Genomic DNA, 57,671 nt, shown 5'->3' on the forward strand with positions numbered 1-57,671 from the left:
TTTTTGTTCATATGCATCTCCTTTAGTCTTTAATCTCTTTAAAAAGCTCATAAGCTTTTTTTCTGGCTTCCTCGAGCACTGAAATTCCTTTAGCTGTTGCAGTATAATATTTTCGGATTCGGCCATCTACATTTTTCTTCTCCTGATGAAGCAGCCCGTCTGATTCCATCGAATGCAGGATAGGATACAATGTTCCGGAACTGATGCTATATCCATGCTCTTTCAGCTCTTCCACCATCCAGGCGCCGAAAACAGGGTGTTCCTTTGCATGGTGAAGTATATGGATCTGAATAAACCCCAGGAACAGCTTTCGCAATATTTTATCTTCCAAGCAAATGCCTCCTTGTTAATTTCGAAAACCGATATCGGGATTCGATAATAGGATGATACCAAAATAATGATGACAAAAAAAGGGGGAATTATAAATTTACAAAACTTTAACATAGATATAAAAAAGAACGCTCTTCCAAGCGTTCCATTATTAACTATTTTGTTCATTTCTTAAAATTTCATAAGCATGATCACCGGCCGCGGCCGTTAAACTTTCCCACAGCTGATCACGCAATAAATCGAGTTCAATAATCCTTCTCGCCAGATCTATTGTATTTTTTGTTTCCATAAGGGCCTCCTGATTAATAACGGCTTTGATTGCTGTGTTTTTTAAATATTACCTCAAGTTCTGTTAAGGTCAGCTTTTGCAGAGCCGGTTCAGAATGCTGATATTCGCTTCCTGATTTGACCAGCAGGTCGATTAAGTATTGCCGTTTTTTCTCAATGGCCTTCCGTAAATATTGCATTCATTATCTCCTCTTTCCTTTAATGTTTTTGTTTATTCTAAAAGAAATTTAGCTCTTATTCATGTATTATGTTAAGTTTTCTTACATTGTTTTTGCTGTATTGTAAGATTTTCTGACAGGATTGATGAAAGTGATTGAAAGATTAGTATAATGAAAGAAAATGGTTAGATTGAGGTGACATGATTGGAAAGAGAATCATCCTACAAAACCAGAAAAGTCATTTCGATTGGGACAGTCAGCGAACTGACAGGACTTAGTGAACGGCAGATTCGGTATTACGAAGAGAGAAAATTGATTTTCCCTGAAAGATCAGAACGCGGAAGCAGGAAATATTCTTTTAGCGATGTAGAGACGCTCATCGACATAGCCAACAAAAGGGAGGAGGGAGTCCGAACGGAAGAAATCCGCTCGGAATTAAAGAGAAAAAAGAAAAAAGACGATCAGGCATCACGTTCAAAAATGATTCAGGGTCAGCTTAATGCGCAGTTTGGAATCCGGAAGAAATAATGGGGAAGTGATTATTCTGCAAGGGATAATCGCTTTTTTTATTCAGCTTCTTTTCTGCTTTTAGAATATGCCGCGGGAGTTTACGGCACATTTTTATATAAATTTTAGACAAAAGGTCTTTCTTTCGTTTACCATTTCCGTTAAGATGTAACCCTATATATGAAGGTTTTAAATTTTGATCTGTAAAGCAGGTGAAAGAATGGGGAATGAATTCCCTCCAACAATAGAAGTAATAGAGATCTGCTTGCTTGCCGGGAAAATCATGCTTCAGGGCGGTGCAGAAACGTATCGGGTAGAGGACACAATGACCAGGATTGCAGCCTCCCTGGGTATACCGCACTCGCATAGCTATGTGACGCCAACTGGAATCATATTTTCAACGGATGGAACTGAACCGGCAAAGCTGATTCGGATTTCAGAACGGTCAACGGATTTATATAAAGTGACATTAGTGAACGGAGTTTCACGCAGGATCAGCAGCGGTGAACTTGATGGAAAGGAAGCCTTGGAAAGGCTGAAGGAAATTGAAAGTGCCGACTATACTTTCCCTGTTTATCAGCAGATTCTTGCAGCCTCCATTGCAAGCGGCTGCTTTTTAATTATGTTCCTTGGAAGCTGGACAGATTTTATTCCAGCCATGATTGCAGGCGGTCTGGGGTTTGTTTCTTTTATACACGTACATAGAGTGGTCCAGATAAAATTTTTCTCTGAATTTATTGCTTCATTATTAATTGGCCTTATCGCCTATTTCTTTGTGTACACGGGAGCGGGAACAGAACTTGATAAGATCATCATTGGTTCAGTCATGCCGCTCGTTCCGGGGCTGCTGATCACGAATGCAGTCAGGGATTTAATGGCCGGGCACCTTGTTTCTGGTCTTTCAAAAGGGGCTGAAGCCTTTTTGACGGCATTTGCCATTGGAGCTGGGATTGCTCTTGTATTCACTTTCTAAATGCATTAGCGGAGGAATATGCGTATGTTTATGTTGACACATATGATTACAAGCTTTATTGCTTCAGCAGGCTTCGGGGTGCTTTTCAATGCTCCGAAAAAATCGCTGCTGAAATGCGGGTTTGTCGGGATGGTTGGCTGGTTTGTTTATATTTGGCTTGTCAATTGGCAGTATGATGCTGTCATTTCGTCATTAATTGCTGCTTTTACCATTGCCGTGATCAGTCAGATTTTTGCCAAAATGTATAAAACTCCTATTATTATATTCAGTGTTGCCGGCATCATTCCATTGGTCCCAGGAGGGATTGCTTATGATGCAATGCGGAATTTTGTTGAAAATGATTATAATACGGCAATACAGCTGGCTGCGAAGGCATTCATGATATCCGGGGCAATCGCAGTCGGACTTGTCATTTCAGAGGTAATCAATCAAATGATCCGGAAAGTTCAGTTCAAATCTAGAATCTAAATATCAGCGAAGGACGATTACATCGGCCTTTTTAAGAATTTAAGCCATAATGGACCTCTAACTTTCAGACTCGTTCCAGAAATATATAGGGACGGGTTTTTCTTGTAATATATTCCTGGTGAATTTATAATCCTATTATGTTTGATTTTTTCAGAAAAAGGAGATTATGATGATCCGACGGTTTTTTAGCTACTATAAGCCGCATAAGCGCCTATTCATTCTTGATTTTAGTTCCGCGGTATTCGTGGCAATTCTTGAATTGGGCTTTCCTCTTGCGGTTCAGTGGTTTATCGACAGCCTGCTTCCAAGCGGGAATTGGTCCATGATTGTTTCTGTAAGTGCCGGTCTGCTTGCTCTTTATTTGACCAGCACACTTCTCCAGTTTGTTGTTAACTATTGGGGCCACAAGCTGGGCATCAACATCGAAACAGATATGAGGCAGCAGCTTTTTCAGCACGTTCAAAGGCAGTCTTTCCGTTTCTTCGATAATACCAAAACAGGGCATATCATGAGCCGGGTGACAAATGATCTTATGGATATCGGAGAGCTCGCCCATCATGGCCCGGAAGATTTATTTATTGCGGTTATGACGTTTGTGGGTGCATTCTGGATCATGCTGACAATCAATGTGAAACTAGCTCTTGTAACGATATTTGTTCTTCCTTTTCTTGTATGGCTGATTACATTCTGCAATATTAAAATGAACAAAGCATGGAAAAGGATGTACGGTGAAATTGCCGATGTGAACGCCCAGGTTGAGGATAGTGTATCTGGAGTGCGTGTGGTTCAGTCTTTTACAAATGAAAGCTATGAGATTAAAAGATTTAGAGAAAACAATGGCAGATTCCGTCTTGCCAAGCTTGCAGCATATAAGATTATGAGTTTCAGTGCTTCCGGAGTCTATATGCTGACCAGATTAGTTACGCTGATTGTTCTTGTGTACGGTTCCTGGCTGAGCTTCAACGGGCAGCTATCATATGGAGAATTGGTTGGATTTGTGCTTTATGTGAATGTGCTCTTAAAACCGATTGATAAAATTAGCGCCCTGATGGAACTGTACCCAAAAGGAATGGCTGGCTTCAAACGCTTTTTGGAAATTATTGATACGGAGCCAGAGATTGAGGATGCAAAAGATGCCATTGAGGTTGTATCCTTAAGGGGAGATATCCGCTTTCAAGATGTAGCATTTAGTTATGACAAGCATAAAGCGGTGCTTCAGGGGATTGACCTTCAAATAAAAGCAGGTGAAACAGTTGCTTTTGTTGGACCTTCAGGTGCCGGAAAGACAACGATTTGTTCTTTGATTCCACGCTTTTATGATGTAAATAGCGGAAGCATTAAGATCGATGGCATGGATATCAGGGACATGACGAAAAAATCACTGAGATCACAAATCGGCATTGTTCAGCAGGATGTCTTCCTGTTTACCGGTACACTGAAAGAAAATATAGCTTACGGAATGCTTGGGGCAACAGACGAGCAGATTGCGGACGCGGCGAAAAAAGCTCACCTGCAGGACTTCATTGCATCTCTTCCGGATGGCTACGAAACTCAAATTGGGGAACGGGGATTAAAACTGTCTGGCGGACAAAAACAAAGAATTGCCATTGGAAGAATGTTCCTGAAAAATCCGCCGATTTTGATTTTGGATGAAGCAACATCGGCATTGGATACAGAAACAGAGCAGATTATTCAAACTGCGTTGAATGAGCTTGCCGTAAACCGCACTACACTTGTGATTGCCCACAGGCTTGCAACCATTCGAAATGCAGACAGAGTAGTGGTGGTTACAGAAGACGGCATAGCCGAAGAAGGTACACATGATGAGTTAATAGAACAAGGCGGGATCTTCGCGGGTCTCCATAATGTGCAATTCCAAAGATAAAGCAGAATCCGTAATGGATTCTGCTTTTTTGTCTAAATGGAGACCTATGCAAAAATACTGTTTCATCAAACAAACCTGGAAAAATGCAAAGAATATTAGAAACTAGCAAACAAGCATTCATTTTTACATAGAAAGCTGGGAATTCTGCAAACAAATCATGAGAGTCAAAAGGTGAAATGCTAAATTTTCAGAACAGTCAAAAAGAACTATCGATTTAATTAAATATATGGAAGTTTTTAACTAGAACAGGACTTATGTGGTATAGACAACTATACTCTATCTCTATTAATCTTACAGTATGTAAACCCTTTCAAACATAAAGGAGGTTATTGGCTGATGAAAGTTCATAAAATTAAAGGAGGCAGTATGAAAAATAAAACCAAGCTTGTTGCGCTATCTGCAGCACTTAGCACATCACTCTTTATTCCGGCAGCATATCCGGTATCTGCGCAGAGCGCGGAAGGAGTTAAGCCAACAATGGAAATGAAGAATAATAAAGATGTGAAATACAAAATTCATCCGATTTTTTCATGGGATCGCCCTGGGCCGATTTCCCCTATTCTTCATCCAGGTTCAGCGGCGGGAGCTGGAATGGTTCAGCAACCGCTCAATGAAATCGATCCACTTATGGAAGAGATGATTTCAGAAGGAGTAATGCCGGGTGCTGTCACTTTTGTAGCAAGGCGGGGCCATATTGTCAAACATGATGCATACGGATATTCCTACCGCTATACGGATGATAAATTCACTGAAGCGCAGAATCCGATTGAAATGACGGAAGATACAATCTTTGATCTGGCTTCAATCAGTAAGATTTTTACAACGACTGCTGCGATGATATTGTATGATGATGGCCGCTTTCAACTGGATGATCCTGTTGCGAAATATATCCCCGAGTTTGCTGAAAACGGCAAGGAAAATGTAACAATTCGCCAGCTGATGACACATACTTCAGGTTTTACTGCATGGATTCCTTTATATTCACAAGGAAGCAGCAGAAATGATCGCATGCAAATCGTTTTTAAATATCCATTGGCCAATGAACCGGGTGAAGCGTATACATATAGCGATTTGAATATGATTACACTCGGTGCACTAATCGAACGCCTTTCAGGACAAAGCCTGGATGAGTTTGTGAAAAACCGCATAGCCAAGCCCCTCGGTATGAAGGATACGATGTATAATCCTCCTGAATCTTTGAAACATCGGATTGCAGCCACGGAATATCAGCCTGCTATCGGCAGGGGCCTAGTCTGGGGGGAAGTTCATGATGAAAATGCCTGGTCCCTTGATGGCGTTGCCGGACATGCAGGTGTCTTTTCCACTGCATCCGATCTTGCTAAACTTGCCCATATGTATGTGAATGATGGGCGTTATGGCAGCAAGCGGATTTTAAAGGAAGAGACGGTGAAAATGCTGATTCAAAACCAGATTCCCCAATTTCCCGGTGATGATCATGGACTTGGCTGGGAGCTTGGTCAGGGATGGTTCATGGATGCTTTATCAGAGGGAACATCGCTTGGGCATACAGGGTACACTGGAACATCCATTGTAATAAACCGGAATAATGGCACGATTGCGATTCTCTTAACAAATCGTGTCCATCCATCAAGAAATACAGTTACAACGAATATTGCAAGGCGAGGATTTGCAAGACAAGTAGCAGATTCCATTCCTGTTGCAATCCCTGGAAAAGGAGATGCCTGGTTCTCAGGATATGGAGATAAAATTCAACATAATTTAACGGCAAAAATGGATCTCGAAGAAGAGGCGGTCCTGTCGTTTGATACCTGGTACAGAACTGAAAACAATGCGGATATGGCCTTTGTAGAGGTCTCAGAGGATGGCGTCAATTGGACACAGGCGGCACAGCCATTAACAGGCAGCAGCATCGATTGGAAAAACGAAAAACTAACGATTCCTGCAGAAACCTCCCACATTCGATTCCGATACCAGACAGACAGTACAGTAAACGGAAGAGGCTGGTATGTTGATAATGTAAAACTCAGGCTTTCAGATGGCCAAACAGTGACACCTGCCTTCTCAGGAAACGGGTGGAAAAAAAGAAATTACTAGCATTCGATTTTTTAGTGAAAAGTAAGCTTAAGTGCATATGAAATAAATGCAGTAAGGACGGTGGAAGAAATGGTTAAAGCCCGTAAATTAATGTTCATTTCCCTTCTCGCAATTACACTTGCCGTTTCACAGTTATGGATCGGAGGAACCTTGAAGCAAGCATCTGCAGAAAGTGCAGCAAAGGATTTAATCATCCTTCAGAATGTGCCTGAAGTCAGCACAGAGAATAGTGGAGATGCATTTCAATTAAAGGCGCTTCATGTATATAAAGAAGGACATTTCATGGGAGTTTCAGATGGTGTGAAATGGAAATCTTCAAATAAAAATGTTGCAGCAGTTGATCAGGCTGGGAATATCACCTTAATGGGGAAGCCCGGAAAAACATTCATTAGTGTAACAGACGGAGTATATAAGGACCGTATTGCACTTCAAATAAAACCTGATGGCAAAAAGCACAGCAATAGCAAGCCAGTTTTTAAAGTGAAAATCATTAAGGAGCATGGGAAACGGTATGATCTCATTAGCCGAGCAGTGAAAAACATGTCCATTGAAGAGAAGGTCGGCCAGATGCTGATGCCTGATTTCCGCACCTGGAAGGGACAAAATGTCACTGAAATGCTGCCGGAAATTGAGAAGCTGGTAAAAGAATATCATCTTGGAGGGGTCATTTTATTCCGTGAAAATGTAGTGACAACAGAACAGACAGCCACACTGGTTTCAGACTATCAGAAAGCTGCCGATAAATTCGGCTTATTGATGACGATTGACCAGGAAGGCGGAATTGTTACACGTCTTCAATCAGGAACGGACATGCCTGGCAATATGGCATTAGGAGCTGCCCGTTCTGAGGAAATTTCCCGAAAGGTAGGCAAGGCGATTGGAGAGGAACTTGCATCACTAGGCATTAATATGAACTTTGCACCTGTCATGGATGTAAATAATAATCCCGACAATCCGGTAATTGGCGTTCGTTCATTTGGTGAGGACCCGCAGCTTGTCGCTGACATGGGTGTTGCTTATACCGAAGGATTGCAATCAGCTGGTGTTGCCGCTACTGCAAAGCATTTTCCCGGACATGGAGATACAGCAGTAGACTCACATCTTGGATTGCCTGAAGTACCACATGACAAAGAACGTCTAAAAAAAGTTGAATTGTACCCTTTTCAAAAGGGAATGGAAGCAGGGATTGATGCGATCATGACAGCACATGTTACCTTCCCTAAGATTGATGATACAAAAGCAATCTCGAAAAAAACGGGTGAAAAAATTGCAGTTCCGGCCACTCTTTCCCATAAAGTGCTGACAGAACTTATGAGGGAAGAAATGGGCTATGAGGGTGTCATTACAACAGACGCAATGAATATGAATGCCATCGCGGAACATTTTGGACCAGTTGACGCGGCTATTCGGGCAGTTAAAGCTGGAACAGATATTGTGCTAATGCCTGTTGGACTTCAAGAAGTTGCGGAGGGGCTATTGAATGCTGTGGAGAATGGAGAAATATCAGAAAAACGCATTGAATCATCAGTTGAACGCATTTTAATTCTGAAAATTAAGCGGGGAATAATTAAAGAAGAGACACCACAGCCGATTGATGAAAAAATTGCAAACGCACGTGAGATTGTTGGATCAGAAGAACATAAACAAATAGAAAAAGAAGCAGCTGAACGTTCAGTCACATTGGTTAAAAATGAAAGAGATGCACTGCCGTTACAATTATCTGCTGAAGATAAAATTGTCGTTGTCGGCAATACGTATATTGCAGACTTAAAGAACGCAATCACCAAGTTTCATGCAAACACAACGGTCATCCAGACCTCAAGCTTTGCATTAACGGAAGAACAAAAGCAGCAAATCAGGAATGCCAGTGCAGTTATTGTGGGCTCCTATACGTTTAATGTTTCAGGCCGCTCACCGGACAGCGCTCAGATGAAAATGGTTAATTCCATCATTGCGGAATCAGAAGCTCCAGTCATTTCGGTTGGCATCCGTAACCCATATGACATCATGGCTTATCCGGAAGTTGATGCCTACATTGCACAATACGGATTCAGGACGGCAAGCTTTGATGCATCTGCAGGAGTTGTTTTTGGCCAGGTAAATCCTTCAGGTAAATTGCCTGTAACAATTCCGGGTACAGATGGCAGTATATTATATGAATTTGGCCATGGATTGAGCTATTAGGCACTCTGCTATTTATGAATAGGAGAGGGTACAGGAAGCCTAAGGGATTTGAGCGTACCTTCAATCTTAAGAATTTGAGAATTGTCTTGCTCCAGGGCCTTCCCCCTCGAGGTTTAGGGGGTGGGCAGGGAGCTTCCGCTTTTCTGATCAAGGAGGGAATATATATGAAGAAATGGTTTATGGGATTTTTGACAATGATTCTCGTACTTTCTTCTTTAACAGTTGTGCTTGCAGATAACGGCAATGGCAAAGGAAAAGGCAAGAAAAAGAAATTCGAGCTTGGAGTTGAAGTTCTTTTAGATGATAAGAAGGATCTCATAGAAGGGAAAAGAGTGGGCTTAATCACAAACCCGACTGGGGTAGACCAGAATTTAAACAGCATTGTCGATATTCTGCACAATGATCCCGATGTGGAGTTAACAGCTTTATATGGCCCGGAACATGGAGTACGCGGAAGTGCACAGGCGGGAGAATACGTTGAGTATTATATCGATGAAAAGACAGGGCTTCCTGTTTACAGCTTATACGGAAAAACCAAAAAGCCTACACCTGAAATGCTGGAAAATATAGACGTGCTTCTGTTTGATATCCAGGATGTTGGAACACGTTTTTACACGTATATTTACACAATGGCATATGCGATGGAAGCAGCAAAAGAAAACAATATCCCTTTTATCGTGCTGGACAGGCCAAACCCTCAAGGTGGAACAAAGGTTGAAGGACCAGTCCTCGATATGAAGTATTCCTCATTTGTGGGGAATTATTCGATCCCGCTCCGGCATGGGATGACTGTAGGTGAACTGGCCGAATTATTCAATGATGAGTTCGAAATTGGTGCAGATTTAACTGTTGTCAAAATGAATGGCTGGAAGCGAAATATGTATTATGATGACACCAGCCTTCCGTTTGTCATGCCGTCTCCAAATATGCCCACTTTAGAAACTGCTTTAGTATATCCGGGAGCTGCATTGATTGAAGGGACGAATGTTTCTGAGGGGCGCGGAACAACGAAGCCGTTTGAATTAATTGGAGCACCATTTATAAACTCTGATGAATTGGCTGGACATTTGAACAGTCTGAATCTTCCAGGGGTAACCTTCAGAGCTGCTTCGTTTACACCAAGCTTCTCTAAGCATGCAGGACAGCTTTCCCATGGGATTCAGATTCATGTTACACATCGCGATGCATTCAAGCCTGTCGAGACCGGACTTCATATTGTAAAGGCGATCCATGATATGTATCCGGAAGACTTCGAATTCCGTGCAGAGAACAGTGCAGGGATTTCATTCTTTGACAATCTGATGGGCAATGGCTGGGTCCGTGAAGACATTGAGGAAGGGAAGCCAGTTGAAGAAATCTCCTCCAAATGGCAGAAAGAATTAAAACAATTCAAAAAGACACGTGAGGAATATTTACTCTATTAAACTCGAGGAAAGAACTTGGCGGCAAAATGCCCCAGGTTCTTTTTTTATTATATGGCGGGTCGGCATAATACTGATGGTGCCTGGTACTGAATTATAAAGCCTGTTCATATTATGTAATAATCCATGCAGAAAGAGGTGTGTAAAAATGTTGGGGTTTTTACAAAGGATTGGCAAGTCTTTAATGCTGCCGATTGCAGTCATGCCTGCTGCTGCACTTTTGCTTAGGCTGGGACAGGATGATCTTTTAGGCATTCCGTTTATATCTGCAGCCGGGAATGCTGTGTTTGGACATTTGGCTCTCTTGTTTGCCATCGGGATTGCCATCGGTTTTTCTAAGGATGGCAGCGGGGCCGCTGCCCTCGCAGGTGCAGTGGGTTATTTTGTGCTGACTGAAGGTGCCGCGGCGATAAACGAAACGGTCAATATGGGTGTTTTTGGGGGAATCATTTCCGGTATTATTGCAGGGCTATTATACAATAAATATCATGATATTAGGCTGCCGGAATGGCTTGGTTTCTTTGGAGGAAAACGGTTTGTGCCAATTATCACATCACTTGTAATGATTGTTATTGCATTTTTGTTCGGGTATGTGTGGCCTCCGGTCCAGGCAGGCATTAACGGTGTGGGCGATTGGATTATTGGTGCAGGTGCCGCAGGTGTTGGAGTCTTCGGATTCCTCAACCGATTATTAATCCCAGTTGGGCTCCATCATATTTTGAACACGCTTGTCTGGTTTGAGTTTGGGGAATTTACTAATGCAGCCGGTGATGTCATTAAAGGTGACTTATGGCGCTTCCTTGCAAAAGATCCATCTGCAGGAATTTTCATGACAGGATTCTTCCCGATCATGATGTTTGGTCTGCCGGGTGCTGCTTTTGCCATGGTTGCAGCAGCTAAAAAGGAAAGAAGGAAAGCAGTGGCAGGTGCAATGGCAGGACTTGCATTTACTTCCTTCCTGACCGGTATTACAGAACCGATTGAATTCTTATTTATGTTCTTATCACCGGTACTATATTTTATACATGCTATTTTAACGGGTTTGGTTATGTCCATCTCCTATGCGCTGGATATTCACCATGGTTTCGGGTTCTCAGCAGGCGCCCTGGATTATTTTCTAAACTTCGGCATTGCCCAGAAGCCAGTACTGCTTGCTGGAATTGGTCTCCTCTATGGTCTGCTGTATTTTGTGGTTTTCTATTTCCTAATCAAGAAACTGGATTTAAAAACGCCGGGAAGGGAAGATGAAATTGAAGGTGAATTTGAAGGGAATTTCGCTATAAAAGGCAACTATGCTGAAGCTGCTGATGCTTATCTGGAGGCTTTGGGCGGCAGAGAAAATCTTGAAGAAATCGATAATTGTGTAACCCGCCTTCGTTTAAAGGTAAAAGATATAGCCCTGATTGATGAAGGGCATTTAAAACAGCTGGGGGCAAAAGGGGTAATAAAGCTCAGCAAAACCAGTCTTCAGGTTATTGTTGGAACGGATGTTGAATTTCTGGCAAATGAATTGAAAAAGAAGTAAATGATAGGCTGGCTCTCTGTCACGGGGGCCAGCTTTTGTTACATATAGTTATATAGTTTTACATGAATGCCTCAAACTCCCCTTAGAACTGATGAAAAAATCATAATTCTAATAGCTTCGCAGTAAAATTTTAAATATTTATATGATGGCCCTTTTTTCGAAAGTGTTATCCCCCATGGAATAGCGCCCTTTTTTTTCAGTACAGGATAGTAGTTTAAGCATGTCCAAATCTTAAACATAACATGTCTACGTAAGGGTTCCCTTGCTAAATGACTTTAAAGGGGGGATATCATCATGGTAGAACCATTAACGGTGTTAATTGTCATTCTTTTAGCCGTTGTATTGCTTTTGGCAAGTATTCTCGTACCTTCAGCAGAAGGTGCCATCGTGGAGGCTATTTGCAGCCTTTTGGGATGCTCCGCAAATGACGCTTAAAGCCAAATTACAAAAACCCTGGAATATTTCCAGGGTTTTTCATATAAAAAAAATCCATAAAATCTTTTAATCTTGTATGTTTGTCTATTCCAAATATAGTGCAGTTTCATAGAATAGTGAGTGAAAACGAAGAAGGACGGGATAAATATGGAGGAAAATAAACCAGAACAGCAGAATTCATCTGAAAAACCGGCAAACATTCCAAATGGTTATAATTCTGATGCTGTAGAAAAACTAGCAGCAACCTTACTGAAGGATAAAAATAATATCAATTTCGGATCTTTATTTAAAATGGCCAATAAGATTTTGAAGGATGATTCCCTTATGGGACTGGTCGCAGAAATCTCCCAAAAGCCGCCTGAAGATAAAGATGGAGCAGATATCGAAGAGATTCCAGACACCGAAAATAGTGAACTCGTTTCCTTGCAAAAAGAAATGGAGGCAATAAGGTCCGAATTAAAAACAACCCGAAAAGAGGTAGCTGAATTAAAGAAACAGAACGCTTCCCTCTTAAGCCTCTATTTAAAAGTACTCAATGCAGCAAACAATGATTTTAAAAAAGGTATTGGGCTTATATCAGGATTAAGCAAATTATTAAAATAGAGACTTAAGGCATTACTTTTACGAGTAATGCTTTTTTTCTGGCACAAAACCAGACCGGCATGCCATAAATCCTTAGGATAGAAAGAAAAACATTGGAAAGACGGCGGCCCATTTGAAAGAAATAACAGGAAGGCTAGCTCAGCAGCAGCTGGATACTTATAACCAGCAGAACATTGATGAATTTTTGGGGGTATATAGTGATAATGTAACAGTTATAACATTCCCTGGGGACGAGGTTATGTATAGGGGAAAAGAAAAAATGGGGGAGAGGTACAGCCAGCTTTTTAAAAACAATCCTAATCAGCATGCTGAGCTGATTTCCAGAATGGTAAAAGGAAATATAGTGATTGATTATGAATATGTTACTGGAAGGGCGAACGGACAGTCTATTTATGCAATAGCGATGTATGAAATTAAAGAAGATAAAATTCAAAAAGTCTGGTTTGTAAAATAAAATAGTGTTAATTAAAAAATTTCGTAATCCGATTAAAAAAGTATTGTGCTATGCAGGAAAATCATTGATAATTTTTTAAAGATAGAGTGAAACTCATCTATACATTTTCTGATGAGGGGGAGTATATTGAAAATTCGTGTATCCGCTGTGCAGTATCATCTGCACACCATTCGTTCATTTGAAGAGTTTGCCAGTCAATGTGAGCATTACATTAAAACTGCCCAGGAGTTCGGATCGGAGTTTGTCTTATTTCCTGAATTTTTTACCACACAGCTTTTGTCCATAGGAAGCGAGCAGGGGACAAGTCTGACGATTAATGAATTGCCTGGTTTTACAGAGCAGTATAAAATGCTATTTTCCAATTTTGCTAAAGATACAAAAATGCATATAATCGGCGGTACACACGTTATTAACAGAGATGGCCGCCTTTACAATGCCGCTCATTTATTTTATCCGGATGGGCGGATCGAAGAACAGGCTAAACTGCATATCACTCCTACTGAAGTCCATGAGTGGAATATGTCACCTGGCGAAGGCCTCCGAGTATTCGATACAGATAAAGGCAGAATAGCCATTCTGACATGCTATGATATTGAGTTTCCGGAAATCGTCCGTATGGCAAAAGCAAAAGGAGCAGATGTTATTTTCTGTCCTTCCTGCACAGACGACCGGCATGGTTTCCACCGTGTCCGCTATACAAGCCATGCAAGAGCTATTGAGAATCAGGTTTATGTTGTGGTCACAGGAACAATCGGTTCCCTGCCTACTGTCGACTTTATGCGTGCCAATATCGGCCAGGCAGCCGTCATTACACCGAATGATATTCCATTTCCGCCAAAGGGGATTATGGTGGAAGGCGAGTTGAATGACGATATGATTGTGACTGCCGATCTTGACCTTAGCCTTTTATATGAAGTACGCGAACGCGGTTCTGTTACGACTTGGCGCGACCGCAGAACTGATTTGTATGTAGACTGGGAAAAAGAAAATATCGAAGGATGAAAAATGGCATATAGAAGCGAATTTTATGTGTTTGACGGGGATAAGCCGGTGCCAGCTGTAATCAGGAATTACACTAAAGCGGATTTTGATCAGTTAATTGACATTCAGGCAGAATGCTTTCCGCCGCCTTTTCCTTCAGATTTATGGTGGAATAAGGAGCAATTAACTAACCATGTGGAACTCTTTCCGGATGGCGCACTATGCATCGAGGTTGAAGGAGTATTAGCAGGGTCTTTAACCGGGCTGATTGTTGATTTTGATCCCTCACACCCAGAACATACATGGGAAGAAATAACCGATAGCGGATATATTCGCAATCATAGTCCTCATGGCAAAACATTATATATTGTTGATATAAGTGTCCGCCCCAAGTTCCGAAAACTTGGGCTGGGCAAATTAATGATGCAGGCTATGTATCAGGTTGTCATAAGCCTGGGTCTCGATCGCTTGCTTGGAGGGGGGCGAATGCCTGGCTACCATAAATTCGCCCATGATTTGTCTGCCCAGGAATATCTTCAGCAATTGATCGATGGGAGAAAGAAAGATCCGGTTATCACATTTTTGCTAAGGTGCGGCCGAACTCCGCTTACTGTTGCAGAAAATTATTTAGAAGATGAAGAGTCACTTAATTACGGTGCCTTAATGGAGTGGAAGAATCCATTTAAGGTTTAAGCGGCAAAGGAGATAGTACATTGGAATATATCAGAATTACGAGTATTCATGATCCGCTTTTTGTTAAAATGCATGAGTTAATGAAAGAAGTCTTTCCTCCTGAAGAAGTACTTGAGTTTGAATTGTGGAAGGAACCTCTTGAAGATTCGGGAATTCGTGTGTTTGCGGCTGTTCATGAAGGTGATGTGGTTGGTGCTACCGAATATCGCTACTATCCGCAATGGAATATTGCCATGACTGATTTTACCATCATTGGCCGTCAGGGCCTAAGCCTTGGCCGTTTCCTTGCACGAAATCGATCAAAGGATCTGGATGAACTAGCCCGCCAAAATGGTAAAGAGCTATTTGGCATGTTTGCAGAAATTTATGATCCTTATGGGATTGAAGACCATGAATTTGGCGGTGCCAAGCCAATGAACCCATTCGTCCGCCGTGAGGTTTTGTCTCATATGGGCTATAAAAAGCTTGATTTTCCTTATCTTCATCCTTCTTGGAAAAACGATGGGGAAGCAGTTAAGGGACTTGACTTTTGCTTCATGCCAGCTGAAGAAGAAATCACAGAAATTCCTTCTGGCTTGGTTATTAATTTCCTTACTGAATATTACGCTGTTCTATCGGCAAAACCGCAGGAGTGGTTTGGAATGATTGATCAGCTGAAGGAAAAAGAGAAAATATCCCTGCTTCCTTTATAATCAGCAGAACGCCCTTGCCTCAAGGGCTGTTTTTTCATTCAATGTTTAGCGGACATACTAAAAAGGTAAAGTATATAAAGTACTGTTTAAACCGAAAAGAGGGATCCGTTCATGGCATTGAAAAGATTAATAAAAGCATTCATTGTAAAAAACGGTGCTTCATTAGTGAAAAAATATGTTGTTCCGGCTGTAAAAAGAAAGTTGAAAAGCAGGAGATAAATTTATTTAGGCATCTTCCATTGGAAGGTGTTTTTCTTTTGTGGGGGTCAAAAGAAATACGCAAAAACTGGCATAATTAGTGTAAACCTCATATTCCAATATTTCACTAGTTATATAGGAGGGAAGAGGATGAGTCATATTTTGTAGAAAATATAGGAGAATTTGCTGATTTTAAAAATTCTGAATTTTCTTTAATATAAAAAATGCAGTATTTCGGGACACTTAAACTTAGCGTACCGACTACATAGCTAAATTATATTAGGGGGAATACATTTGAAAAAGAAAGTTTTAATTAAAACTGCATTAGCGGGAGCTCTTGTCCTATCTGCAGGAGGCCCAGCAGCACTTGCACATGATGAATTCAGCGGAGGTATTGAAAAAGGTGATAGTCTGGCCGGTGTTGAATTAGCTGTTCCATTGCTTGAGGGCAGCAAAAATACAGGTAATCTTCAAGAAGTAGCGTCTGTTCCGCTAAAAGAAGTGAAAGAGGGAGTACAAAATTCATCGGGTGATGTTTATGCGCATAAAGGCTTTGCCTATGTAGGTACACATACCAAAAATGGGGGTGAAGGGGGAGTACGTGTATTTGATATGAAAGAGCCTTCAAATCCTGTAGAAGTGTCGTCATTTGCTCATATTCCAGGGACTTGGCAGGAAAAAGTAATTGTAAAAACTGTTAATACGAAGCACTTTAAAGGTGATTTGGCTGCAGTCAGTGTTCAAAAGGTAGATCGCACCAACCCAAATGCAAAAGGAGGATTTGTATTATATGATGTCACAAACCCTCGGGAACCAAAGGAACTGGGATTCTGGGAAGATACATCGGGGGCAAGGGGAACACATGAACTTTACCTAACCGTTCAAGGAAATAATGTTTATGTGCTGACGGCAAATTGCTATGCCGATCTGTATTCTCATGGTGAAAAAATGGATGTTAATATTGTAGATGTTACAAATCCTTCAACGCCTCAAACAATTTATGAATTTAATCCGCGCAATTATATACCTGAAGTGAACGATGATAATTATGATGGGTATAATTGGACTGATGAAGAAGGAATTCAAAGGGCAGCGTTTGCTCATAGCGTTAAAACAGATGGAACTGGGAAAACAGCTTTCCTTTCGTACTGGGATTTAGGAACAATCATGCTTGATATTAGTGATGCCAAAAATCCAGTTTATCTGGGCAGGACCGATTTCGCCAATGATGTTCAGGGAGCAGCCCATTCGATGGATTTAGCTAAAGGAGGAAATGTCCTTATAGAGACAAGGGAGGTGTTTGGCCCAACCAGAGAGGGCTTTGAGAGTGCATACGGCTACACAATGATTTATGATATCAAAGATAAGACAGATCCAAAGCTTCTAAGCACTTTTAGAACCGACTTTACTGAGAAGATTCCAGGAGGAGCAACGGTCCATGATCCAAAGGTTCAGGGGAACACATTATATCTCTCACATTATGCTGGGGGTGTAAGAACAGTTGATATTACAGACCCGTCCAATCCGGAAGAAATTGGTGTCTATATTCCAAGCAAATCTAACATTTGGGGTGTATTCGTAGACCGCAATTATGTACTTGCATCCGATATGGGTTCTGGATTGAAAGTTCTGCAGAAAAACGGCAGCCAATAATATTTAAAAAACAGGAGTCCCGAAGAAGGCTCCTGTTTTTTTGATATCTCCTAAATAAAGGACGGATAATGATTAACTATTGACCTGACAAGAAGATTTTTTGAAACTAAAGCCAACTAACTTTATCATTTAAATTCTAAACTACAGAGTTATTTTTGTTATCAGCTTTCATTTTTCTCGCCCAAACGGTATAGCTGAAGCTGATGGCAAAATCTATTGCAAGTACCAATGTCCATATTCTTGCTAATCCTTTGAGACTCCCGGTTTACTGAAGATTGCCAATGTAAAGGATCATAGCCATTAATAAAATCAAACCAATTATCCATGCGAGAAGATGCCTATACCATCCGATTCTTTCTCTCCCGGCATGTTCCCTGCCGTATTTAGCAAGCTTTTCAGGTTTTGGACCGTTTCCGAACTTATAGGCAAACCTTTCGTCTGCCCATTGAATCATAGGTTTTCCATAGGCGGTCTAGCCCTACATGCAGTAATGAAACCAGATCAATTTGATGAAGAAAAAATGAGAGTGATTCTTAGAAATCATTTGTTATCATTGCGAAAAAAATAATTGTGTTAAGGCGGCTGAATTTACAGCCGTTTTTTTTTGTGCTCCTTATGATTATTGTTATTAGCATGCCTGGAGTTATCTGCCAATATCATTAACTAAACGTTTAACTTTTTCTTACAAGGGTAGTGAAAATCTAAGAAACCGATTCATTGAAAGGATGATTTAATTGCCAGCATCTCTCAATATAAAGATAAATGGTATAGAAATGAATGCAAAGCAGGATCAAACTGTTTTGCAATTATTGAATGATAGTTCGATTGAGATTCCTCAGGTTTGCTTCCATCCGAGCCTGGGTGCAATCGAAACCTGTGATACCTGTATTGTTTCTGTTAATGGAGAATTCGTACGTTCGTGCTCTACAAAAATTAAAGATGGAGATGTAATCGATACTGTGGATCCTGATGTAAAACAGGCGCAGACCATTGCCATGGATAAGATTCTCTTTAATCATGAACTGTATTGTACTGTTTGCGATTATAACAATGGGGGATGTGAAATACATAATACGGTTAAGGCGATGAAAATTAATCACCAAAGCATCCCATTTGATCAGAAGCCTTATGAGAAGGATGAATCTCATCCCTTTTACAGGTATGATCCCGATCAGTGTATTCTTTGCGGAAGATGTGTGGAAGCCTGCCAGGACGTCCAGGTTACCGAAACCCTTACCATTGACTGGGAGCGGCAAAGACCTAGGGTTATCTGGGATAAGGATGTCCCGATTAACGAGTCTTCCTGCGTATCCTGTGGGCACTGCTCCACTGTTTGTCCATGTAATGCCATGATGGAAAAGGGAATGGAAGGGGAAGCCGGATTTCTGACTGGAATTGCCAAAAACACCCTTCGGCCAATGATTGAAATCACTAAAAATGTTGAAACAGGATATGGATCCATCCTGGCGATATCTGATATGGAAGCAGCCATGCGGGAAGAGAAAATTAAAAAGACCAAAACAGTCTGTACCTATTGCGGTGTCGGCTGCAGCTTTGATGTATGGACAAAGGGCCGGGAAATCCTGAAGGTGGAGCCTCAGGCAGAAGCACCTGCCAACGGAATATCTACATGTGTAAAAGGGAAATTTGGCTGGGACTTTGTGAATAATGAGGAGCGATTAACGAAGCCGCTAATCAGGGAAGGTGATTCATTCCGTGAAGCAGAATGGGACGAAGCATTGGACCTGATTACACGGAAATTCTCAGAAATTAAAGAACAGCATGGCCCAGATGCAATGAGCTTTATTACATCATCAAAATGTACCAATGAGGAATCGTATTTAATGCAGAAACTTGGCAGGGCAGTCATAGGGACAAACAATATCGATAACTGTTCAAGATATTGCCAGACCCCTGCAACTGTAGGGCTATTCCGAACTGTGGGATATGGAGGGGATGCTGGTTCAATTGAAGATATTAAAAACTCCGAATTAGTGCTGATTATTGGTTCCAATACGTCTGAATCCCATCCGGTTCTTTCGACCAGGGTGAAAAGATCCCAGAAACTGAATGGCCAAAAAGTAATTGTAGCTGACTTAAGGGAACATGAAATGGCAGAGCGGTCTGATTTGTTTGTGCGGCCTCGTGCGGGTACGGATATGGTCTGGCTTTCTGCCATTACTAAATACATTATCGACCAGGGATGGGCGGACGAGAAGTTTCTGCAGGAAAAAGTGAATGGCCTTGAAGAATTTGTGTCAAACCTGGAGAAATATACTTTGAAATTTGCAGAAGAAACAACCGGGATATCCATAGACAATTTAATCAAAATGGCAGAAATGATTCATGAAGCCAATAGTGTTTCTGCTTTATGGGCAATGGGTGTCACACAGCATCTTGGAGGCAGTGATACAAGTACAGCCATTTCAAATCTGCTTCTTGTAACAGGAAATTACGCTAAACCTGGTGCAGGTGCGTATCCTTTAAGGGGCCATAATAATGTGCAGGGGGCAGGGGATTTTGGAAGCAGCCCCGATAATTTGCCTGGGTATCAAAAAGTTTCAGACCCTGATGTGAGAAAGAAGTTTGAAAAAGCTTGGGGTGTAAAGCTTCCGGAAAAAGCCGGACTGAATAATCACGAGATGGTAGAAGGGATTCATGAAGGCCAGCTGAAAGCGATGTATCTGAAGGGTGAAGATATGGGGCTAGTGGATTCAAATATCAATTATGTTCAGGCTGCTTTTGAAAAACTTGATTTCTTTGTCGTCCAGGACATTTTCCTTTCCCGTACAGCTGAGTTTGCGGATGTGGTGCTTCCTGCAAGTCCAAGTCTGGAAAAGGAAGGAACATTTACGAACACAGAGAGGAGAATTCAGCGTCTTTACCAGGCATTTGAGCCGCTTGGGGATTCAAAGCCTGACTGGCAAATAATCATTGAAGTAGCTAATCGACTGGGCGCGGGCTGGACATATACCCACCCAAGCGAAATCATGGCCGAAGCTGCTAAGCTTATGCCATTATACGCAGGTGTTACTTATGAAAGATTGGAAGGGTATAAGAGTCTGCAATGGCCGGTGGCTGAGGACGGAACGGATAGCCCGCTCCTGTATACGGAAAGCTTCCCGTTTCCTGATGGCAAAGCAAGACTTTATCCGGTAGATTGGACTCCAGCTCTTGAATTTCCAATTGAATATGATATCCACGTCAATAATGGACGTCTCCTGGAGCATTTCCATGAAGGCAACATGACGTATAAATCAAAAGGAATCAGCTCGAAAACACCGGAAGTCTTCCTGGAAGTATCACCTGATCTTGCCAAAGAGCGGGGCCTGAAGGATGGTACGCTTGTTCGTCTGACTTCACCTTATGGTAATGTTAAAGTTAAATGTCATATAACTGATAGGGTTAAAGGAAAGGAAGTTTACCTTCCTATGAATGATAGAGGCGAAGCCGCCATAAATTTATTAACAAGCAGCTATGCCGATAAGGATACCGATACACCGGCATATAAGGAAACGAAGGTGAAGCTTGAAATTCTGAGTGAAGAAGGCAGCAATCCGCTTCCAAGAATTAATCACCGTTATGGCAACCCGCAGCCGCAAATTGGTGTAAATGTTCAAAAGAAATGGGCAAGAAAAGATTATATTTTCCCGGGAGAAATGGTGAAAAAGGAGCGGAAACAGCATGGCTAAAGCGATTAATAATATCAAGCGTTTTGAGTTAAGCCCTGAGGACAAACGCCAAAAAGACCTGGAAGAAGTGGAAAATGCTCTAATAGATAATAAGGAATCCATTCTTGAACTGCTTACAGCGGTCGGCCATATGCATGATCGGGGAATTCTCTCGTTATTAAATGGTTTGTTTGGACAGGGAGATAAAGTATTGAACGTACTTGTTAAAGCAGTAGATAAACCGGAAGCTACAAATACAATCAAAAACCTGCTGCTTATGGTTGGGACCCTGGGTACCATTAATGTCCAGCAGCTTGAGCCTTTGCTTTTAAAATTAAATTCCGGTGTTGCAAGAGTTGCGGAATATAAAGAAACGGATGAAAAAACAAGCTACTTTGATCTTGTGAAGGCTTTGAAAGATCCAGAAGTCAATCGGGCAGTTACACTTCTGATCACTTTCCTCAAAGGAATGGGAGAAGATACAAGTGCCATGGAAAGGAACACCCAGCTTCCCGAGGACCAGAAAATGCACAAAATGGAAAAAAGTGAAAGAGATGTCCCTCCTAACAAAAGAGAATGACAAAAAGCCAGTGACCCCATTTAAGGTCACTGGTTTTTAATGGGGACGATAAAAACAGGCAAATAGCCTTAAATATTGTCAATATTCTCTTTAATATCAACTAACTAGCAAAATTTTTGTGGAAAAATGGAAAATCATGTACTAGAATGGCAATATAGGAAAGTTTATTAATTTGCCACCCAATACATACATCATTTGCGAAGTATAAGAAAGAGGGTAATAAAGTGGGCATTATAAATGAAGATAGTTTCATTGAAACAGTCCACATGAAAGGTTTGCAAATCTCCTTGATTGCTTCGGGGGATGGGACAGAGGTTATTTATCATAAGCTTGATCCTGGTACAATGTGGGGGATTGAACCCCAAGAAGGCTGGGAAGCACTAGAATATTTATGTGTACTTTCTGGGGAATTAATTCTTAGAAATGGAAATGAAACCAAGAAGATAAAAACAGGGAGTTCTTTTTTCAGGGCACCAGTAGAAGAACATTATGTTTTTGAAGCAGCAGCTACCACTGAATTTCTTTATGTAACTTCAAGACCAGTTTTTTTTCATTATAGTAAGGTAACAAAGGAAATGATGGAATTATCAATATCAATTGAAGAAAAAGATGGATATACTAGAGATCACTGTCAAAGAATAAATAAGCTTTCTATGCTGGTAGGAAAAACACTAGAGTTAGATTCTAAGCAACTAGTAAACTTGAATTTAGCTTCTTTTCTTCATGATGTTGGGAAGTTGCGCATACCTCTGGAAATATTGCAAAAGCCCAGTAAACTCACTCCAGAGGAATGGGAGGTAATGAAGAAACATTCTGCCTTCGGTAGAGAAATACTAGAGGAAACGGGATTGCCACTATTGATAGATGCGGGAAAAGTAGTCGAGCAGCATCATGAAAGATTTGATGGAAATGGTTATCCTCTGGGATTAAAAGGCAGTGAGATTTCTATAGAAGCTTCGATAATTTCGATTATTGATTCGTATGATGCTATTACGACGGATAGAGTATACAAAAAGGGCAGGAGTAAGGAAGAAGCTAAAAAAGAATTATTGAATCACAGTGGAACCATGTATCATCCTGAAATTCTGGATGTTTTCCTGGGGCTTATAGACCAAATTTAAATTTATGGGGGAGAAAATGAAAAAGATTGGGTTTATTTTAATGGCAGTATTCTTAACTGCCGCTATAGGGGTTAAAACAGCAGAGGCTGCATATTTACCGGAGTATGATAAATATGTCGAAGTTTCCTATGAAGATGCAAGGAGAATTGCTGATTTGCTGGGATTGAAAGATGTCCAATTAGGAGAGGAAACAGCACGGTTATCATTTGAAATGCAAGAAAAGTTAATCGCAAAAATTGAAGTGATACTTAAAACAGAGATTGACCATTATTATATATGGTTAACAGTCGATGGACAGCCTGTATTAGGAATTGATCCTCCAGTTCCATTGTATAATTAATTATAAATTGATTTCAGTACGAAATGCCGATCAGAACTTGATTGGCTTTTTTTCTCTAAAAATATTAAAATAAAATGCAAACCAAGATGCGTACAAACACCTTGGTTTGCTATCTATTAATAAATATATTCCTCTTTTTATTAATCTTCCGCCCCTGAAACGATCCTTTCCGGATGAGAATAAACATTAAAAGACTGACCGCGTATAAAGCCAACAGCTGTGATATTAAGATCTTCTGCCAATTTTATGGCCAGATCAGTCGGAGCGGATTTTGATAGAATTATGCCTACTCCGATTTTGGAGGCTTTTAGAAGAACTTCCGAAGAGATTCTGCCGCTGAATGCAATGACTTTATCCCTTACAGGAATCCTGTTTTCAATGCAATACCCAAGGATTTTATCTAGAGCATTATGCCGGCCAATATCTGTTCTGCTGACAATCATTTCATCTGCAGAAAATAAGGCGGCATTATGTACTCCTCCGGTTTCTTGAAAAGTCTGACTGCCATCCTGCAGCTGTTTCATAAATGAGATGCACTGGCTGGGAGACAAGGTCAGCTTTGATGTAGAAGTTCTGGCTGTCCTCGCATCATTGTGAAAATAAAATTGCCTGCTCTTCCCGCAGCATGAACCAATAAACCGTTTGGAGTGGAACTCATGGCTTGCTGTAGAAGTTTGGGTATGTAACTCCACATATGCAAATCCTTTGCTTTCATCTATTTGAATATCTTTGATTTCTTCCATTCTCCTGATGAAGCCTTCAGAAGCCAAAAAGCCGATTGTTAATTCCCGAATATTCTCTGGGCTGCAGACCATTGTTGCGAACTCTTCTCCATTTAGCTGAATTGTGAGAGGGTGTTCGGAAACAATTGAATCTTCTGCATCCTGCAGAACTCCATTCTGAAATCTGACAATTTTTCTGCTGCTTAGAATTTCCATAATTCTTCCTCCTAGAACCTTTCAACTAACAAAATAGTAGCATATAATTTCAGTTAGACAAGAAATTTAGATTGTTTAGTTTGACAATAATTGTATTAATTGATTAACTTATTAAAGTGAAACCTGCATTGGACATGTATAATTGGGATTATACATGAAAATAGGTTAATGAGGGTTGGAATATGAACAAGTATGAAGCAGAATTCAGTAATTTAGTGCGCTCCTTCCGAAAAAAACATATGGGCAAAGGACCTAGCAAAGTTAGGACAACATTCTGCAAACATTGGGCTATATGTGAAATGGAAGGTAATTTATCTCCTGTGGAAAAATTCATAGCAAGTGCAGACGAGGGGAAACAAATGCTTCGGGCTGCCAGAACAGAAATGGTCAAGGAGATGTATAAAAAAAACCGCCCCGCAGAAATGGAAGAATTTTTGCAGGCAAGACTAATTGACCTGTTTGTGGATATAGATATCGAACGGGATTTTGGAATGTCGGTATTTGTGTTCGATCAGGATATCCAAAGCAAGTTTAAGGATTAAAAAGTATTCATTAAAGGCTGAAATCCGGAAGAGTTAATCTGGATTCCAGTCTTTTTTTATTTATTCTGGAATACAGCACACAACTGTCGTTGGATATCTTCTCTCAGTAAAATAGGGAATTATGTCATATATAGGTGGCGAAAAAAGGGGTTTAATGTCACGTTTGAAATATTTTTGTAATATTTCTATAACAAGTCTGTCAAATAAGGATGGTATAATCCTCCATGGAAAGACAAATTTACTAGAGATTTTTATTGTAATCGCTTAAAAAAATAAACATAGATAAATAGTTTTATATTCTTACGGCCAATAAATGACCAAGTACATATTAGAAAGCAGGGTAATTACTTTGAGAAAAAGGCTACTCGTTTTAAATACAACTATTATCCTTGGGCTCGGAAGTGCTTTTTCCATCCCAGGTGTAAATGCTGAATCAATCAATAAGCTAGAAAATCAAAAAAGCCAAATTCAGCAGCAGCGTTCCAGCTTGCAGGACACACTGGCTGAAGCGGATAAGGAATTGGTAAGTGTCCTTAAAGAAATCGCTGAGTTAAATACTAAAATTACTAAAGTTGAAAAGGCGATTGAAGATAATAATAAATTAATAGCAGAAACGCAAACTAAAATTTCCAGCACTAAATCCGAAGTAGATCAATTGAAGGCAGAAATGGCTATCATTGAGGAAAGAATCGAAAAGAGAAGCGCTATCCTAAAACAGCGTGCACAATCTTTTCAGGAAAGCGGCGGAACCGTGGCATATTTAGATGTTCTTCTTGGTGCTTCCAGTTTCAGTGACTTTGTTGACCGTGTCGGAGCAGTAACCACATTTGTTCAGGCAGACAAACAATTAATGGAAGAACAGGAACAGGATAAAAAGGTATTTGAAGAAAAGAAGGCTGCAGTTGAAGAAGAGTTAGCGGGATTAACCAGCATGATGACCGAATTAAAAGGCATGCAGTCCATCATGGAGGAGCAAAAACAGCAAAATAGCTCATTAATCCAGCAGTTAAAAGATAAAGAAAATTCAATTGCAGATAAGAAGGCAAAGCTGCAAAGTGAAGATGTTAAATATGCTTCCATGATTGCTCAAATCGAACAAAGCATTGCGGCGCAAACAGCACCAGCTGCACAGTCAGCTGCTCCGGCATCTGCTTCTTCAGGTCCAGCTTCTGCCAAAAAGCAGACTCCTGCTGCCCAAAAAGTAAAAGGAACAGCAAGCTCTGCTCCAAAGCCAACTGTAAATGGCGGCAGTGCAATCAGCATTGTGACAACTGCAGGTAATAAATATATCGGTAATTCTGTTTATGTGTTTGGGGGCGGCAGAAATGCATATGATATCGCCAATGGAAGATTCGATTGCTCAGGCTTTGTTCACTGGGCTTTCTCCCAGGCTGGAATTAGTGTAGGAGCCAGCACAGATTCTCTTAAATTTGGTGGACGCCAGGTTTCAGCAAGCGAGATGAGAGCTGGGGATCTTGTTTTCTTTGATACTTATAAAAGGGATGGCCATGTAGGCATTTACCTCGGCGGCGGTAAATTCATCGGTTCACAAAGCTCAACGGGTGTTGCGGTTGCAAACATGTCCAGCGGCTATTGGAAAACTAAGTTCAATGGACGAGTTGTACGCGTAATAGAATAGAAAATTTTAAACTGACTTCCATACGAAAACGTGGAAGTCAGTTTTTTTGCTGTTTTCATAAGGTTTGTTGTTTTAGCTCGTAAGCATGAGGGTCGATTTTTACTTCGTGCATATGATTTCAGCGAATGTGTAACTTCTTTATCAGATTTTCTGATACTTTGCCCGGATGGTCCTCTGGTTCGGGCTCGTTTTTCCGGATATCTTCTGCACCTGTCCAAATGAACCCTAGATTCAAATATTAATAAGAATCTTTGATAAATTCTAAATATTTTATTGATTATTATATTTCACCGTGATTTAATAGGAAGTAACATATAACATATCAGATATGTGACGTCTGCAAAGAAGGTGGCAAGAGATTGAATGTAAAAAAGATTTCAACACGAAAAATTTCTGAAATTGCTGCAGAGCAAATTGAAGATATGATTGCCAAAGGATCCTTTAAACCAGGAGAAAAGCTGCCATCAGTAAGAGAGTTATGCGAACTGTTTGGTGTCGGCCGATCCGCTGTCAGGGATGCTCTAACCTCATTGCAGGGCAAAGGAATCGTACATGTGAAACAGGGAGAAGGCACTTATATATCCCGATTTGATTCATCAAAGCTTTTTAAAAGTCCTCATTTGCATCCTGGCATTAAAGATATCCACGAGTTATTCCAGGCAAGAAAAATGGTTGAAACAGGTCTCGCTGAAATGGCAGCCGCCAATCGGTCTGAGGCGGATTTGGCGAAGATGAATAAACTGATTTCCGATGCAGCCATCCATGGATGGGAGGAAGATTATCAGTTTCATATGGCGATTGCCCATGCAGCAGGCAATGATATACTTATCCAATTTGTGCAATTTATATCTGAAACATTGAAAAAATCCATGATCGATTTTCATCAATACCTTCAATCACGGGATGATATCGCAAAAAAGATTGAAGAGCAGCATCTGGGTATCTATTTGTCTATTAAAAATAAGCAGCCGGACCAAGCGCATAAGAATATGATTGAACATTTAGAGCTGGTTGAGAAACTTTTGCAAATGAGTATCGTGCAGGAACGTTAAAGTTTTTTTGAAATTTATTTGAAACATTGTTTGTTATTACGAAACAATCGGGGGTGGACATATTGATTGCAGCAGAATCGATAAGTGCTTTAAAAACTTATTTTAGGGAAGATCAGATAAGTAAAAATGAAGTTTCTAGCCCATTTGGCAACTCAGGTGAAATGATTATATTACCGGAAACAGAAAATGAGATTGCAGCGGCACTTAAGCATGCAGATCTGAATGGTCTAACCATCAACATTATGGGCGGTGGCACAAAACGCGGATTCGGAGGTTTAAATGAAAAAGCGGATCTTCTTTTATCGCTTGAAAAATATACAGGGATTGTGGAACACACACCTGGTGATATGACAGTAACAGTAAGATCCGGAATTCGCTTTAAAGACCTTCAGGATTATCTGGCTAAACATAATCAAAAAATATCTCTTGATCCTTTTTGGCCCCAAAATGCCACAATAGGCGGTATCATTGCAGCAAATGAAAGCGGACCCAAAAGGCTGGGATACGGTTCAGCCCGTGATGCAGTCATTGGATTAAGGACTGTTTATCCGGATGGAAAGATAATACGCTCGGGTGGCAGAGTCGTAAAAAATGTTGCCGGCTATGATATGAATAAGCTGTTTATTGGATCAATGGGCACACTTGGTGTGATTTCTGAAATTACCTTAAAGCTTCGCCCAATCCCTAAATGTGAGAGTCTGGTTCTCGTTTCGTTTCCAGCTGGAAATCTGGAGGATATAAAGGCGTTTGCAGTGAAGGTATTGGATTCTATGATAGAACCAGTTTCGCTTGAGCTGCTGAATCCGTCACTTTCAGATAGGCTTGCCGGAATAAACTCTTACACGATAGCTATGAGTTTTGAAGATGTTGAAAGCTCTGTACGTTATCAGGAAACTTTTGTGGGAAATATGCTGCCGAAAGATGCGAAGTTGAGTATAAGCACTAAGGAGAAAGCGGATTTGTTTTGGGAACGCTTTTACAGGCACATTCCTAATGGGGCAGACAAGGATTTGCCAATTCAAACAGAAGCCTCCATGAAGATTGGAACTGTTAATCTCGACGCAGTGAGAGTATTAAAGGATACTGATCTGCTTCAGGATAAATTCAATGTAAAAATCGAATCACATGGAGGTCTGGGCCATGGATTAAGTCAAGTGACCATTAGAGGAGCAGAGCCAGATGTCGCGGATGCTGCTGTACATGTAAGGGAGACTGCTGAAAGAGCAGGGGGATATGCGGTTGCAAAGCACCTTCCATTTGAGCTTCGGAAAAAAGTGGATGTTTGGGGCAATAAACCTTCTCATTTCTTTTTGCTCCAGGGGATTAAAACAAAGGTCGACCCAAATAAAACTTTAAGCCCAAACAGATTCATAGGAGGGATTTAAATGAGTGTCCGGGAACTCGATTTAAAGCAAGAGCCGCCATGTACCTCGGGATTGGGAAACTATTTATGGAGCGATCCGCCAGATGAAAAGAAATGGGCTGACTGTGTCCATTGCGGCATGTGTCTGGAATCATGCCCGACATATGAACAGACAGGTCAGGAACAGCATTCTCCAAGGGGGCGTGTCCACCTAATCAAATCTGTGGCTGAAGGGAAGCTTCAAGTAAATGAGCAATTCATGGACCCAGTGTTTCAATGTCTGGATTGCCGCGCCTGTACAACTGCATGCCCAGCTGATGTCGATGTTGGCGGTTTGATTGAGGAAGCACGCGGCCAGATTCGGCAGGCAATGCCATTGACTGGTATAAAAGGAGCCATCAGCAAGTTTTTTCTTCATGACCTTTTCCCTCACCAGAATCGCTTAAATACGCTAGGCGGCCTTATGAAATTCTACCAAAAAAGCGGCATGCAAAAAGCAGTCCGGAAAACCAAAGTAATCAATATCATGCCGCAGCACCTTGTCGATATGGAATCCATCATGCCTGAAGTGAAAGAGCCTGTAAAAAAGAAGTATAAAGACGTAAAAGTAATCAAAGCAAAAGGGGAGACAAAGAAGGAAGTTGCGATGCTGACCGGCTGTGTAATGGATGTCATGTTCAGTGATATTAATGAATCCACCATAAATGTATTGACCAGAAATGGAAATGATGTTGTCATACCCCAAAGCCAAACTTGCTGCGGAGCCCTGCATGTTCATGCGGGTGACCGTGATATGGGCAGGAAGCTGGCGAAACAGAATATGGAAGCATTCAAAGACTTTGACAAAGTAATTGTTAATGCAGCAGGATGCGGGTGCATGATGAAGGAATACGCAGAATTGTTTAAGGAAGATCCGGAAATGCATGCAAAAGCGGAAGAGTTCTCTGAAAAGGTAGAGGATATATCAAAATTTCTTCATGATACAGGCTATGAAAAGCCAAAGGCTGAAATGAACACTAGAATTACTTACCATGATGCCTGCCATTTAGCGCATGGACAGGGAATCCGCCAGCAGCCGCGTGATATTCTCCTTGATATTCCTGGTGTTGATATGGTGCACATGCCTAATTCAGACCGCTGCTGCGGAAGTGCAGGAATATACAATATTACCAATCCGGAAATGGCTAATGCGGTCCTTGAAAGCAAAATGGAAAATGTTCCAGATGATGTGGAAATGATCTCAATGGGAAATCCCGGCTGTATGCTGCAAATGGCAATGGGAGTTCAAAAATACGGCAGGAATCAGAAAATTGTCCATACTATCCAGCTTCTTGATTGGGCTTACCAAAAGGAAGACCGTGTGAAGGAGGAAAAAGAGTGAGAACGAAAGATCGGGTTAAATCACAGGACCAACACATCTTAAATTTGGCTGAAATTGTGGGAGGTTCCCGTTCCATTCTTTACCAGAAAGAAGACCTTTTGGCTTATGACTGTGACGGCTTTACGATCCATAAGCACTTGCCCAAGGCAGTCGTATTTCCAAAGAATACACAAGAAGTGGCGGAGATTGTCAAGTACTGCTCGGAAAACAATCTCCCCTTCCTGGCCAGGGGGGCAGGTACGGGGCTGAGCGGCGGAGCAATACCTCTTAATGGAGAAATAATAATAAGTATGGTTAGGATGAAAAAACTTATTAGCGTTGATCTTGAAAATCGCCGCGCCGTTGTGGAGCCTGGATTTGTAAATCTAAAACTCACAAATTCAATATCCGATAAAGGCTATTATTACGCACCGGATCCATCCAGCCAATACTGCTGCACAATTGGGGGCAATGTTGCAGAAAATGCCGGGGGTGCACATTGTCTGAAATACGGAGTAACTACAAACCATATTCTTGGACTTGAAGTGGTCATGCCTAATGGCGAAATAGTGGAAATTGGCAAAGATGGTATTCCCGATGCTCCTGGATATGATTTGCTGGGTCTGATTACAGGTTCTGAAGGGACCCTTGGAATTGTAACAAAAATAACTGTGAGGGTACTGAAAAATCCTGAAGGAAAGCAGACTGTTCTTGCCTACTTCGATCGGGTTGAAGATGGGAGCCAGGCAGTATCAGATATAATATCTGCTGGTATTGTACCTGCAGCCCTGGAAATGATGGATAAGACTGCTATTGAAGGGGTGGAAGCTGCAGCTTTTCCGGTAGGCCATCCAAAAGATATAGAAGCAGTTCTTTTAATTGAAGTGGATGGTATTGCAGCGGGAATTGGGGAACAGATCGACCAAATCCTTGAGGTTTGCAGAAAGAGGAATGTCCGTGAAGTCCGTGCGGCGGGAAGTGAAGAGGAAAGAGCAAGATGGTGGGCGAATCGTAAGACAGGCTTTGGTGCCATGGGTGCCATTTCTCCTGATTATCTGGTACAGGATGGGGTGATCCCTCGAAGCAAGCTGCCTGAAGTTTTAAGCAGAATCAGCCAGATTAGCGGTGAATCGGGATTAAGGATTGCTAATATTTTCCATGCAGGAGATGGAAACCTGCATCCTCTTGTCCTATTTGACGCAAGGATACCAGGAGAATCAGAGAAAGCGCTCGAAGCTGGAAGCCAGTGCTTAAAAGTCTGCGCAGATGTTGGAGGGACCATAACTGGAGAGCATGGTGTCGGCATTGAAAAGCGGGAAGAAATGCGTTTTGTTTTCACAGAAGAAGAAATTGCTGCCCAGACAGAAATCCGGGAAGTCTTTAATCCTCATAATCTGCTGAATGCTGGAAAGCTGTTTCCATCGCCGAGCAGATGTGCTGAAGTCAAAAAAGAGATGAAGGCCCAGGCAATTTCATAAGAAAATGCCCAGCCTTCCTTAGAAGAAGGCTGGGCATTTACCCAATGTTGAAAAGCTAAATTAAGCCTTATCAATTAGAGAAGAATAAAGTTGTGTGAAAATTATTGAAAATCGATTTAGAAACATGCTATTATTTTTTTAAGAGAAAGTTAGAAACGCTGTTTCGTAATAAGAAACAAGAATCGGCAGCCGCATTAAATTTAAAATGGTAAAGCAGCAACCAAAGGAGGAAATGAATAATGGGAAACTATGTAAAAACAGGAAGCCTGCAAGTTGCAAGTGAGCTTTATGAATTTATCAATTCCGAGGCTCTGCCGGGAAGCGGAGTGGATCAGGAACAATTTTGGCCAGGTCTGGAAGCGCTTATAAATGATCTGACGCCTAAAAATAAAGCATTGCTGGCGAAGCGGGATGAAATTCAGCATAAACTGAACAAGTGGCACAGAGAAAATCAAGATTTTGATTTTAATAGCTATAAGTCATTTTTAGAAGAGATCAGCTATCTTGAGCCAAAGGCCGAAGGTTTTAAAATTACTACAGAAAACGTGGATGATGAAGTAGCTATAAAGGCTGGACCACAATTGGTCGTTCCAGTTAATAACGGGCGTTATGCGATCAATGCAGCAAATGCCCGGTGGGGAAGCTTATACGATGCACTTTATGGCACAGATGCAATCAGTGAAGAAAACGGGGCAAATAGAGAAGGCGGATATAATCCAGTAAGGGGAGAAAAGGTTATTGCATTTGCCAGGGAATTCCTTGATCAAACCGTTCCTCTGTCAAGCGGTTCTCATAAAGACGCTGTTCAATATAAAGTGGAAAACGGTAAGCTGGCAGCTGTGCTTAGCAATGGAGAAACTGCAAATCTAAAAGATGAATCAAAGTTTGCCGGATACCAGGGAGAGCAGGATCATCCTTCTGCGGTACTTCTGAAGAATAATGGCCTTTATTTTGAAATTCAAATTGACAGAGGCCACCCAATTGGAAAAACGGATGATGCCGGAGTAAAGGATGTTTTGCTTGAAGCTGCAATTACTACAATTATGGATTGTGAAGATTCAGTAACAGCAGTTGATGCTGAAGACAAGGTCCTTGTGTACCGCAACTGGCTTGGTTTAATGAAGGGAGACCTTTCCGCCGCCTTTACAAAAGGCTCTAAATCCATAACGCGTACATTAAACCCTGACCGTTCGTATGTTTCTCCAGATGGAAAGGAGTTCTCATTATCTGGGCGCTCGTTGATGTTTGTCAGGAATGTCGGACATTTAATGTCCATTAATGCGATTTTGGATGCAGATGGAAATGAAGTGCAGGAAGGTATCTTGGATACGGTAATTACCAGCCTGATTGGCAAGCATACATTGCTTGGAAATGGCCCATACCAAAACTCATCAGAAGGTTCCATTTATATCGTTAAGCCAAAGATGCACGGTTCCAAGGAGGTTGCTTTTGCAAGCGAGTTGTTTGACCGGACTGAAGATTTGCTCGGACTGGAGCGGAATACACTAAAAATTGGTGTAATGGATGAAGAGCGCCGTACATCTTTGAACCTGGCAGCCTGCATCCGTGAAGTAAAGGAGCGCATCGTCTTCATAAACACTGGGTTCCTGGACCGGACTGGGGATGAGATGCATACTTCCATGGAAGCTGGCCCAATGATCCGCAAGAGTGACATGAAGTCAACAGCATGGCTAAAAGGCTATGAAAAATCCAATGTCAATACAGGCCTTGAAACAGGCTTCCAGGGCCGTGCCCAAATTGGAAAAGGTATGTGGGCTATGCCTGATATGATGGCTGATATGATGGAGCAGAAGATCGGCCATCTGAACGCTGGAGCCAATACTGCCTGGGTACCGTCTCCAACTGCTGCCACCCTTCATGCTTTACACTATCATCAGGTAGAAGTTCAAAAAGTGCAAAATCAGCTGCTGGAAGAGATTACGGACCTTCGTGATGAAATCCTGCAGATTCCGGTTGCTGAAAATCCGCAATGGAATCCAGAGGAAGTTCAAGAGGAACTGGATAACAACGCACAGGGGATTTTGGGATATGTTGTCCGCTGGGTTGAGCAGGGCATCGGCTGTTCCAAAGTTCCTGATATCAATAATATTGGTTTAATGGAGGACCGCGCGACATTAAGGATATCAAGCCAGCATGTTGCGAATTGGCTGCACCATGGAATCTGCACGAAGGAGCAAGTGCTTGAGACACTTAAGAAAATGGCTAAGGTTGTAGATGAACAAAATAGTGGAGATCCCGCATACCGCCCAATGGCAGCTGACTTCGATCAATCAGTTGCTTTCCAGGCAGCATGTGACCTCGTTTTTGAGGGATATGATCAGCCAAATGGCTATACAGAACCGATTTTGCACCGCCGCCGACTTGAAGCGAAGTCCAAGTATGCTGTTAAACAGTAATAGTTTTAGAACAGGGCATGTATGTGCCCTGTTTTTCTAAAGAGCCGCAGACTTAAAGTAATTGAAGGGAGAGGGAAGAAAATGAAATTTACAAGATTTGAAGTTAAAGGAGCAGTACATACAGGAGTAGCAGAGGGGGGCATATTTAAAGAAATTAAAGGTGATATTTTCGGAGAATGGGAGTATACTGGCCAGAGCTTTTCGGCGGATGAAGCTAAGCAGCTTGCACCTCTGGTTCCAAATCAGATTATTGGTATTGGAGCTAACTATGTGTCTGTGAAATCAGATTTGCCTGAGACACTCCCGGAAATTCCTGTATTCTTCTTTAAGCCTGTATCTTCTGTTATAGGGCCTGATGAGGATATTATCATTCCTGAAGGCATTGAAGAGGTGAAATTTGAATCAGAACTGGCAGTGGTAATAGGCAGAGAAGCTAAAAATGTAGCAGAGTCAGATGTGCTTGATTATGTTTTTGGCTACACAGTAGGCAATGATGTTACTGCACCGCAATTCTTCCATAATGACGGGCATTGGACAATTGGCAAATCCTTTGACACATTTACTCCGCTTGGTCCGGTAATCGAAACAGACCTGGATCCATTTCAGGTTAAAGTGGAAGCAAAATTAAACGGCTCAGAGAAGCAGAACAGCAGCACAGAATTAATGATTATCCCAATCCGAAAAATGATATCCTACCTGACTAATGTCATGACGCTGTTGCCAGGTGACGTAATCCTTACAGGAAGTCCTGTTGGAGCTGAGATGGTTAGGTCAGGTGCTGTTATCGAATGTGAGATCAAAGAGATTGGAGCTCTGCGGAATACATTTGCAGTAGCACGTGAAAGCGCAAAAACGGTATAATCTATGTGTAATGGATTAAGGTTTTTGCACCAGAGGTGAGTGTTGTGGAAAGAGAAAACATGGTCAAGTCCGTCAGCAGGGCACTGGATATTATCACATTGATCAGCCTGAAAAAAAGCGGTCTTGGCGTAACGGAAATTGCCAATCAGATTGATATCAATAAAAGCTCTGTTTATCGTATTCTCTCTACTCTTGTTCAGTACGGATATATAGAACAGGATAGCGAAACCGGCAAATACAAATTAGGGTATAAATTCCTGGAGATCAGTTCAAAACTGCTTGAATCAATCGATTTGCGTGCAGAGGCAAGACCTTTTCTGCAGGAACTGGAAAATGAAACAAATGAAGTCATTCATTTGGTCGTTTATGATCAGGGAGAGGTTGTGTACATCGAGAAGCTTGAGGGCAATGAGACTTTAAGGATGCATTCTAAAGTCGGAAAACGAGCTCCGATGCATTGCACATCTGTCGGCAAAGCCATTCTGGCACATCTGCCTTCAAGCGTTGTTATTGATATCCTTGAAAGAAAAGGGATGCCGGTCCATACCGATAAAACCATAACGGATAAAGATGAATTTATGAAAGAATTAGGGCAGGTCAGGCAAAATGGATATGCGCTTGATCTTGAAGAAAATGAATATGGGATTACTTGTGTGGCCGTTCCTATTTTTGACCATCTCGGCAAAGTCATTGCTGCAGTCAGTATATCAGGCCCGACAATGAGGATGACAAGTGATCGTCTTGATGCATTAAAATCTATAATGGTAAGGACAGGACAAGGGATTTCTTCCCGGCTTGGACACGTCAGCTGAATAAGTTGGGATTAGCCCAATATATCTTGATGAAAAGATATATTGGGCTAATTTTGTATGTATATACATACAAATATTTTTGTGTAAATACATAGATTAAATTTTCCAAATATTATTGAAATTATGAAAAATGTTTGTATAATAAAAATAAGCTTGATTCATTGTTGTATAACAAAACAATTATAGTTATATAACATGTTTCGCAGTCCGCAACAAAGTGCATTTATTGTTCGCTATTACAAAACAAAAGGGGGAAAAGTAATTAATGAGTACTGGAATGTTAGCTTTATTATCATTATTGCCAATTATTGCAGTTGCAGTATTCCTTGTCGGACTGAGATGGCCGGCAAGTAAGGCTATGCCCATCTCGTACCTTGTAGCTGTTGTCCTGGCGCTATTTGTCTGGAAGGTGTCGGGTGCAAAAGTGGCGGCCGCATCCATTAATGGCCTGGTTGTCGCCGGAACACTCCTATACATTATTTTTGGTGCAATACTGCTTCTGAATACTCTGCAGGAAAGCGGAGGCTTAAAGACCATCCGCCAGGGATTTACCGATATCTCTCCTGACCGCAGAATTCAAGTAATTATCATTGCCTGGCTGTTTGGATCTTTCATTGAAGGCGCATCCGGGTTTGGGACTCCTGCTGCAGTAGCTGTACCGCTATTAGTGGGTCTTGGCTTCCCGGCTATGGCAGCTGTAATTGCCGGGATGGTCATTCAGAGCACACCAGTTTCATTCGGTGCAGTAGGCACTCCGATGCTAGTTGGTGTGCAGACCGGTTTATCAGGCAATGCAAGCCTTACAGATAATCTGCTCGGACTGGTAACGCAAATTGCCGGACAAGTAGCTATTCTCCATATGATTGCAGGCACATTAATTCCTTTATTTGTAGTAGCTTTAATGACAAGATTCTTTGGCAAGAACAAATCGTTTACAGAAGGGATAAAGATTTGGAAGTTTGCCCTGTTCGCATCTTTTGCCATGACTATCCCTTATGTCATTGTTGCCAATGTTCTTGGACCTGAATTCCCCTCTATGATTGGAGGATTAGCTGGTTTAGCAATTGTTGTTTTTGCAGCTAAAAAAGGATTCCTTATGCCTCCTAAGGATCAGGTTTGGGATTTTGAAGAGAAATCCAAGTGGGATCCGGAGTGGACTGGTAAACTTGAAATCAAAGCAGTTGCCCACAAAAGCGGAAGCATGAGCATGATGCGTGCCTGGACTCCTTATGTTTTAGTTGGCTTATTCTTAGTATTGTCCAGATTGAAATCGCTTCCATTCCTGGGGTGGCTCCAGGCCTGGACGGTTAAGTTTGAAAACATTTTCGATTCCGGCATCACTTCAAGTTTCCAGCCGCTGTACTTGCCGGGTACCATTTTTATTCTTGTATCCATTATCACCTATTTCATTCATGGAATGAATTCCGGTTCTTACAAAAAAGCCTGGGCAGACTCAGGGAAAACAACTGTTGCTGCTTCAACCGCATTAATTTTCACTGTTCCGATGGTACAGGTTTTTATCAATACCGGCGGGGGAGAGGCAGGCTATAATCAGATGCCAATCGAGCTCGCGAATGGTGCCGCAGCACTTGCAGGAGAATTCTGGCCGTTCTTTGCAACGTTTATAGGAGGGCTCGGGGCTTTTATCGCGGGAAGTAATACTGTCAGTAATATGATGTTTTCTCTATTCCAATATGATGTTGGTTCACAGATTGGAGTGGATGCAACCTGGATTGTAGCCCTTCAGGCAGTCGGAGGAGCAGCTGGAAACATGATTTGTGTCCATAACGTGGTTGCTGCATCAGCTGTTGTTGGTCTTGTAGGGAAAGAAGGGACTGTCATTCGTAAAACCCTTTTCCCATTCTTCTATTATGCATTGCTGGCTGGGTCAGTGGGTTACTCGATTGTATGGTATTCGCAAAAAGGGATCCTCAATCTCGGTTCCTTCATTGCGGTTTGCATCGCAGTCGCCGCAGTTTATATCATCGCAACAAACAATAGGCGTTCCAACATGATTTTGCCTCCGCCTCCGGTGAATGTGAAATCTGCTAAATAATTAATTATAACTGGTTTAGCCCTTTGGCTGAGCCAGTTTTTTCTTTTTATAAAAATTTAAAATTCCTCTTCTCTTTTCCAATTACTTGTAATATAATCTAACTGTATTAACTGTACTATGAATGATAGTACACTACATACAGATGGGAGGGTAAACATGTTTGAGTTGGACGTAAGGAGCCGAAAGCCTATATATGAACAGTTGGTTGAGCGGCTTAAAGAGCTGATCATCACCGAGGTCTTAACAGCAGATGAACAGCTGCCTTCCGTTCGAACGCTGGCCCATCAGCTGACAATCAATCCCAATACGATTCAAAAGGCATACAGGGAACTTGAATCCCAGGGCTATATTTATTCTATAAAGGGAAAGGGCAGCTTTATCAGTCCAGCGACTCCCAATCTGAACAGCGAAAAAATAGAAAAAGTGAAAAATGAGCTTTCAAAGCTTTTATCAGAAGCTATATATCTTGGAATTACAAAAGATGAATTATTTAAGATGATTCAGGAATTAGAAGCAGCTATAGGGGGAGGGGTAGAAGATGATCAAAATCCGTAATGTACGTAAATCATTCGATGAGATGGATGCTGTAGAAAATGTCTCCATCAAAGTCAATAAAGGGTCCATATACGGCTTGCTTGGTTCAAATGGAGCCGGGAAAACAACGCTCCTGAAGCTTTTGGCAGGCATCTATGCGGAGGATGAGGGGTCTGTTGCCATTGCCGGCCAGCCGGTCTTCGAAAATCCGGTAATTAAAGAAAAGATCTTTTTTATTCAGGATCATCCCTATTTTCTGCCTCAATATACAGTTAAGCAAATGGCACAATTTTATCAAAATATTTACAGCAGATGGGATGACGGCCGCTTTGAAGAACTGGCTGCAATTTTTGAAATGGACATGCATAAAAAGATTCATAGATTTTCAAAAGGCTTTCAGAGGCAGGCTGCTTTTATCCTTGCTTTGTCTGCCAGGCCGGAGGTTTTAATTTTGGATGAGCCTATGGATGGGCTGGACCCGGTAATGAGAAAAAAAGTGAAAAGCCTGCTTATAGATGAGGTTGCCGAAAGAGAAATGACTATCCTTATTTCCTCTCATAATCTGCGTGAAGTGGAAGATTTATGTGATTTTATTGGCATCATGCATAAAGGGCGTATGATCCTGGAAAAAGACCTGGATGACCTTAAAACAGATACACATAAGATTCAGGTGGCTTTCAAAGGATCTGCACCAGCCATTTTCGATTCGCTGAGAATCCTTCATAAAGAAAAAAGAGGCAGCGTTATCCTCTGCATTGTAAAGGGAGATGCTAAGGAAATATCGTCATATGTAGAACAATTTAAGCCAGTGATTTTCGATATGCTTCCCCTTACTTTAGAGGAGATCTTCATTTATGAAATGGGGGACATTGGATATGCAGTCCAGAACATCCTTGGTTAAAAGGGAAATTTTAAAAACGATTTTCAGAAGTGTCGGCTGGGTTTCCATTGTATATTTTCTTGGTCTGTTCTTCGCTATTCCACTTGATATAATAATGAATTCTTCAGAGGAACAGCGGAAATTTCTGGACATTGACAATCTATTTCAATACAACTTCCAGCTCCAGTATATATTTAATATATCAGTGCCGGTAATCTTGTCTGTGTTCTTATTCAGATTCACACAGGTAAAACAATACAGCGACTTAATGCACAGCCTCCCAGTCAAGCGTGCATCCATTTTCCATCAGTATGCTTTAACTGGAATCATGTTATTAATTTTACCGGTTTTACTCATTGCTTTAATAGTTCTGATGCTTTACCAGCCCATGAATTTGCAGGAGTTCTATTCAATTGGGGAGATATTCAATTGGGTGGGCATCACCCTTTTATTAAATATTGTAATTTACCTGGCAGGAGTTTCTGTGGGGATGCTTACGGGGTTATCTGCCGTTCAAGGTGCCCTAACGTATATTTTCCTCCTGCTCCCTGTAGGCCTGATCATTCTAGTCTCTATTAATTTGCCATTCTATTTATTTGGCTATCCAGACCAATATTATATGGCAAGCAAATTTGAGAAGTTTTCTCCCTTAATTGCACTAACCCAGATGAACATGCGTACCCCGTCAAGTGCAGAGGCTGCTATTTATCTCTTTCTTATTTTGACTCTGTATTATCTTGGTTTGCAGATCTATAAAAGAAGAAGAATGGAGGCTGTTTCCCAGGCGCTTGTTTTTCCGGTTACAAAACCCATTTTTAAATATAGTGTAACTTTTTGCACGATGCTTTTAGGGGGAGGATATTTCGGTGAGATGCGAGGCGGCATTAGCTGGCTCATAGCTGGATATCTGTTTGGAGCATTGATTGGGTATGCCGCTGCCGAAATGGTTCTGCAAAAATCATGGCGTGTGACCATTAATATGAAAGGATTGATGGCATACACAGCTCTAATGGCTGCTTTATTCATTTTATTCCAATTTGACTTTACTCAATATGAAAAAAACATACCACGGGGCAATGAAATCGAGCGGGTTCATTTTAGCGAGAGTTTTTATCTTTATAGTGATATCGATCATGAGGAACCCTTATATTTGAAGGAATACGAGAATATTGATTTGGTCAGAAGATTTCATGAGACGATTGTAAAGGATGAAAACAGGCTTGCGGAGATCCCGGGCCGTGATTCAGTTTTTATCGTGTATGAACTGAAGAATGGTGAAAAGCTAGTCCGTGATTATAGGATTAATAAAAAGGAATACAAGCCATTTCTTAAGCTGATTTATGAATCGGATGAATATAAAAAGGCAACAAATGAAATTTATCAGGTTTCAGCAGATGCTACAACGAAATTAACCATTACTCCAAATGGGCCTGTTACTAAGCGGGCGGTTATTACAGACGATAAAGATCTAAAAGAGGCTATTGAGGTATTAACTGAAGAAGTTGATTCTGCTTCCTTTGAAGAGCTCCAGGGAAGTGACGAGCCATATGCGCATATTGAGATTTTTTATAATGACAGCAATAAAGCTTATATGCCTTGGTATCCTTCTTATTCAAGATTTGAGGAATGGCTGGAAGAGAAGTCATTACTGAATGAAGCAAGAGTGAACAGCAATGATATTTCTTATGCTTTGGCTGCAAAAGCGAAGGATATCGATGTCAACTTTGCTGCAGGGTACTCGTATGAAGAAGTTTTTGAAGAAATGAGAGATAGCAAATCTGCTGTCAAATTAACAGATAAGAATCAAATAGAAAGCAGCTTGAAGAATTCAGATGGATTCATGGATGGAGACTATATTATTGCGTTCTATTTTGATGAGCAAAGGACAATTGATATTAAAAGCTTTACGGAAAAAACAGTTCCAGTCTTTATAAAAGAACGGCTTCAATAAAAGAGTAGAAACCTATAGGAGAGGGGGATTAAAGTGATTAAACCTTCAATGGATATGAGAGAGATCTGCAGGCTCTACAATAAACGTCTCTATCATATTGCTTATAATATAACCCGGGATCATTATCTTGCACAGGATGTTGTGCAGGAATCGCTTCTCAAAGCATATAAAAAAATGGACAGCATTGATGATCAGGAAAAGCTGGGGGCCTGGTTATCCTCGATTGCAACCAGAACTGCGATTGACTTTGTCCGGAAAGAAAGAAGGACATATGAGAGAATACAGGATTCCGTTGATTTTGAAAACTGCATGGAAAGTAAATATATTGATGCGGGGCAGGAAGCAGAAGTCAATTTGCTTGAGGAGCAGATATACGCTTATGTGGATTCCCTCTCCTATGAACAGAAAAGGGTTTTCCTTCTTAAAACAAAGCACGGGCTGAAAGAGAAAGAAATAGCGGACATTCTCCATCTCAATCCAAACACTGTTAAAACAAAGTTGTACCGGGTCAGACAGCACCTTAGAGAAATTCTTGGCGATCGGTATTTGGCATAGAATAACAGCTTCTGAAAAGGAGCTGTTTTTTTGTGTAATTACAAGAAATTGATAAATAATCAGCAGGGAATTCGGTCAGTCAGCAGGAAAATCTGAATTCATAATGGAAATGTCTTCATAGAAAAATATGATTAATAAAAGGAGGTTCACTATGGAATTGAAAGATTGCAGGGTCATTATCACTGGCGGCGCCTCAGGGCTTGGCGAGGCGACTGTGAGAAAAATAGCCGGATGCGGCGGAAAAGTTCTTATTGCAGATTTGGCGGAAGATCGGGGAAGCCATCTGGTCAAGGAACTGGGGGGAAATGTTCATTTTTTGAAAACGGATGTAACAAAAGAAGAAGACGTGCAGCGAGCAGTTGCATTTGCTTCTGAACAATTTGGCAGCCTTAATACTGCCGTTAACTGTGCAGGCATCGGAATTGCCGCCAAGCTGCTTGGCCGAAAGGGAGTCCATACACTGGACATGTTCCAAAAGGTCATAATGATTAATCTGGTCGGGACTTTTAATGTCATTCGCCTGGCTGCTGAACAAATGGCAAAGAATGGTCCGAATGATCAAGGTGAAAGAGGCGTCATTATTAACACTGCTTCTGTAGCAGCCTTTGAAGGACAAATTGGCCAGGCTGCATATAGTGCATCAAAAGGCGGTGTGGTTGCCATGACCTTGCCAATTGCCAGAGAGCTTGCGGGTTATGGGATTCGTGTTATGACGATTGCCCCTGGATTGTTTAATACACCTATGTTTGATTCTCTCCCTGATGAGGCAAGGGATTCATTGGGCAAAATGGTGCCTTTTCCTTCAAGACTGGGCTATCCTGAGGAATATGCCAGGCTTGCTGAGAGTATTCTAGTGAATCCGATGCTGAATGGAGAAACGATCCGTCTGGATGGCGGCATCCGTATGCAGCCAAAATAAATTAGAGCACCAGCCCTTTCTGCAAAGGATAGGTTTTTTTGAAAAAATGAATTTTAAATGTTCTAAAAATATTGATAATTATTGTACAATATAAATGTAAGCCTTTTCGGAGATGAGGAATAGTACTTTGAGTTATGTCAAAAAAATTTTAGATTCGGAGGATCATAATATGGCTGCTTCATACATTCAGGAAGAGCATGAAATATTTCGGCAATCACTGCGTAAGTTTTTAGAGAAGGAAGCCTATCCGAATTATGACAAATGGGAAGTGGACAGGATCATTCCCCGGGATTTTTGGTACAAGATGGGGGAGCAGGGTTTTTTATGCCCTGATATTGAAGAAAAATATGGCGGAAGCAATGTTGATTGGGGCTTCTCAGTAGTCATCAATGAAGAACTTGAACGTGTTGGCTCCGGCATGGTGGGAATTGGGCTCCATAATGATATTGTTGTTCCGTATATTACTGCTTATGGAACAGATGAGCAGAAGGAAAGGTGGCTGCCAAAGTGTGCTGCAGGTGAAATCATTACTGCTATCGCAATGACTGAACCTGGCGCCGGATCTGATTTAGCCGGCATCAGAACGACAGCAGGACTTGAAGGTGACCATTATATAGTGAATGGCGAAAAGACCTTTATAACCAATGGAATTCATTCCGATTTAGTCATCATAGCCTGTAAAACCAATCCCAATGCAGTTCCCCGGTATAAAGGAATAAGCTTGCTTGCGATCGAGAGGGGAACAAAGGGATTTACAAGGGGAAGAAAATTAAACAAGGTTGGACTTCACTGTCAGGATACAGCAGAGTTAATTTTTGAAGATTGTAAGGTTCCGAAAGAAAATCTGATTGGAGAAGAAGGGAAAGGTTTTCTATATTTGATGGAAAAGCTGCAGCAGGAAAGACTTGTCGTAGCAATCGCTGCTCAGGTGGCTGCTGAAGAAATGCTTAATTTAACATTGGATTATGTTAAGAATCGCGAGGCATTCGGAAAACCGGTCAGCCAGTTTCAAAACACTCAATTTAAGATTGCCGAAATGGCAACAGATATAGAGATGGGAAGGTCGTTCCTTGATCAATTGATCACAGAGCATATGGCAGGAAAAGATGTAGTTACAAAGGTCTCCATGGCGAAATGGAAGCTTACAGAAAATGCCCGGAATATTGCCGCGGAATGCATGCAGCTTCATGGCGGCTATGGCTATATGGAAGAATACGAGATTGCAAGGAGATACAGGGATATACCAGTTGCCAGCATATATGCAGGTACAAATGAAATCATGAAAACCATTATTGCGAAGAACATGGGTTTATGAGGAGGAGTAAACATGCGTGAAGCTGTCATCGTCGAAGGTGTCAGAACGCCAGTAGGAAGAAAAAACGGCTTTTTAAAAGATATCAGGGCGGATGATCTGGCTGCTGAAGCACTTAAGGCACTTGTCGGACGTGCGGGTATAGATCCGCAAATCATTGATGATGTCATTCTTGGATGTGTCTCGCAAATAGGCGAACAAACAGGCGATATTGCAAGGGTCGCAGCATTGATCGCAGGTTTTCCGATTGAAGTGCCGGGTACCACCATTGACCGTCAATGCGGCTCCAGCCAGCAGGCTGTCCATTTTGCAGCTCAGGCTATTTTGGCGGGAGATATGGATATTGTGGTCGCGGGCGGTGTCGAAAGCATGTCTCGTGTCCCTATCGGCTCCAGTTATCAGGGTGTAGGGTTCAGTGAAAAACTGACAGACAGACATGAAATCATCCACCAGGGCTTATCAGCTGAACGCATTGCTGAAAAATATGGTTTTACTAGAGAAGAACTTGATCGCTTTTCATTAGAGAGCCACCAAAAGGCTTTAAAAGCCCAGAGTGAAGGACGTTTTGAGAGAGAGATTGCACCATTAGATGTGAAATTGCCTGATGGGCAGCTCATGACGATATCGGAGGACTCTGGCCCCAGAAAGGAAACATCGCTGGAAGCACTTGGAAGCTTAAGGACTGTTTTTAAGGAGAATGGAGTCATTCATGCAGGAAATTCAAGTCAAATCAGTGATGGAGCCGCAGCACTATTAATTATGTCACGCGATAAAGCAGAGGAACTTGGAATGAAGCCGAGATTCAGGATTCTTTCCCGCACAGCAGTTGGCTCTGATCCTACTTTAATGCTGACTGGACCGATACCGGCAACTGAGAAGGTGTTAAAGAAAGCTGGACTGGCTATTGAGGAAATCGATGTATTTGAAGTGAACGAAGCGTTCGCTCCTGTTCCGCTTGCCTGGCTGAAAGAAACTGGAGCAGATCCTGCAAAGCTTAATCCAAACGGCGGAGCCATTGCACTCGGCCATCCTTTGGGAGGCAGCGGTGCACGGCTGATGGTCACCATGATGCATGAACTCGAAAGAACAGGGGGGCGCTATGGACTTCAGACCATGTGTGAAGGCCTTGGTATGGCAAATGCAACTATAATTGAACGTTTAGACTGAAGAATGGGGAGGAATGAAAATGACTACTACTATTGGAAGAGTTTTCGATCTAACTGCCGGAAAGTTTCCGAATAAAGAAGCCCTGTATGATGTCAGAAAAAATCTGCGTCTTACCTATAAGGAATGGAGCATTGAGATCAATAAATTGGCGAATGCCTTAATGAAGGAGGGAGTCAGGAAGGGTGACAGGGTTTCAACCTACCTATTTAATACTGAGGAGCTTGCAACAGCATTCTTTGCATGTGCAAAAATCGGTGCCATTTTTAATCCGATCAACTTTAGGCTGATGTCAGAAGAGGTTGCTTATATCCTTCAGGATGCAGAGCCAAAAGTAGTGTTATTTGAACAAATGCTGGAGTCCGGCATTACCCCAATAGCTAAACGTTTTCCGCATACATCCTTCTGGTACATTGATGACAAGGCACCCGGATATGCTTCATCCTATCGTGAAAAAGTGGATGCAGCATCGCATGATGAAATCGAAATAGAAATTGGCGAAAATGACTTGTACGCGATCATGTATACAAGCGGTACCACGGGAAGGCCAAAAGGAGTTGTCCACAGGCATCGGGATATGGCTGAACAAAGTTTAATCGTAATAGGAGCCACAAAGCTTGAAAGCAGTGACAATGGTCTCGTGACTGCACCAATGTTCCACTGTGCAGAGCTTCACTGTGCCTTTTTGCCAAGGGTGCATGTGGGAGCTAAAAATACCATCCTCCATCACTTTGATGCAAAAGAAGTATTACAGTTAATCTCAGATGAGAAGATTACAAAGTTTTTTGCAGCACCTACCATGTGGAATATGCTGCTTCAGGAAAACTTAAGCCAATATAATCTGGAAAGCCTGAAGCTGGGACTGTATGGAGCAGCTCCAATGGCTCCGGCACTTGTTTATGCCTGCCGGGAAAAATTAGGCATATCCCTCGTACAGGCATACGGAATGACCGAGATGGGGCCAGCGATTACGTTTTTATCTGAAGATGATCAAATCCGGAAAGCAGGCTCTGCCGGGCAGGCTTGTTTAAACCATGAGATTAGAATTGTAAGGCCGAATGAAAATGGTCCATCAGATCCTGAGGATTTGGTGCCACCAGGGGAAACAGGTGAAATCATCGTGAAAGGTCCATGCATGATGAGTGGTTATTTTAATCGGGATGAGGCAAACGATCTTGCCATGCATGGGGGCTGGTATCATTCAGGTGACATAGGATATCTTGATGACGAAGGCTACTTGTACGTCAAAGACAGAGTCGATGATATGATCATTAGCGGCGGTGAAAACATTTACCCCCGGGAAGTGGAAGATATTTTATATACGCATAATGGCGTACTGGATGTGGCAGTGATCGGCCAGCCTGATGACCGCTGGGGTGAGACGGTCACAGCATTTGTGGTTAAAAAAAATCCGGCACTATCTGAAAATGAGCTGGATGAACTGTGCAGAAATAGTGATGAACTTGCTAATTATAAGCGGCCAAGAAAATACGTATTCTGTGAAGCTCTGCCAAGGAATGCCAGCGGCAAAATTCAAAAGTTTATGCTTCGCAAGCAGTTGGAGGATCTGTTCGCTGAGGGGAAAATGTAGCCGGAAGAAAGGGATGCATGATGTTAAAAGGCATAAGAGTAATTGATTTTTCCAATTATCTCCCTGGTCCGTTTGCCTCCCAGAGGCTTGCAGAGCTGGGAGCTGAGGTGATTAAGGTTGAAACCTTGACTGGTGACCCCGCAAGACAGCTGGATGTTAAAATACAGGGTACAGGAGCAGTGTTTGCCGCCAATAACCGCGGTAAAAAAAGCATTACACTCAATTTGAAGAGTGAGGAAGGAAGAAGTGCAGCCCTTAGGCTGATTTCTGAAAGTCATGCCGTGCTGGAAAGCTTTCGGCCAGGAGTCATGAAAAAACTCGGACTAGATTATGAGACTGTAAAGAGCCACAAGCCTGCTATCGTTTATTGCTCCCTGACAGGCTATGGGGAGAATGAAGACTATCAATATTTAGGCAGCCATGATTTAAACTATATGGCAGTAAGCGGTGCCCTTTCCCAGCTTAAGGACGGCAGCGGCCGTCCTGTTCACCCGTCCAATACAATAGCGGACTTTATGGGAGGAATGGCCGCGAGTGAAAGGATACTTGCAGCCCTTCTTTCCAGCAGGATTTCCGGCAAAGGCGGGTATCACTGCATTTCAATTGCTGAAGTGATGGCTTCCATCATGGGAAACCATTTGCTGATTGAAAACGAAACGGGGTATCCAAATGGGCTTTCGGTACTAAACGGGGAAATCGTCGCCTACTCTATTTATCAAACAAAGGATGAGCGGTTTGCTGCTCTTGCGGCATTAGAGCCGAAGTTCTGGATAAACTTCTGCAAGAGTGCCGGCAGGGAGGATTGGATGGATTCCCATTTTTCCCGTGCCTCTGGCAATAATCCTGTATATTTGGAGATGACCGAATTATTTAAAAGCAGGACATTAAAAGAGTGGACTGAATTCGGGCAAAGAGTGGATTGCTGCCTGACTCCGGTATTGGAGACAGGTGAATTAAAAGACTTTCCACTTTTTAAGGGGATTTATGAACGAGACGGGAATTACCCTTTAGTTAAAATGCATGGAGGATTTGACTCATCAGTGGCTGGCCCTCCAAAATTGGGAGAACATAATGAGGAAGTCTTAAGCAATATTGCTGGAATGTCAGCAGAGAAAGTTAAAGCTCTGACAACAAAATAAGTATTCTAAATAAAAGTCGGCGAGCTTGTCTTTCGGATAGCCGATTCTACAACTTATAAATTCATGAAAGAGCCCTAAATCTATATGATGATTATGGTTCTTTCTTTTTGTCGGCGAATGTTTCTATGAAAGAGGAGGGCTTTGAAGAAGATTAAATGGTATAATGAAAGGGAATATATATTAAAATAAACTTTTTTCTATTTTTGGAGTGTGATGGTCACTAGTGCGTTTTATTAAAACAATTCCCAATATGGTCACTTTGGGTAATTTATATTGCGGTTTTCTTTCAATCGGAATGGCTGCCAATGGCGAATTTAAAAATGCAGCAATATTAATTTTAATCGGCATGATGCTTGATAGCATGGACGGCAGGCTAGCAAGAATGCTGAAGGCGGATAGTACGCTTGGAAAGGAACTTGATTCTCTGGCAGATATTGTTACATTTGGGGTAGCCCCTTCATTTTTGGTCTTTTATACATACTTTTTTCAATTTGGAATCCTTGGATTAATCGTTTCAGGTCTTTTTCCTCTATTCGGGGCATATCGGCTTGCCCGATTCAATATCAGTCCCCCAAAGTCCTCATTAAATTATTTTATAGGAGTTCCGATAACAGCAGCAGGAGGGATAATGGCTATACTGACCCTTTTTGGCGACCGTATTCCCAATATCATTACAACTGTTGTGTTCACTGCACTATGCTTTCTAATGGTAAGCAGAATTCGGATTCCCAGCTTTAAGGAAGTCCCTCTTCCGAAATATGGGACGATTGTTACCATTTTTCTTGGAAGTGTCCTGTACGTTATTTATAAGGGCTCCTATGGACCATTTCCCGATTTAATTTATATTGCGATTCCGCTTTACATAGCGTATTTGACATACCGGTTCATTAAAGGCAAAAACAAAAAAGAAATTGATTAATTAGAAATGCGGAAACACCTTGCCCAAGAAGGAACTCAGACTAAGACCGCCACGCCCTCCCAAAAGCTGTCGCTTTCAGTCGTGCGATGTTTATGCTGACGATCCTTTGTCCTGGGGGCTCACCTCGAGGGGACAGTCTGCTTGCGCTAGACAGTTATCAAAGTTCAAAGTAATACTTTTTTACAAATAAAAAAAGGCCGGGATGGCCTTTTTTTATTTGTAAAATACTTTGTCTATATTAAATTTTGCATGAAGGGTATTAATGATATAAGTTTCATAAATTTCGCGCTCCATGCTGTCTTCCACATAAATGACCGCAATTTTATAGACATCATCGCGATGATTTTTTATTGGGGAAACATTATCTTCAAAATGTTTTTTCACGCGCTGTCTTAATTTTCGTGCTTTCCCTACAAAGAGCAGATCTTCATTCGCATCGAAAAACAAAATCATGCCGCCCTTGTCTCTTGGTATTTTATGATAATCTGTGAAACCATAGACACTGCTAAGGTCACTCTCTCCTGCCTGTCCTGTTTGTCTGCTTCTTGTAATAACGAGATCGGGCTGAGGGATTTCAATTTTTATCAATATCATCACTTCCTATTCTAAGATTAAAGAGTACCATAAATTTCATATGTAATCCACATTAAAAAGTATTATTAGATTCTGCCTGGCCGCAAAAACCTGGTGAAATTGCGGGTTGCCCACCACTCTTCGGAACATTTAGCACTGAAAACTATTTTGAAATGCTTACATCAGCTCCTTATATGAAGTGTAATTGTTTTTGTCTTTCTTTTGTCATATTCAGCAGCACTTCATTATTAAGCGAGCGTGCCATTTTAAGGGTGAGATCCAAAATCTTTATGATTCCTTCCTTCTGGCCGTAATCAATAGCTACCCGATCACATTGGACTTCAGTATCAGTACAGATTATATTCTTTCCAGCCGGATAGGTAATATGTCCAATTTCATGCCAGATTATGGCTTCTTTTATTTCTCTGTCTGAACAGAACTTTTCATAATCATAGACGACAATAAACCAGTCATAATGCACATCCAGGGATTGATAAAACATAGTCAGGAGTCTGCAGTCAATATTCCAAAAACCCAGCCAGCTTTCATCGTTTAGACCAAAGTTTTTTAAAACAGTATGTTTATCTTCTAAAATGGCTATTTTTCCGTCTAGGCCGCAATAGGATAAGAAAAACTCTTCACACAAACAGATCAAGTCAGATTCTCCTTTTATAATTTCGGTTTACTAGCATTGTTATGTAAGCGGAACTTTTTTAATCACCAGCCAAGAAGAAAATAAAGAAATGAATGGATTTGTTTGCAAACCTGCCATGCGGCAGTAAGATGCAATAACGTGGCAGCAGATACATTTAAGGAAAATCTGAGCGGGGAATTGATTTAAGCGTGATTTAACTAGTAATACAAAAACGGAGCTTCAGCAGCCTTCATGCAGGGTGAGGTGTCCCCAGAACAAACTTTCATATGCAAAGCGGCTTTTTAGCACGCTTTCAGCCAAGCCTGGGAAACGGCACCTTATGAAGAAATTAATCGTGTCTTTGTCCTAAATAAAGGAAAAAAAAGTGTGGATATTTTAATGAAATTAACATTGAATGGAATGAATTCCTAAGCTGAGCACATCTGTGTTCAGCTTTTTATGTTTTTCACATGAAGATTTTTCCTAATAATATCACTTGGTTAATAGTCAAAAATACTTACACATAAGGAAATTGTCATATCAATATTTAAATTCACATAAAAATGAAAAATAGCTCAGGGCTAAAAATATTTTAAATATAAAAAGGAGAAAGCAAAAACATAAAGAATATTAAAACTATTCATAATTTTATAAAAAATATTTTGTTTTTCGAAATAAAGGGGGTTAGCAAGTTGGGGATATTAGATATAAAAGATGCTACTTTGAGGTTTGGAGGCGTAGTGGCTCTTGACAGCGTCTCTTATGAAGTGCAGGAAGGAGAGATTTTTTCGCTTATTGGGCCAAATGGCGCAGGGAAGACAAGTATGCTGAATTGCATTAGCGGACTATACAAGCCTTCATCTGGTTCCATCCATTTCAAAGGGGAAGATATCACCCGTTATAAACCTCACAAAAGAGCCAGTATGGGTATTGCCAGGGCATTCCAGAACATCGAACTTTTTCCGCATTTATCTGTTTTGGACAATCTGATGCTTGGCAGGCATGTGAGAATGAAAACCGGACTTCTTGCAGGAGGATTTTATTGGGGAAAGGCGCAAAGAGAGGAAATTGAACATCGGAAAAAAGTTGAGCAGGTGATCGATTTTCTTGAAATTGAGGATATCCGAAATACTCCCGTTGGTACCCTTTCGTATGGATTGCAGAAAAGGGTCGAAACCGGCAGGGCTCTGGCACTGGAACCTGACATCCTTCTTCTGGATGAGCCGATGGCAGGCATGAATAGTGAGGAAAAAGAGGACATGGCCAGATACATTATCGACATTCATGAAGAAATGAATACAACTATTATATTAATTGAACACGACATGGGGGTTGTAATGGATTTATCCGATCACATTGCAGTTCTTGATTTCGGCAAGCTGATTGGCTACGGAACGCCAGATGAGATTCAGAATAATTCTAGAGTCATAGAAGCTTATCTGGGAGAGGAGAATGCGGTATAAAAGATAATTCGGCTAAAAGGTAGTTTACTTTAGTAGGGGGGAGCGATTCTATGAGCATGACATTTCCGCAGCTACTGATTGAAAGGGCTTACATAAATGGGTCGCAAGTTGCTTTACGAGAAAAAGAATTTGGAATTTGGAATGAAATCACGTATGAAGCGTTCTTGGAGAAAGTTAAGAATTTCAGCTTGGGGCTGGCATCTTTAGGTCTGAAAAGGGAGGATAAGCTAGCCATCATCGGCGATAACAGACCTGAATGGGTAATCAGTGAGCTTGCTGTGCAAAGCTTGGGCGGTATTTCTGTCGGAATCTATCAGGAATCCTTATCTGCTGAACTTAGTTACATTATTGATAATTGTGACGCAACTATAATAGTAGCAGAAGATCAGGAGCAAGTGGATAAACTGATGGAAATTAAAGACTCCATTCCTAAAGTCAGAACGATTATTTATTATGATTCACGGGGCATGAGAAGTTATCGGGAGGATTTCCTGTTTGAATTTGAAGAGGTTCTGCAAATGGGAGAAAGCTATCACTCAGAGAAGCCTGATTTATTTGTGCAGGAAGTTGATAAAGGCACTGCTGATGACGTGGCGATTTTATCATATACTTCAGGAACGACAGGCAATCCGAAAGGAACGATGCTTACTTACGGGAATCTGCTGGATATGGCTAAAAATTTGTCAGACATTGATCCGCTGACAGACAAAGATGAATATGTTTCGTTCCTTCCTCTTGCCTGGATCGGGGAGCAGATGATGACCCTTGCTATGGGCTTATACAATGGGATGACGATTAATTTCCCTGAAGAGCCGGCAACCGTATTGGAAGACCTGCGGGAAATTGGGCCACAGGTTATGTTTTCGCCGCCAAGAATCTATGAAGATATGGTATCGCGCTTTCAGGTCAGAATTCAGGACAGCGGCTGGCTGAAAAGAAAGATTTTTAACTGGTGCAAGCCGATAGGCGAGAAGGTAGCTAAAGCCCATTTTGAAAATAAACCTGTCAGCACTGGTACAAAGGCTTTGTATAAAATTGCTGATTATCTGATGTTCAGTGCGATCCGCGATCACTTTGGACTCTTGAAGATCAAGCGTGCTTATACCGGCGGTGCTCCTTTGGGACCCGATGTATTTGAATTCTTTCACAGCATAGGAGTCAATGTAAAAAGCATTTACGGGCAGACAGAAGTTGCCGGCATATCCATTGTGCACAGGGATGGCGACATTAAACTTGATAGTGTTGGAATTCCTATACCGGGAACAGAAGTGGAAATTTCTGATGAAGGGGAAATTCTGATCAAAAGCTCGAGTGTGTGCAAAGGGTACTACAAAAACGAAAAAAGCACTATCGAAACCATTCAGGAAGGCTGGCTGCATACAGGGGATGCAGGGAGGCTGGATGAGGAAGGGCATTTGTATATCATTGACCGGATTAAAGATGTCATCCGTCTTGATACAGGTGAGATGTTCTCCCCGCAATTTATCGAGAATAAGCTGAAATTTAGTTCGTTCATACAAGAAGCGGTAGCAATCGGGAAGGATCGCCCCTATGTGGTTGCCATGATCAATATTGATATGAAAAATGTAGGGCGCTGGGCCGAGAAAAATCAAATCAGCTATACTACGTATACCGATTTATCTTCCAAACCTGAAGTGCTGGAATTGATCGAAAAACAGGTGCAGGAAATCAATCAGACCCTGCCTGAAAAAGCCCGGGTTAAAAAATTCGTCCTTCTTTATAAAGAACTTGATGCAGATGATGAGGAGCTTACAAGAACAAAGAAAGTCCGCAGGCAATTTGTTGCTAAAAAATATCAGGCCTTGATCGATGGGCTTTATACAGAGGACAAAAAAATACGTGTCAATGGCACGATCAAATATCGTGACGGCATGGAACAAACCATCCAAACAACGCTTCAGGTCATTTTTATGGATGAAGGAGAGGGGGCAGCTTAATGACTTTTTTCTTGCAGATGCTTGTAACAGGAATCGTGGTAGGAAGTGTTTATGCACTTGTGGCACTGGGCTTTGTGCTTATTTATAAATCCAGTGACGCCATCAACTTTGCACAAGGTGAGTTCCTTTTAATTGGAACGTATGTATGTTTAACACTTATTACAGCCTACAACATCCCTTTTATAGCAGCCCTATTAATGGCGCTGATGTTCAGTGCAGTTTTAGGATTTGCCATTGAACGGATTGTTCTGAGGCCGTTTATCGGAGAGCCGGTCATATCAATGATAATGGCAACCATCGGTTTATCGAGTGTTCTCGCTGGGATTGTCCATATTATTTGGGGCCATGAAACACGTGTGTTTCCAAGAATCTTCTCAGAACAGCCTGTTAAACTGGGCGAAATTGTCATTGCGCCCGTCTATTTATGGTCACTTTTAATCGTTGTGGCTATGCTTATCATTTTCACTCTCTTTTTCAAATATTCGAAGCTGGGAATTGCGATGAGGGCAACCGCAGATGATCAGCAGGCGGCGATGTCGATGGGAATCAGCGTTAAAATGATTTTCGCAGTTGCCTGGGCGATTGCAGCCATAGTTTCTGCAGTTGGAGGCATCCTTCTCGGGAACATTAATGGTGTTAATGCTTCCCTTTCAGCGATCGGCTTAAAGGTACTTCCGGTTGCTATTCTTGGAGGACTTGACAGTATCCCAGGGGCTATCATCGGCGGACTGATCATCGGCATTCTTGAAAGCTTGACCGGGGGATATTTGGATCCATTGGTTGGTGGCGGACTGAAAGAGGTTATGCCGTTTGTCATCCTCGTATTTATCCTTATGTTCAAGCCATATGGTTTGTTCGGAAAAAAAGAAATCGAGAGGGTGTAGCCGATGAGAAATCCTTTTGTAATGGATTGCGGAGAATTCCATGTGAATTATAAACAAGATATGGCTATCTGGAAAATATCAAGAGTAAGGATGCGTGTCTTTATTCTTCTGGCTATATTTGCAGTATTCCCGATGTTTGCATCGGATTATATCGTTGGACTGGCTACTCTTTGCGGAATTGCCGCGATTGGTGCCATTGGCCTGAACATCCTGACGGGTTTTACCGGCCAGATTTCCATCGGGGTAGGCGCCTTTCTTGGAGTAGGCGGTTATACCTCGGCCATTCTGACAGCAAAGCTGGGCTTAAGCTTCTGGATTGCCATGCCGACAGCCGGCATTGTGACGGCGATTGTAGGCGGACTATTCGGATTGCCTTCCTTAAGGCTAAAAGGATTGTATCTAGCCATTGCCACTCTGGCAGCACAGGTAATCATTTTGTTTGTTATTTCCCGCTGGGATGCGCTGACTGGCGGAACAGCCGGAATGGTCCTATCGAGGCCTGAACTTGGCAGTTTTGTCTTTTACAGTGAGCGGAGCTATTATTATCTGATGTTTGTGGTGCTGATTATTACAGCAGCCTTTACCCTGAACCTCTTCCGATCGCGGGTCGGCAGGGCATTCATAGCAGTCCGTGACCGTGATGTGGCTGCAGAAGTTATGGGAATCGATTTGTTTAAGTATAAGGTATTGGCATTTATTGTTAGTTCCTTCTTCGTAGGTATCGCCGGAGCTTTGCTGGGTCACTATACGATGGTTGTAAGTCCCGAGCTTTACAGCATTACAGTGTCCATCGAATACTTGGCAATCATACTGGTTGGCGGTTTAGGGAGTGTATTCGGGTCGATTTACGGAGCCGTTTTTATTACACTGCTTCCGGTTGTCCTCAGGTCAGGCGTAGAAATGATGAGCGGAATTTTCCCAGACCTATCTGCAGTCTTAATAGGAATGAAAGAGGTAGTATTTGGCCTCGTGATTATCTTATTCCTGATTTATGAACCGCAGGGGCTCGCAAAAATTTGGAAGAATATTAAAGACTACTTTAAGCTGTGGCCGTTTTCTTATTAATTCCCGGGTAATAATTTCTGAAAATTTTGAAAGTAAAACTTTCAAATTTTTATAAAAAGAGGTAAAAATGAGGGGGAACATTATGAAGAAGGTATGGAAAGGTTTATTGGCAGCATCATTAATGGCTGGAATGCTGGCTGGATGTTCAGGAGGCAGCGAGGAAGCATCCGGTGACAAGAAAGCCACTGTCAAAATCGGCGGTATTTTTGACCTAACGGGCGGTACCGGTGATGTAGGAACACCGTATGCAGAAGGTGAAAAAGCATTTTTTGAATCCATTGCAGGTGAGGAGATCAACGGTTATAAACTCGAATTAATCGGTGATGACTATGCTTATAAAATTCCTGAAGCTCAAAAACTTTATCAGAAATTAAAATCAAAAGATAAAGTATCGGCTATTTTAGGATGGGGCACAGGTGACACAGAAGCCCTTCGCCAGCAGGTGGCAGCCGACAAACTTCCATTCATCTCTGCTTCATACTCAGAGAATCTAAAAAATATTGACGAAAGCCCTTATAACTTCCTGGCCGCTGCTTCGTATTCCGACCAGGCAAGATCTGTACTGAAATGGATAAAAGACAACCACACTGGCGGCACACCTACTGTAGCTTTAATTTATAACGATACGGCTTTTGGAAAATCACCTATTGAAGATGCCAAAAATTATGCAAAGGAAAATGGCATTGAAATTGTTGATGAGCAAATAGTTGACCTGAAAACACTTGACGCAACCTCCCAATTACTGAACATGGAAAAGAAAAACCCTGATTATACGATTATCAATCAAACCTGGGGGGCAACCGCAACGATTCTAAAAGATGCTAAAAAGCTTGGGCTTGATACACAATTCATCGGTTTAAACTGGGCTGCCGGCGAAGGGTTGCTTCCAATTGCGGGCGATGCGGCTGAAGGATTTATCGGGGTTGTCACACACGCGTTCCCTTATGAAGATCTTCCTGGAATGGAAGAAATCAAGAAGTTCGTAGAAAGCAAAGGTGAAAAGCTGGAGGACAAGAACCAGAAATTTATCCAGGGATGGGTGTCTGCCAAAATTATGGTTGAAGGCCTAAAACTTGCTGAAGACCCGACTTCAGGCGAAGGGATCCGAGCTGGCCTGGAGAAAATCTCAAATCTTGATCTTGGCGGTCTAGCCGCTCCAGTTACATTTTCACCTGACAATCATGCTGGTACAAACCAAATTCGATTAGCAGAAGTCAAAAACGGCCAGTTTGAAGTGTTCACTGATTATATCGGCTACTAAAATGATGGGGGCGAGGTTTTATACCCGCCTCCTGTTAACATTTAAAGATTGGATCATTGCTTAAATTGTGAACTTGGCAAATAAAATCGAAATTCGGCAAAGAAACTTGAAATTTTTGCAAACATTGGAATCCGCATACAAATCTCAGATTTTGCAAATAAACTTAGAAAACCAGCAAACAACAAATGATTCAGAACTTGTCCTTGGAACGAATAAATAGAGAAAGAGTTTATAAAAGGCGGGAGGACAGATGCATGCTGACAATTAACAATGTCGAAGTGATGTACGATAAGGTCATCCTTGTGCTAAAGGGGATGTCGATGGTGGTGCCCAAAGGGAAAATAGTTGCTCTTCTCGGCAGTAATGGAGCCGGAAAAACGACTACCCTTAAAGCCATTTCCGGACTGTTGAAGAGTGAAAATGGTGAAGTAACAGACGGGTTTATCGAGCTGTATGGGGAGCGCATTGATGTAAGCGATGCTGAAACCATCGTAAAGAAAGGCATTTTTCAGTGCATGGAAGGAAGACGTGTCTTTAAGCACCTTTCTGTGGAAGATAACCTGATTGCGGGTGCTCATACCAGGAAAGACCGGAAGAATATTAAAAGTGATATTCAAAAAGTCTATCATTACTTTCCAAAGCTTGAAATGCTGAAGCACAGGCAGGCGGGATATCTGTCAGGAGGAGAGCAGCAAATGCTGGCCATTGGCAGGGGGATCATGGCAAAGCCGAAGGTGCTGCTTCTTGATGAACCTTCATTAGGACTGGCCCCGCTATTAGTAAAAGAGATCTTCGGGATTATAAAAAAAATCAATGAAGAAGAGGGGACCACAATACTGGTAGTTGAACAGAATGCCAATGTTGCCTTGTCGATTGCCGATTATGGATACATCATGGAAAACGGCAGGATTGTGATGGATGGAACAGTGGACCGGCTTCTCTCCAATCAGGATGTGCGTGAATTTTACCTTGGAATGGGGGATAAGGGACGGAAAAGCTATAAAGATATTAAATCTTATAAAAGAAGAAAGAGGTGGCTGTAGTGGAAAAGCTGAAGGAAGTGATCCAGCATGCCTATGACAATGCCCAAGGATTTAAAAGTCAGCTTGATAATG

Annotated in this window: 54 protein-coding genes (2 of these 54 only partly in view); 46 read left to right on the plus strand and 8 right to left on the minus strand. The window is 41.7% G+C overall.

Annotated elements, in window-relative coordinates; all coding sequences use genetic code 11:
- The 4 genes from DFO72_RS08585 to fbpA form a co-directional block, all read right to left on the minus strand.
- Positions 1-11 carry the beginning of a chromate transporter gene (locus DFO72_RS08585; protein WP_113881296.1) on the minus strand. It extends 1,180 nt beyond the left edge of the window, so 11 of the gene's 1,191 nt are visible here — the first part of the coding sequence; it begins with the start codon at positions 9-11; the stop codon falls past the left edge of the window.
- 11 nt (positions 12-22) lie between these two features.
- Complete coding sequence (locus DFO72_RS08590) at positions 23-331, minus strand: PadR family transcriptional regulator (protein ID WP_113881297.1); 309 nt, start codon at positions 329-331, stop codon at positions 23-25.
- A gap of 150 nt (positions 332-481) precedes the next feature.
- Complete coding sequence (locus DFO72_RS29390; RefSeq protein WP_166672445.1) at positions 482-619, minus strand: hypothetical protein; 138 nt, start codon at positions 617-619, stop codon at positions 482-484.
- Between the two features lie 13 nt (positions 620-632).
- Positions 633-797 carry a Fur-regulated basic protein FbpA gene (fbpA, locus tag DFO72_RS08595; RefSeq protein WP_113881298.1) on the minus strand — a complete coding sequence of 55 codons (165 nt, stop codon included), beginning with the start codon at positions 795-797 and terminating at the stop codon, positions 633-635.
- A 183-nt stretch (positions 798-980) separates the two neighbouring features.
- On the opposite strand from fbpA, the gene DFO72_RS08600 reads away from it, so the two are divergent.
- From DFO72_RS08600 to DFO72_RS08665, 15 genes are all read left to right on the plus strand, one after another.
- Positions 981-1,304, plus strand: coding sequence for a MerR family transcriptional regulator (locus tag DFO72_RS08600; protein WP_035329590.1), 324 nt, complete (start codon positions 981-983; stop codon positions 1,302-1,304).
- Positions 1,305-1,503: 199 nt separating this feature from the next.
- Positions 1,504-2,256, plus strand: a complete 753-nt coding sequence (locus tag DFO72_RS08605; protein WP_113881299.1) for a threonine/serine exporter family protein — start codon at positions 1,504-1,506, stop codon at positions 2,254-2,256.
- Between the two features lie 24 nt (positions 2,257-2,280).
- The gene (locus tag DFO72_RS08610) at positions 2,281-2,724 is read left to right on the plus strand and encodes a threonine/serine exporter family protein (RefSeq protein WP_113881300.1); all 444 of its coding nucleotides are present in this window, start codon (positions 2,281-2,283) and stop codon (positions 2,722-2,724) included.
- A 169-nt stretch (positions 2,725-2,893) separates the two neighbouring features.
- Entirely contained in the window at positions 2,894-4,609 is a 1,716-nt protein-coding gene (locus DFO72_RS08615) for an ABC transporter ATP-binding protein (protein ID WP_113881301.1), read from the plus strand.
- Positions 4,610-4,945: 336 nt separating this feature from the next.
- Positions 4,946-6,685 (plus strand): serine hydrolase domain-containing protein, encoded by a 1,740-nt coding sequence (locus DFO72_RS08620; RefSeq protein ID WP_113881302.1) that lies wholly within the window; start codon positions 4,946-4,948, stop codon positions 6,683-6,685.
- 69 nt (positions 6,686-6,754) lie between these two features.
- The gene (locus DFO72_RS08625) at positions 6,755-8,869 is read left to right on the plus strand and encodes a glycoside hydrolase family 3 protein (protein ID WP_113881303.1); all 2,115 of its coding nucleotides are present in this window, start codon (positions 6,755-6,757) and stop codon (positions 8,867-8,869) included.
- Between the two features lie 164 nt (positions 8,870-9,033).
- Positions 9,034-10,293: an exo-beta-N-acetylmuramidase NamZ family protein gene (locus DFO72_RS08630; protein ID WP_113881304.1), complete on the plus strand. Its 1,260-nt coding sequence runs from the start codon at positions 9,034-9,036 to the stop codon at positions 10,291-10,293.
- A 145-nt stretch (positions 10,294-10,438) separates the two neighbouring features.
- Positions 10,439-11,815 carry an N-acetylglucosamine-specific PTS transporter subunit IIBC gene (gene nagE / locus DFO72_RS08635; protein WP_113881305.1) on the plus strand — a complete coding sequence of 459 codons (1,377 nt, stop codon included), beginning with the start codon at positions 10,439-10,441 and terminating at the stop codon, positions 11,813-11,815.
- Positions 11,816-12,109: 294 nt separating this feature from the next.
- Positions 12,110-12,250: a hypothetical protein gene (locus DFO72_RS29395; RefSeq protein ID WP_019381191.1), complete on the plus strand. Its 141-nt coding sequence runs from the start codon at positions 12,110-12,112 to the stop codon at positions 12,248-12,250.
- A 147-nt stretch (positions 12,251-12,397) separates the two neighbouring features.
- Positions 12,398-12,853, plus strand: coding sequence for a hypothetical protein (locus DFO72_RS08640; protein WP_113881306.1), 456 nt, complete (start codon positions 12,398-12,400; stop codon positions 12,851-12,853).
- Between the two features lie 112 nt (positions 12,854-12,965).
- Positions 12,966-13,307: a nuclear transport factor 2 family protein gene (locus tag DFO72_RS08645; RefSeq protein WP_113881307.1), complete on the plus strand. Its 342-nt coding sequence runs from the start codon at positions 12,966-12,968 to the stop codon at positions 13,305-13,307.
- Positions 13,308-13,433: 126 nt separating this feature from the next.
- Positions 13,434-14,309: a carbon-nitrogen hydrolase family protein gene (locus DFO72_RS08650; protein WP_113881308.1), complete on the plus strand. Its 876-nt coding sequence runs from the start codon at positions 13,434-13,436 to the stop codon at positions 14,307-14,309.
- A gap of 3 nt (positions 14,310-14,312) precedes the next feature.
- Positions 14,313-14,981, plus strand: a complete 669-nt coding sequence (locus tag DFO72_RS08655) for a GNAT family N-acetyltransferase (RefSeq protein WP_113881309.1) — start codon at positions 14,313-14,315, stop codon at positions 14,979-14,981.
- Positions 14,982-15,001: 20 nt separating this feature from the next.
- A complete protein-coding gene (locus tag DFO72_RS08660; protein WP_113881310.1) occupies positions 15,002-15,673 on the plus strand; it encodes a GNAT family N-acetyltransferase in 672 nt (223 codons plus the stop codon).
- Positions 15,674-16,165: 492 nt separating this feature from the next.
- A complete protein-coding gene (locus tag DFO72_RS08665) occupies positions 16,166-17,524 on the plus strand; it encodes an LVIVD repeat-containing protein (RefSeq protein ID WP_113881311.1) in 1,359 nt (452 codons plus the stop codon).
- 265 nt (positions 17,525-17,789) lie between these two features.
- Here DFO72_RS08665 and DFO72_RS29400 read toward each other — a convergent pair whose 3' ends face one another.
- A complete protein-coding gene (locus tag DFO72_RS29400) occupies positions 17,790-17,978 on the minus strand; it encodes a hypothetical protein (protein ID WP_166672442.1) in 189 nt (62 codons plus the stop codon).
- A 280-nt stretch (positions 17,979-18,258) separates the two neighbouring features.
- Between DFO72_RS29400 and fdhF the strand changes: the two genes are divergently transcribed.
- The 4 genes from fdhF to DFO72_RS08690 all read left to right on the plus strand — a co-directional run bounded on the left by fdhF (position 18,259) and on the right by DFO72_RS08690 (position 23,236).
- On the plus strand, positions 18,259-21,216 hold the full coding sequence (gene fdhF, locus DFO72_RS08675) for a formate dehydrogenase subunit alpha (RefSeq protein ID WP_113881312.1): 2,958 nt from the start codon (positions 18,259-18,261) through the stop codon (positions 21,214-21,216).
- Complete coding sequence (locus tag DFO72_RS08680) at positions 21,209-21,775, plus strand: DUF1641 domain-containing protein (RefSeq protein ID WP_113881313.1); 567 nt, start codon at positions 21,209-21,211, stop codon at positions 21,773-21,775. Before fdhF ends, DFO72_RS08680 begins: the two co-directional genes overlap by 8 nt.
- A gap of 224 nt (positions 21,776-21,999) precedes the next feature.
- Complete coding sequence (locus DFO72_RS08685; RefSeq protein WP_113881314.1) at positions 22,000-22,896, plus strand: HD domain-containing phosphohydrolase; 897 nt, start codon at positions 22,000-22,002, stop codon at positions 22,894-22,896.
- A 16-nt stretch (positions 22,897-22,912) separates the two neighbouring features.
- A complete protein-coding gene (locus DFO72_RS08690; RefSeq protein WP_113881315.1) occupies positions 22,913-23,236 on the plus strand; it encodes an 8-amino-7-oxononanoate synthase in 324 nt (107 codons plus the stop codon).
- Positions 23,237-23,376: 140 nt separating this feature from the next.
- On the opposite strand, the gene fdhD is transcribed toward DFO72_RS08690, so the two are convergent.
- Positions 23,377-24,174 carry a formate dehydrogenase accessory sulfurtransferase FdhD gene (gene fdhD / locus DFO72_RS08695; protein ID WP_113881316.1) on the minus strand — a complete coding sequence of 266 codons (798 nt, stop codon included), beginning with the start codon at positions 24,172-24,174 and terminating at the stop codon, positions 23,377-23,379.
- Positions 24,175-24,356: 182 nt separating this feature from the next.
- Between fdhD and DFO72_RS08700 the strand changes: the two genes are divergently transcribed.
- From DFO72_RS08700 to pssA, 20 genes are all read left to right on the plus strand, one after another.
- Positions 24,357-24,716 (plus strand): DUF2294 domain-containing protein, encoded by a 360-nt coding sequence (locus DFO72_RS08700; RefSeq protein WP_113881317.1) that lies wholly within the window; start codon positions 24,357-24,359, stop codon positions 24,714-24,716.
- Positions 24,717-25,065: 349 nt separating this feature from the next.
- A complete protein-coding gene (locus DFO72_RS08705) occupies positions 25,066-26,355 on the plus strand; it encodes a coiled-coil domain-containing protein (RefSeq protein WP_113881318.1) in 1,290 nt (429 codons plus the stop codon).
- A gap of 359 nt (positions 26,356-26,714) precedes the next feature.
- Positions 26,715-27,407 (plus strand): FadR/GntR family transcriptional regulator, encoded by a 693-nt coding sequence (locus tag DFO72_RS08710; protein WP_113881319.1) that lies wholly within the window; start codon positions 26,715-26,717, stop codon positions 27,405-27,407.
- Positions 27,408-27,469: 62 nt separating this feature from the next.
- The gene (locus DFO72_RS08715; protein ID WP_113881320.1) at positions 27,470-28,792 is read left to right on the plus strand and encodes an FAD-binding oxidoreductase; all 1,323 of its coding nucleotides are present in this window, start codon (positions 27,470-27,472) and stop codon (positions 28,790-28,792) included.
- Positions 28,793-30,151, plus strand: coding sequence for a (Fe-S)-binding protein (locus DFO72_RS08720; protein ID WP_113881321.1), 1,359 nt, complete (start codon positions 28,793-28,795; stop codon positions 30,149-30,151).
- The gene (locus tag DFO72_RS08725) at positions 30,148-31,608 is read left to right on the plus strand and encodes an FAD-linked oxidase C-terminal domain-containing protein (protein WP_113881322.1); all 1,461 of its coding nucleotides are present in this window, start codon (positions 30,148-30,150) and stop codon (positions 31,606-31,608) included. Before DFO72_RS08720 ends, DFO72_RS08725 begins: the two co-directional genes overlap by 4 nt.
- Positions 31,609-31,847: 239 nt before the next feature.
- The gene (locus DFO72_RS08730; RefSeq protein WP_113881323.1) at positions 31,848-34,025 is read left to right on the plus strand and encodes a malate synthase G; all 2,178 of its coding nucleotides are present in this window, start codon (positions 31,848-31,850) and stop codon (positions 34,023-34,025) included.
- 81 nt (positions 34,026-34,106) lie between these two features.
- Positions 34,107-34,886 carry a fumarylacetoacetate hydrolase family protein gene (locus tag DFO72_RS08735; protein ID WP_113881692.1) on the plus strand — a complete coding sequence of 260 codons (780 nt, stop codon included), beginning with the start codon at positions 34,107-34,109 and terminating at the stop codon, positions 34,884-34,886.
- 44 nt (positions 34,887-34,930) lie between these two features.
- The gene (locus DFO72_RS08740; protein ID WP_113881324.1) at positions 34,931-35,698 is read left to right on the plus strand and encodes an IclR family transcriptional regulator; all 768 of its coding nucleotides are present in this window, start codon (positions 34,931-34,933) and stop codon (positions 35,696-35,698) included.
- Positions 35,699-35,963: 265 nt separating this feature from the next.
- Positions 35,964-37,754: an L-lactate permease gene (locus DFO72_RS08745; RefSeq protein ID WP_113881325.1), complete on the plus strand. Its 1,791-nt coding sequence runs from the start codon at positions 35,964-35,966 to the stop codon at positions 37,752-37,754.
- Positions 37,755-37,910: 156 nt separating this feature from the next.
- Complete coding sequence (locus DFO72_RS08750) at positions 37,911-38,309, plus strand: GntR family transcriptional regulator (protein ID WP_113881326.1); 399 nt, start codon at positions 37,911-37,913, stop codon at positions 38,307-38,309.
- Positions 38,293-39,189 (plus strand): ABC transporter ATP-binding protein, encoded by an 897-nt coding sequence (locus DFO72_RS08755; RefSeq protein WP_113881327.1) that lies wholly within the window; start codon positions 38,293-38,295, stop codon positions 39,187-39,189. Before DFO72_RS08750 ends, DFO72_RS08755 begins: the two co-directional genes overlap by 17 nt.
- Positions 39,143-41,119, plus strand: a complete 1,977-nt coding sequence (locus DFO72_RS08760; RefSeq protein ID WP_113881328.1) for a DUF6449 domain-containing protein — start codon at positions 39,143-39,145, stop codon at positions 41,117-41,119. The genes DFO72_RS08755 and DFO72_RS08760 overlap by 47 nt, the downstream gene beginning before the upstream one ends.
- 33 nt (positions 41,120-41,152) lie before the next feature.
- Positions 41,153-41,674: an RNA polymerase sigma factor gene (locus DFO72_RS08765; protein WP_243856105.1), complete on the plus strand. Its 522-nt coding sequence runs from the start codon at positions 41,153-41,155 to the stop codon at positions 41,672-41,674.
- Positions 41,675-41,825: 151 nt separating this feature from the next.
- Positions 41,826-42,593 (plus strand): 3-hydroxyacyl-CoA dehydrogenase, encoded by a 768-nt coding sequence (locus DFO72_RS08770; RefSeq protein ID WP_113881329.1) that lies wholly within the window; start codon positions 41,826-41,828, stop codon positions 42,591-42,593.
- A 169-nt stretch (positions 42,594-42,762) separates the two neighbouring features.
- Positions 42,763-43,908 carry an acyl-CoA dehydrogenase family protein gene (locus DFO72_RS08775; RefSeq protein WP_113881330.1) on the plus strand — a complete coding sequence of 382 codons (1,146 nt, stop codon included), beginning with the start codon at positions 42,763-42,765 and terminating at the stop codon, positions 43,906-43,908.
- Positions 43,909-43,920: 12 nt separating this feature from the next.
- The gene (locus tag DFO72_RS08780) at positions 43,921-45,072 is read left to right on the plus strand and encodes a thiolase family protein (RefSeq protein ID WP_113881331.1); all 1,152 of its coding nucleotides are present in this window, start codon (positions 43,921-43,923) and stop codon (positions 45,070-45,072) included.
- 19 nt (positions 45,073-45,091) lie between these two features.
- On the plus strand, positions 45,092-46,660 hold the full coding sequence (locus DFO72_RS08785) for a fatty acid--CoA ligase (protein ID WP_113881332.1): 1,569 nt from the start codon (positions 45,092-45,094) through the stop codon (positions 46,658-46,660).
- 20 nt (positions 46,661-46,680) lie between these two features.
- Positions 46,681-47,799 (plus strand): CaiB/BaiF CoA transferase family protein, encoded by a 1,119-nt coding sequence (locus DFO72_RS08790; RefSeq protein ID WP_113881333.1) that lies wholly within the window; start codon positions 46,681-46,683, stop codon positions 47,797-47,799.
- A 223-nt stretch (positions 47,800-48,022) separates the two neighbouring features.
- Entirely contained in the window at positions 48,023-48,718 is a 696-nt protein-coding gene (pssA, locus tag DFO72_RS08795) for a CDP-diacylglycerol--serine O-phosphatidyltransferase (RefSeq protein WP_009333556.1), read from the plus strand.
- Between the two features lie 213 nt (positions 48,719-48,931).
- On the opposite strand, the gene DFO72_RS08800 is transcribed toward pssA, so the two are convergent.
- Positions 48,932-49,306 (minus strand): nucleotide excision repair endonuclease, encoded by a 375-nt coding sequence (locus tag DFO72_RS08800; protein ID WP_071155251.1) that lies wholly within the window; start codon positions 49,304-49,306, stop codon positions 48,932-48,934.
- Positions 49,307-49,481: 175 nt separating this feature from the next.
- Positions 49,482-49,946 (minus strand): hypothetical protein, encoded by a 465-nt coding sequence (locus DFO72_RS08805; RefSeq protein WP_113881334.1) that lies wholly within the window; start codon positions 49,944-49,946, stop codon positions 49,482-49,484.
- Positions 49,947-50,617: 671 nt separating this feature from the next.
- Between DFO72_RS08805 and DFO72_RS08810 the strand changes: the two genes are divergently transcribed.
- From DFO72_RS08810 to DFO72_RS08840, 7 genes are all read left to right on the plus strand, one after another.
- Positions 50,618-51,388, plus strand: coding sequence for an ABC transporter ATP-binding protein (locus DFO72_RS08810; RefSeq protein WP_113881335.1), 771 nt, complete (start codon positions 50,618-50,620; stop codon positions 51,386-51,388).
- Between the two features lie 50 nt (positions 51,389-51,438).
- Positions 51,439-53,346, plus strand: coding sequence for an AMP-binding protein (locus DFO72_RS08815; protein WP_113881336.1), 1,908 nt, complete (start codon positions 51,439-51,441; stop codon positions 53,344-53,346).
- On the plus strand, positions 53,346-54,230 hold the full coding sequence (locus DFO72_RS08820; protein WP_113881337.1) for a branched-chain amino acid ABC transporter permease: 885 nt from the start codon (positions 53,346-53,348) through the stop codon (positions 54,228-54,230). The genes DFO72_RS08815 and DFO72_RS08820 overlap by 1 nt, the downstream gene beginning before the upstream one ends.
- A 3-nt stretch (positions 54,231-54,233) precedes the next feature.
- The gene (locus DFO72_RS08825) at positions 54,234-55,295 is read left to right on the plus strand and encodes a branched-chain amino acid ABC transporter permease (protein WP_113881338.1); all 1,062 of its coding nucleotides are present in this window, start codon (positions 54,234-54,236) and stop codon (positions 55,293-55,295) included.
- Between the two features lie 82 nt (positions 55,296-55,377).
- Positions 55,378-56,556 carry an ABC transporter substrate-binding protein gene (locus DFO72_RS08830; RefSeq protein ID WP_113881339.1) on the plus strand — a complete coding sequence of 393 codons (1,179 nt, stop codon included), beginning with the start codon at positions 55,378-55,380 and terminating at the stop codon, positions 56,554-56,556.
- 254 nt (positions 56,557-56,810) lie between these two features.
- Positions 56,811-57,599 carry an ABC transporter ATP-binding protein gene (locus DFO72_RS08835; protein WP_009333564.1) on the plus strand — a complete coding sequence of 263 codons (789 nt, stop codon included), beginning with the start codon at positions 56,811-56,813 and terminating at the stop codon, positions 57,597-57,599.
- Positions 57,599-57,671, plus strand: the 5' portion of a protein-coding gene (locus tag DFO72_RS08840; RefSeq protein WP_113881340.1) for a phenylacetate--CoA ligase family protein. It continues 1,100 nt past the right edge of the window; the window shows 73 of its 1,173 coding nt (coding positions 1-73); it begins with the start codon at positions 57,599-57,601; the stop codon falls past the right edge of the window. The genes DFO72_RS08835 and DFO72_RS08840 overlap by 1 nt, the downstream gene beginning before the upstream one ends.

Origin of the sequence: Cytobacillus oceanisediminis (assembly GCF_004366035.1) — a bacterium.
Taxonomy (GTDB): Bacteria; Bacillota; Bacilli; order Bacillales; family Cytobacillaceae; genus Cytobacillus; species Cytobacillus oceanisediminis_C.

Bases quoted from the DNA above. Each gene is read 5' to 3' on its own strand.
- DFO72_RS29395 (WP_019381191.1), top strand. From the start codon at position 12,110: ATGGTAGAACCATTAACGGTGTTAATTGTCATTCTTTTAGCCGTTGTA.
- DFO72_RS08820 (WP_113881337.1), top strand. From the start codon at position 53,346: ATGACTTTTTTCTTGCAGATGCTTGTAACAGGAATCGTGGTAGGAAGT.
- DFO72_RS08680 (WP_113881313.1), top strand. From the start codon at position 21,209: ATGGCTAAAGCGATTAATAATATCAAGCGTTTTGAGTTAAGCCCTGAG.
- DFO72_RS08750 (WP_113881326.1), top strand. From the start codon at position 37,911: ATGTTTGAGTTGGACGTAAGGAGCCGAAAGCCTATATATGAACAGTTG.
- DFO72_RS08825 (WP_113881338.1), top strand. From the start codon at position 54,234: ATGAGAAATCCTTTTGTAATGGATTGCGGAGAATTCCATGTGAATTAT.
- DFO72_RS29390 (WP_166672445.1), bottom strand. From the start codon at position 619: ATGGAAACAAAAAATACAATAGATCTGGCGAGAAGGATTATTGAACTC.
- DFO72_RS08760 (WP_113881328.1), top strand. From the start codon at position 39,143: ATGAAATGGGGGACATTGGATATGCAGTCCAGAACATCCTTGGTTAAA.
- DFO72_RS08630 (WP_113881304.1), top strand. From the start codon at position 9,034: ATGAAGAAATGGTTTATGGGATTTTTGACAATGATTCTCGTACTTTCT.
- DFO72_RS08625 (WP_113881303.1), top strand. From the start codon at position 6,755: ATGGTTAAAGCCCGTAAATTAATGTTCATTTCCCTTCTCGCAATTACA.
- nagE (WP_113881305.1), top strand. From the start codon at position 10,439: ATGTTGGGGTTTTTACAAAGGATTGGCAAGTCTTTAATGCTGCCGATT.
- DFO72_RS08655 (WP_113881309.1), top strand. From the start codon at position 14,313: ATGGCATATAGAAGCGAATTTTATGTGTTTGACGGGGATAAGCCGGTG.
- DFO72_RS08720 (WP_113881321.1), top strand. From the start codon at position 28,793: ATGAGTGTCCGGGAACTCGATTTAAAGCAAGAGCCGCCATGTACCTCG.
- DFO72_RS08775 (WP_113881330.1), top strand. From the start codon at position 42,763: ATGGCTGCTTCATACATTCAGGAAGAGCATGAAATATTTCGGCAATCA.
- DFO72_RS08690 (WP_113881315.1), top strand. From the start codon at position 22,913: ATGAAAAAGATTGGGTTTATTTTAATGGCAGTATTCTTAACTGCCGCT.
- DFO72_RS08610 (WP_113881300.1), top strand. From the start codon at position 2,281: ATGTTTATGTTGACACATATGATTACAAGCTTTATTGCTTCAGCAGGC.
- DFO72_RS08830 (WP_113881339.1), top strand. From the start codon at position 55,378: ATGAAGAAGGTATGGAAAGGTTTATTGGCAGCATCATTAATGGCTGGA.
- DFO72_RS08755 (WP_113881327.1), top strand. From the start codon at position 38,293: ATGATCAAAATCCGTAATGTACGTAAATCATTCGATGAGATGGATGCT.
- DFO72_RS08730 (WP_113881323.1), top strand. From the start codon at position 31,848: ATGGGAAACTATGTAAAAACAGGAAGCCTGCAAGTTGCAAGTGAGCTT.
- DFO72_RS08780 (WP_113881331.1), top strand. From the start codon at position 43,921: ATGCGTGAAGCTGTCATCGTCGAAGGTGTCAGAACGCCAGTAGGAAGA.
- DFO72_RS08790 (WP_113881333.1), top strand. From the start codon at position 46,681: ATGTTAAAAGGCATAAGAGTAATTGATTTTTCCAATTATCTCCCTGGT.
- DFO72_RS08605 (WP_113881299.1), top strand. From the start codon at position 1,504: ATGGGGAATGAATTCCCTCCAACAATAGAAGTAATAGAGATCTGCTTG.
- DFO72_RS08745 (WP_113881325.1), top strand. From the start codon at position 35,964: ATGAGTACTGGAATGTTAGCTTTATTATCATTATTGCCAATTATTGCA.
- fdhD (WP_113881316.1), bottom strand. From the start codon at position 24,174: ATGGAAATTCTAAGCAGCAGAAAAATTGTCAGATTTCAGAATGGAGTT.
- DFO72_RS08700 (WP_113881317.1), top strand. From the start codon at position 24,357: ATGAACAAGTATGAAGCAGAATTCAGTAATTTAGTGCGCTCCTTCCGA.
- DFO72_RS08735 (WP_113881692.1), top strand. From the start codon at position 34,107: ATGAAATTTACAAGATTTGAAGTTAAAGGAGCAGTACATACAGGAGTA.
- DFO72_RS08815 (WP_113881336.1), top strand. From the start codon at position 51,439: ATGAGCATGACATTTCCGCAGCTACTGATTGAAAGGGCTTACATAAAT.
- DFO72_RS29400 (WP_166672442.1), bottom strand. From the start codon at position 17,978: ATGATTCAATGGGCAGACGAAAGGTTTGCCTATAAGTTCGGAAACGGT.
- DFO72_RS08770 (WP_113881329.1), top strand. From the start codon at position 41,826: ATGGAATTGAAAGATTGCAGGGTCATTATCACTGGCGGCGCCTCAGGG.
- DFO72_RS08620 (WP_113881302.1), top strand. From the start codon at position 4,946: ATGAAAGTTCATAAAATTAAAGGAGGCAGTATGAAAAATAAAACCAAG.
- DFO72_RS08640 (WP_113881306.1), top strand. From the start codon at position 12,398: ATGGAGGAAAATAAACCAGAACAGCAGAATTCATCTGAAAAACCGGCA.
- DFO72_RS08785 (WP_113881332.1), top strand. From the start codon at position 45,092: ATGACTACTACTATTGGAAGAGTTTTCGATCTAACTGCCGGAAAGTTT.
- DFO72_RS08835 (WP_009333564.1), top strand. From the start codon at position 56,811: ATGCTGACAATTAACAATGTCGAAGTGATGTACGATAAGGTCATCCTT.
- DFO72_RS08615 (WP_113881301.1), top strand. From the start codon at position 2,894: ATGATCCGACGGTTTTTTAGCTACTATAAGCCGCATAAGCGCCTATTC.
- fbpA (WP_113881298.1), bottom strand. From the start codon at position 797: ATGCAATATTTACGGAAGGCCATTGAGAAAAAACGGCAATACTTAATC.